Source organism: Spectribacter acetivorans (genome assembly GCF_031846305.1).
Classification (GTDB): domain Bacteria; phylum Pseudomonadota; class Gammaproteobacteria; order Nevskiales; family Salinisphaeraceae; genus Spectribacter; species Spectribacter acetivorans.
Window position 1 is genome coordinate 1 of record NZ_JAVRHY010000020.1, and the last position, 46205, is coordinate 46205.

Annotated in this window: 45 protein-coding genes, 2 tRNA genes and 3 rRNA genes; 23 read left to right on the forward strand and 27 right to left on the reverse strand. The window is 64.3% G+C overall.

Annotated elements, in window-relative coordinates:
• From RM531_RS14770 to RM531_RS14845, 16 genes are all read right to left on the reverse strand, one after another.
• Positions 1-1370: PQQ-dependent dehydrogenase, methanol/ethanol family (locus tag RM531_RS14770; RefSeq protein ID WP_311660366.1), on the reverse strand; the 1370-nt coding region annotated here is incomplete at its 3' end.
• 183 nt (positions 1371-1553) lie between these two features.
• Complete coding sequence (locus RM531_RS14775; RefSeq protein ID WP_311660368.1) at positions 1554-2507, reverse strand: vWA domain-containing protein; 954 nt, start codon at positions 2505-2507, stop codon at positions 1554-1556.
• Positions 2504-3061: a hypothetical protein gene (locus tag RM531_RS14780; protein WP_311660370.1), complete on the reverse strand. Its 558-nt coding sequence runs from the start codon at positions 3059-3061 to the stop codon at positions 2504-2506. Before RM531_RS14780 ends, RM531_RS14775 begins: the two co-directional genes overlap by 4 nt.
• On the reverse strand, positions 3061-4050 hold the full coding sequence (locus RM531_RS14785; RefSeq protein WP_311660372.1) for a VWA domain-containing protein: 990 nt from the start codon (positions 4048-4050) through the stop codon (positions 3061-3063). Before RM531_RS14785 ends, RM531_RS14780 begins: the two co-directional genes overlap by 1 nt.
• A complete protein-coding gene (locus RM531_RS14790; protein WP_311660373.1) occupies positions 4047-4997 on the reverse strand; it encodes a hypothetical protein in 951 nt (316 codons plus the stop codon). The genes RM531_RS14785 and RM531_RS14790 overlap by 4 nt, the downstream gene beginning before the upstream one ends.
• Positions 4994-5857, reverse strand: coding sequence for a DUF58 domain-containing protein (locus RM531_RS14795; protein WP_311660374.1), 864 nt, complete (start codon positions 5855-5857; stop codon positions 4994-4996). The genes RM531_RS14790 and RM531_RS14795 overlap by 4 nt, the downstream gene beginning before the upstream one ends.
• Positions 5858-5886: 29 nt before the next feature.
• Positions 5887-6927, reverse strand: a complete 1041-nt coding sequence (locus RM531_RS14800; protein WP_311660375.1) for an AAA family ATPase — start codon at positions 6925-6927, stop codon at positions 5887-5889.
• Between the two features lie 24 nt (positions 6928-6951).
• Positions 6952-7362 carry a hypothetical protein gene (locus tag RM531_RS14805; protein WP_311660377.1) on the reverse strand — a complete coding sequence of 137 codons (411 nt, stop codon included), beginning with the start codon at positions 7360-7362 and terminating at the stop codon, positions 6952-6954.
• Between the two features lie 183 nt (positions 7363-7545).
• Positions 7546-7794, reverse strand: coding sequence for a GlsB/YeaQ/YmgE family stress response membrane protein (locus tag RM531_RS14810; RefSeq protein ID WP_311660378.1), 249 nt, complete (start codon positions 7792-7794; stop codon positions 7546-7548).
• Positions 7795-7890: 96 nt separating this feature from the next.
• Positions 7891-8247: a YkvA family protein gene (locus tag RM531_RS14815; RefSeq protein WP_311660380.1), complete on the reverse strand. Its 357-nt coding sequence runs from the start codon at positions 8245-8247 to the stop codon at positions 7891-7893.
• Positions 8248-8273: 26 nt separating this feature from the next.
• The gene (locus RM531_RS14820; RefSeq protein WP_311660382.1) at positions 8274-8615 is read right to left on the reverse strand and encodes a DMT family protein; all 342 of its coding nucleotides are present in this window, start codon (positions 8613-8615) and stop codon (positions 8274-8276) included.
• A gap of 3 nt (positions 8616-8618) precedes the next feature.
• The gene (gene mutM / locus RM531_RS14825) at positions 8619-9434 is read right to left on the reverse strand and encodes a bifunctional DNA-formamidopyrimidine glycosylase/DNA-(apurinic or apyrimidinic site) lyase (RefSeq protein ID WP_311660383.1); all 816 of its coding nucleotides are present in this window, start codon (positions 9432-9434) and stop codon (positions 8619-8621) included.
• Between the two features lie 53 nt (positions 9435-9487).
• Complete coding sequence (locus tag RM531_RS14830; RefSeq protein WP_311660384.1) at positions 9488-10381, reverse strand: DUF4340 domain-containing protein; 894 nt, start codon at positions 10379-10381, stop codon at positions 9488-9490.
• A gap of 6 nt (positions 10382-10387) precedes the next feature.
• On the reverse strand, positions 10388-11716 hold the full coding sequence (locus tag RM531_RS14835) for a GldG family protein (protein WP_311660386.1): 1329 nt from the start codon (positions 11714-11716) through the stop codon (positions 10388-10390).
• A 166-nt stretch (positions 11717-11882) separates the two neighbouring features.
• Positions 11883-12653 carry an ABC transporter permease gene (locus tag RM531_RS14840; protein ID WP_311660388.1) on the reverse strand — a complete coding sequence of 257 codons (771 nt, stop codon included), beginning with the start codon at positions 12651-12653 and terminating at the stop codon, positions 11883-11885.
• A complete protein-coding gene (locus RM531_RS14845; RefSeq protein WP_311660390.1) occupies positions 12653-13603 on the reverse strand; it encodes an ABC transporter ATP-binding protein in 951 nt (316 codons plus the stop codon). Before RM531_RS14845 ends, RM531_RS14840 begins: the two co-directional genes overlap by 1 nt.
• 37 nt (positions 13604-13640) lie before the next feature.
• Between RM531_RS14845 and RM531_RS14850 the strand changes: the two genes are divergently transcribed.
• The 3 genes from RM531_RS14850 (at position 13641) to RM531_RS14860 (ending at position 18464) form a co-directional block, all read left to right on the forward strand.
• A complete protein-coding gene (locus RM531_RS14850; RefSeq protein ID WP_311660391.1) occupies positions 13641-15644 on the forward strand; it encodes a hydantoinase/oxoprolinase family protein in 2004 nt (667 codons plus the stop codon).
• A 363-nt stretch (positions 15645-16007) separates the two neighbouring features.
• The gene (locus tag RM531_RS14855) at positions 16008-17279 is read left to right on the forward strand and encodes a porin (protein WP_311660393.1); all 1272 of its coding nucleotides are present in this window, start codon (positions 16008-16010) and stop codon (positions 17277-17279) included.
• Positions 17280-17417: 138 nt separating this feature from the next.
• Positions 17418-18464 (forward strand): SHOCT domain-containing protein, encoded by a 1047-nt coding sequence (locus RM531_RS14860; RefSeq protein WP_311660395.1) that lies wholly within the window; start codon positions 17418-17420, stop codon positions 18462-18464.
• A 10-nt stretch (positions 18465-18474) separates the two neighbouring features.
• Here RM531_RS14860 and RM531_RS14865 read toward each other — a convergent pair whose 3' ends face one another.
• From RM531_RS14865 to radC, 5 genes are all read right to left on the reverse strand, one after another.
• The gene (locus RM531_RS14865; protein WP_311660397.1) at positions 18475-19146 is read right to left on the reverse strand and encodes an outer membrane beta-barrel protein; all 672 of its coding nucleotides are present in this window, start codon (positions 19144-19146) and stop codon (positions 18475-18477) included.
• Between the two features lie 148 nt (positions 19147-19294).
• Entirely contained in the window at positions 19295-19450 is a 156-nt protein-coding gene (gene rpmG, locus RM531_RS14870) for a 50S ribosomal protein L33 (protein WP_311652183.1), read from the reverse strand.
• Positions 19450-19686, reverse strand: a complete 237-nt coding sequence (gene rpmB / locus RM531_RS14875) for a 50S ribosomal protein L28 (RefSeq protein WP_311652184.1) — start codon at positions 19684-19686, stop codon at positions 19450-19452. The genes rpmG and rpmB overlap by 1 nt, the downstream gene beginning before the upstream one ends.
• 122 nt (positions 19687-19808) lie before the next feature.
• Positions 19809-20489, reverse strand: coding sequence for a hypothetical protein (locus tag RM531_RS14880; protein WP_311660399.1), 681 nt, complete (start codon positions 20487-20489; stop codon positions 19809-19811).
• 117 nt (positions 20490-20606) lie between these two features.
• A complete protein-coding gene (gene radC / locus RM531_RS14885; RefSeq protein WP_311660401.1) occupies positions 20607-21281 on the reverse strand; it encodes a RadC family protein in 675 nt (224 codons plus the stop codon).
• 107 nt (positions 21282-21388) lie between these two features.
• On the opposite strand from radC, the gene coaBC reads away from it, so the two are divergent.
• The 3 genes from coaBC to argB are packed head-to-tail and all read left to right on the forward strand — an operon-like array spanning position 21389 to position 23963.
• Positions 21389-22612, forward strand: a complete 1224-nt coding sequence (coaBC, locus tag RM531_RS14890) for a bifunctional phosphopantothenoylcysteine decarboxylase/phosphopantothenate--cysteine ligase CoaBC (RefSeq protein ID WP_311660402.1) — start codon at positions 21389-21391, stop codon at positions 22610-22612.
• Positions 22584-23039 carry a dUTP diphosphatase gene (gene dut, locus RM531_RS14895; protein ID WP_311660404.1) on the forward strand — a complete coding sequence of 152 codons (456 nt, stop codon included), beginning with the start codon at positions 22584-22586 and terminating at the stop codon, positions 23037-23039. Before coaBC ends, dut begins: the two co-directional genes overlap by 29 nt.
• Before the next feature lie 33 nt (positions 23040-23072).
• Positions 23073-23963, forward strand: a complete 891-nt coding sequence (gene argB / locus RM531_RS14900) for an acetylglutamate kinase (RefSeq protein ID WP_311660406.1) — start codon at positions 23073-23075, stop codon at positions 23961-23963.
• A gap of 15 nt (positions 23964-23978) precedes the next feature.
• On the opposite strand, the gene pyrE is transcribed toward argB, so the two are convergent.
• Positions 23979-24632 carry an orotate phosphoribosyltransferase gene (gene pyrE / locus RM531_RS14905; protein WP_311660407.1) on the reverse strand — a complete coding sequence of 218 codons (654 nt, stop codon included), beginning with the start codon at positions 24630-24632 and terminating at the stop codon, positions 23979-23981.
• 60 nt (positions 24633-24692) lie between these two features.
• Between pyrE and RM531_RS14910 the strand changes: the two genes are divergently transcribed.
• The 3 genes from RM531_RS14910 to RM531_RS14920 are packed head-to-tail and all read left to right on the forward strand — an operon-like array spanning position 24693 to position 28225.
• The gene (locus RM531_RS14910) at positions 24693-25472 is read left to right on the forward strand and encodes an exodeoxyribonuclease III (RefSeq protein WP_349255454.1); all 780 of its coding nucleotides are present in this window, start codon (positions 24693-24695) and stop codon (positions 25470-25472) included.
• Complete coding sequence (locus tag RM531_RS14915) at positions 25456-26832, forward strand: AmpG family muropeptide MFS transporter (RefSeq protein WP_311660411.1); 1377 nt, start codon at positions 25456-25458, stop codon at positions 26830-26832. The genes RM531_RS14910 and RM531_RS14915 overlap by 17 nt, the downstream gene beginning before the upstream one ends.
• A 58-nt stretch (positions 26833-26890) precedes the next feature.
• Entirely contained in the window at positions 26891-28225 is a 1335-nt protein-coding gene (locus RM531_RS14920) for a DUF4139 domain-containing protein (protein ID WP_311660412.1), read from the forward strand.
• 3 nt (positions 28226-28228) lie between these two features.
• Here the strand turns inward: RM531_RS14920 and RM531_RS14925 are convergent, their stop codons facing one another.
• Positions 28229-28924 carry a histidinol-phosphatase gene (locus RM531_RS14925; RefSeq protein ID WP_311660414.1) on the reverse strand — a complete coding sequence of 232 codons (696 nt, stop codon included), beginning with the start codon at positions 28922-28924 and terminating at the stop codon, positions 28229-28231.
• A 198-nt stretch (positions 28925-29122) separates the two neighbouring features.
• Between RM531_RS14925 and RM531_RS14930 the strand changes: the two genes are divergently transcribed.
• The 4 genes from RM531_RS14930 (at position 29123) to bfr (ending at position 31122) form a co-directional block, all read left to right on the forward strand.
• On the forward strand, positions 29123-29401 hold the full coding sequence (locus RM531_RS14930) for a hypothetical protein (RefSeq protein ID WP_311660416.1): 279 nt from the start codon (positions 29123-29125) through the stop codon (positions 29399-29401).
• A 109-nt stretch (positions 29402-29510) separates the two neighbouring features.
• A complete protein-coding gene (locus tag RM531_RS14935) occupies positions 29511-30032 on the forward strand; it encodes an RNA pyrophosphohydrolase (RefSeq protein ID WP_311660417.1) in 522 nt (173 codons plus the stop codon).
• Between the two features lie 261 nt (positions 30033-30293).
• A complete protein-coding gene (locus RM531_RS14940) occupies positions 30294-30521 on the forward strand; it encodes a bacterioferritin-associated ferredoxin (protein WP_311652200.1) in 228 nt (75 codons plus the stop codon).
• Between the two features lie 103 nt (positions 30522-30624).
• Positions 30625-31122: a bacterioferritin gene (gene bfr, locus RM531_RS14945; protein WP_311660419.1), complete on the forward strand. Its 498-nt coding sequence runs from the start codon at positions 30625-30627 to the stop codon at positions 31120-31122.
• 73 nt (positions 31123-31195) lie between these two features.
• Here bfr and RM531_RS14950 read toward each other — a convergent pair whose 3' ends face one another.
• Entirely contained in the window at positions 31196-31618 is a 423-nt protein-coding gene (locus tag RM531_RS14950) for a CopD family protein (RefSeq protein ID WP_311660421.1), read from the reverse strand.
• Positions 31619-31914: 296 nt separating this feature from the next.
• Complete coding sequence (locus RM531_RS14955) at positions 31915-33696, reverse strand: chloride channel protein (protein ID WP_311660424.1); 1782 nt, start codon at positions 33694-33696, stop codon at positions 31915-31917.
• Positions 33697-33798: 102 nt separating this feature from the next.
• Here RM531_RS14955 and argC point away from each other — a divergent pair, with 102 nt between their 5' ends.
• From argC to erpA, 4 genes are read left to right on the forward strand one after another with little or no spacing between them, the layout of a single operon-like run.
• Positions 33799-34851 carry an N-acetyl-gamma-glutamyl-phosphate reductase gene (argC, locus tag RM531_RS14960; RefSeq protein ID WP_311660426.1) on the forward strand — a complete coding sequence of 351 codons (1053 nt, stop codon included), beginning with the start codon at positions 33799-33801 and terminating at the stop codon, positions 34849-34851.
• 19 nt (positions 34852-34870) lie between these two features.
• On the forward strand, positions 34871-35626 hold the full coding sequence (locus RM531_RS14965) for a DUF6776 family protein (protein ID WP_311660428.1): 756 nt from the start codon (positions 34871-34873) through the stop codon (positions 35624-35626).
• A 35-nt stretch (positions 35627-35661) separates the two neighbouring features.
• Positions 35662-36171: a bactofilin family protein gene (locus tag RM531_RS14970; protein ID WP_311660430.1), complete on the forward strand. Its 510-nt coding sequence runs from the start codon at positions 35662-35664 to the stop codon at positions 36169-36171.
• Between the two features lie 32 nt (positions 36172-36203).
• Positions 36204-36566 (forward strand): iron-sulfur cluster insertion protein ErpA, encoded by a 363-nt coding sequence (gene erpA, locus RM531_RS14975; RefSeq protein ID WP_349255453.1) that lies wholly within the window; start codon positions 36204-36206, stop codon positions 36564-36566.
• Here the strand turns inward: erpA and RM531_RS14980 are convergent.
• On the reverse strand, positions 36563-37717 hold the full coding sequence (locus tag RM531_RS14980) for an anhydro-N-acetylmuramic acid kinase (protein ID WP_311660432.1): 1155 nt from the start codon (positions 37715-37717) through the stop codon (positions 36563-36565). The two genes, erpA and RM531_RS14980, sit on opposite strands and share 4 nt — an antisense overlap.
• Before the next feature lie 7 nt (positions 37718-37724).
• Positions 37725-39227, reverse strand: a complete 1503-nt coding sequence (locus RM531_RS14985; RefSeq protein ID WP_311660434.1) for an OapA family protein — start codon at positions 39225-39227, stop codon at positions 37725-37727.
• Between the two features lie 166 nt (positions 39228-39393).
• On the opposite strand from RM531_RS14985, the gene tyrS reads away from it, so the two are divergent.
• The 6 genes from tyrS to rrf all read left to right on the forward strand — a co-directional run bounded on the left by tyrS (position 39394) and on the right by rrf (position 46001).
• The gene (gene tyrS, locus RM531_RS14990; protein WP_311660435.1) at positions 39394-40605 is read left to right on the forward strand and encodes a tyrosine--tRNA ligase; all 1212 of its coding nucleotides are present in this window, start codon (positions 39394-39396) and stop codon (positions 40603-40605) included.
• 281 nt (positions 40606-40886) lie between these two features.
• Positions 40887-42423, forward strand: a 16S ribosomal RNA gene (locus RM531_RS14995).
• 120 nt (positions 42424-42543) lie between these two features.
• Positions 42544-42620: transfer RNA gene (locus RM531_RS15000), tRNA-Ile, on the forward strand.
• A 7-nt stretch (positions 42621-42627) separates the two neighbouring features.
• A tRNA-Ala gene (locus RM531_RS15005) sits at positions 42628-42703 on the forward strand.
• Between the two features lie 202 nt (positions 42704-42905).
• Positions 42906-45794, forward strand: a 23S ribosomal RNA gene (locus tag RM531_RS15010).
• Positions 45795-45884: 90 nt separating this feature from the next.
• Positions 45885-46001, forward strand: a 5S ribosomal RNA gene (gene rrf, locus RM531_RS15015).
• Together the 16S, 23S and 5S rRNA genes with 2 tRNA genes alongside form the textbook arrangement of a ribosomal RNA operon.
• Positions 46002-46205 lie beyond the last annotated feature (204 nt).

The window sequence follows — 46205 nt, forward strand, 5'->3', positions numbered from 1 at the left end:
GGCTGACCCGCGGTGTAGTCCACTGCGAACGGCTCGTAGTCCATGCACACGTGGTTGGTGGGCACGTAGAACAGACCGGTCTTGGGCGAGAACGCCGCCGGCTGCTGGTCCTTGGAACCAAGGGCCGCCGGGCAGATGTTCTTCACGTTGGTGTCTTCGCCCTGGACCTCGGTGCTGTACTTGTCCACCACCTGCGGACGACCGGTCTCCATGTCGACCTCGGTGGCCCAGTTGACGGCCGGATCGTACTTCTTGGCAACCAGCAGTTCACCGGTCATGCGGTCCTGCGTGTAGGCAAAGCCGTTGCGGTCGAAGTGCACCACCAGCTTGCGATCCTTGCCGTCGATCTTCTGGTCGACCAGGATCTTTTCGTTGACGCCGTCATAGTCCCACTCGTCATGGGGGGTCATCTGGTAGGCCCACTTGGCCATACCCGTGTCGGCGTCGCGCGCGAAGATGGTCATCGACCACTTGTTGTCGCCCGGACGCTGGTTCGGGTTCCAGGTGGAGGGGTTACCGGTACCGTAGTAGACCAGGTTGGCTTCCGGGTCATAGGTGAACCAGCCCCAGGTGGTGCCGCCACCGATCTTCCACTGGTCACCCTTCCAGGTCTTGAGGCTGGAATCCTTGCCCACCGGCTTGCCGGTCGCGGCGTCCATGGTCTTTTCCGGGTCCATCAGCATTTCGTCGTCCGGCCCGGTGCTGTAGGCACGCCATACCTGGCTGCCGTCCTCGACGCTGTAGGCGGTGGCGTAACCACGGACACCGAACTCACCGCCGGAGATGCCGGTGATGACCATGTCCTTGATGATCAGCGGGGCGTTGGTGTTGGTCTCACCCTTGTCGGGATCGCCGTTCACCTTCTCCCACTTCACTTCGCCCGACTTGGCGTCCAGTGCCACCAGCGTGGTGTCTGCCTGCTGGAGGAAGATGGTGCCGTTCGGGTGGTAGGCCAGACCGCGGTTGACGGTATCGCAGCACATGACCGGGATCACGTCGGGGTTCTGGCTGGGCTCGTACTTCCACTCGATCATCTTGGTGTCGAGATTGATCGCGAACACCTTGTTGGGGAAGGGCGTGTGGATGTACATCATGTTGCCCTTGACCAGCGGACCACCCTCGTGGCCACGCAGGACGCCGGTGGAGAATGTCCACACCGGCTGCAACTGATCGGCGTTGTCGGCGTTGATCTGATCCAGCTGGCTGTAGCGCTGACCACTATAGTCACCGCCCCACATGATCCAGTTGTTCGGATCATCGGCCATGCTGCTCAGCTTCTCGTTGGCGATCGCGCCTCCGGAAGCCACCAACGCCGCAGCGGTAAGCGCACCTGTGATCAGGTGCTTGGCTGTCGGTCTCCTGTCGCTCATTTCAATCTCCTCCGTGCATGAATGGGCTCAAGCCCGCTTGTTATTCCGCATTGCGGTTCCCGCCGATTGCCACCGTGCGGAATTCTCCTGACGCGCTTATACGCCCTATCTTTGACGCTTAAGCGTACTCACTGGGTATCATAGCCCCATATAAGCGTCAATGGGCATCACGCCTACTGTCAGTCAATTACGTACTGTCGCACCCGTCGGATTCAACCGTGGCGAGCGGCTTGCCGCCGGGTTTCCAGACGACGCTACAGGCCCCGCGCCGCGCCGCGCAAGCCGGTGCCGATGCGGTCGCAGGTAGCGCCAGACCAGGCACCCGAGCGCGAGCAGGGCAGCAACCCAGCCGATGCCGCGCGTGCTGGCCATCGCGCGGGAAAATGCGGGGTTGGCGCTGATTTCCGCCAGCTGCTCGGGCCGGTTGAGCCGCGCGTAGCCAAAGCCCGTATCGGCGGCCAGTGTTTCCAGATAGCCCGCCGCCAGGCGCGAGGTAAGCGGCTCGCCGCCCTGGGTGAAGAAACCGCGATTGTCCCCGTTCAGGCCGAACTTCGGTACCGGCGACGGCGAGGTCGCGCCGACGCCCACGAGCACGCCCCGGACGCGGTCGCGGCTGGCGGGCGGGTCGGGTCGGCGTTCCTCGTCGACAGCCGGCATCTCATCGCCGTCGGTCAGAAAGATCAGGGCCGGGGGGCGCGGCCAGTCGTGGATCTGCTCGATGGTGGCGAACAGGCCTCGGGCGATATTGCTCTGGGGCACCCAGGTCATACGCCAGTCGACGTGCTCGACCATGCTCGCCAGTTCGTCGCGGTGCCCGCAGACCTCGATCGGCCGGAAGGCGGTGGCCGTGTTCCACCCGGTAAACAGCCCCACGCCCACACGCGATCCGCAGGGTAGCTGGCTGATGGTGTCATCCACGGCCTGACGTGCGATTTCCAGCCGGCTCGCGGTCTGGCCGTCGTCGTCCAGGTAATCGCGCACCAGCATGCTCTGGCTGATATCGATCACGAACAGGTAGTCGTAGACCTGCCGCTCGCCCGGCAGTCCGGGATTGACCAGCGCGATTACCAGCGCTATCGCTGCGGCGCTCAGCCACAGCGTGGTGGCGCCGGGACGACCGGCCGGCCAGCGCCTCATGGCAGCCCGTCCGGCAATTCGTGCACGCTCACCCAGCCGGTGCCGCTGTCCCGGCGGTCGATGTTGGAGCCCACCTCGGACTGGCTGCCGATCCAGTCGCGGGTCTGCATCAGCCGTTCCACGTATTCGAGGTTGTACTTGGCGGCGTAATGGCCCGGCTGCAGGTAGAGCACCCGCTGATAATGCGAGCGCGCCTGCAGCACCAGCGGCACCATCTCGCTCAGGCGGGTCTCGTCCGCGGCGTTGGCCGCCAGCAGAAAGTACAGGTTGGCCAGGTTGTAGTGAGTGGCGATCAGCGCCTGATCCTGCAGCGTCGGAATCAGCTCGCGGTAGATTTCCGCCGCTTCGCGCGGTGCCCCGTTGCGGCGCTGGCGGTAGGCCAGGGCGAACCGGGCTGCCGGGGCATCGGATTGCGCCAGTGCTTCAGCGTTGCCATCGGCCACGAGGCGGTCGATGCGGGCCGACTGCCACCAGCCGAGGCCGGCCACCGAGACCCCGACGACGCCCAGGCCGATCAGCACCGACGCCAGTATCACTTGTTGTCGAAAACGCATCAGGCCCATCTCCGAAGGGTGGCGGCTCGAGCGGCCAGCAGCAGGCCCACCAGGACCAGCGCCGCGATGTAGCTGAATGGTGCGAGGGCCTGACGGGGCAGGGAGACCGGCGTACGAAGCGTCTCGCGCTCCAGTTGATCGATGTCGGCGATGGCACGACGCATGGCTTCCGGGTTGTCCGCCTGATAGGCCCGGTAGGGCACGCCCAGCCCGCGGAAGTAGTCGTGCAGTTTCTGTTCCGGCGATGACGCCTCGCCGCCGGGTTCGCCATCCATGGCCAGGGCTGGATGCCCGGCGGTACGCATGTAAACCCAGTAGAGCCGCAGATCGCGCTGGCGAAACCACTGGCGGATGGTGCCGGCGGCATCGGGCGGGATGGCGGCGGCGCCGTCGGACACGAGCAGGACCACGCGCGACCCCTGAGCCGCCTGCTCCTCGAACAGGTTGGCGGCCATGCCCAGCGCGCCGCCCACCGACGTCAGTGCCAGGCCGTCCTCGGCGGCGGCCTCCAGGCCTGCGCGAATCGCTGTGAGGTGGGTGGTCAGCGGCAGCGCGAAGATGGGCGAGGTGCTGAACTCGATCAGCCCGTAAAGGTTATCCGGTCGCCGATTCACGAAATCCAGCAGCAATTCGCTGGCGGCCTGAGCCTTGCCGACTTCCGAGGAGCCCTCGGCGGACCGCCCGGCGAAGGTGTCGTTCATGCTGCGGCTGCGGTCCAGCACGATGGCCACCTGGGCGCCCTGGCTGGTGACTATGGTCCGCCGGTCGTCCCGATACGGGCCCGCCAGCCCCACCAGAATGGCGGCGATGGCCAGGCAACCGGCCACCCGCAGCGCGACTTCGACCAGGCGCGACCACGGGTCGGGCGGCAGGCCGTGGATGCCGGGATGATTCAGCGCGGCCACGCCGGGTGCCAGCAGTGGCAGGAGCGCCAGCGGCAGGGCCAGCAGTACCCAGGGGCGGGTCAGGCCGAGATCGAACGGATTCATGTCCGGGTGTCGCGTTCGGCATCGCGTAATGCGACCGCCAGGGCCTCCAGATCGGCCCAGGGGTCATCGCGATCCGGCATCTGCTGATCGAAGAACAGCCGCCGGGAATCCGCGAAGAAGGCGTCGATGTCGTCGCGGCAGGCCGCGAAACGCGGGAATCGGCGGCAGAACGCGTCCACATCGGCCGCGAATACCGCCTGCCCGGCGGTATGGTCGAAGCCGCGGTGCACGTGTCGGAATGCCGCCGCCAGGGCGTCGGGCGCCGACGTGCGGCGTTGCGCGCGGACGGCGGCCAGGGCCTCGGCAAAATGCCGCGCATGGCGCGGTCGCCAGGGTTGGTACAGCCACAACAACCAGCCTAGCCCGCCGGCAAGTGGCAGCACCGAGAATGCCAGCAGGGCACCGTGCCCGCCGTCCCGGGCGGAAAACGGCTCGATGTCGGGTTGCATGGACACGATATTGTCGCCCTCGTCGGCGACGTTCTCGCTGAGCAGCGGCGACTGGGCGAATGACCAGGCCGGCATGCGGGCGGTAACGGCCGGCTGCTCGGGGCGCGTGAAGCGTACCTCGAAGCCGGGCACCGTCTTGGTGGTGACGCCCAGGGGCGTATCGAAAGTCTGATAGGTAAGCGTGATCTCGTACTGCTGGCCTTTGTCGGTCCGACGGGTGGCAACCTCGACCTCCTGGCGTTCCAGCCAGTCGTCGATACGCCGACGCAGCGGCAGGGAGGCGCGCTGCAGGGTGGTGCCGGGCGCCACCGTGACCCGGTAGGTCAGCACCAGCCGATCCCCCACCACCTGGCCGAACGGCCGGGGCGCCCGGGTGTCGATGGCCACGATGCCGGCGTCCTGTGACGGCGAATCGGCCCAGCCCAGCGGGGGCTCGTCCGCGCCGTGGGCAAGACCGGCGGTGAGCGTCAGCAGGATGGCCCAGACCCGCCGGATCATTGCGCGAAATACCGGTTGAGGCGGTCGCGGTCCACGGCATCCTCCAGAAAGAACGGGCGGCGTTGATGGCCGGTCAGCAGCCGCTCCAGCCACTGGCGGTGGTCGCGCGCGGCCTGTGCCGCCCGGCTTCGCAGCCCGGCGCGCATCCACAGGGTGCGGGCCCGGCCGGTTTCGGCATCGCGCATGCGTACCAGGCCGTTGCCGGCGCGGGCCAGGTCCTCGGCCGAGTCCCGCAGCACGATCGGCACCACCTCGTGTCGGGCCAGGTCTCCGAGCAGCCCGTTGAGCAGCTCGGCCGGCAGATGAAAATCCGACACCAGAAACACCAGCGCCCGATGCCGGCCGATCATGCCGGCGGCCCGGCGCAGGCCGGCAGCATCGGGTGCGGTTGGCGGCCGGTCGCGCAGGTGCGCAAGCTGGTCCTCGATCAGCGCCGCATTGCGGGTGGCGGGAATGAACGACGGCCGTTCGGTACGGGCGCCGCATATCGCCAGGCCGAACGGATCGCCGGTGCGGTAGGCCGACATCGCCAGCGATGCCAGAAAGTGATGCCGCAGTTCACGCTTGCTGGTGACGCCCTCGAAATCCATCGACGCGCTGTCGTCCACCAGCGCGTAAACGGGAATCGCGCTGTACTGGTTGAACAGATTGACGAACAGGCGACCGAAGGGGTCGGCAAGGCTGGCCCGCAGCGCCAGCCGGCGCGGGTCGGGGGCATCCAGCAACGGGGCCCGGGCGCGGAATTCGTGCCCGGCCCCGGCCATGGTGCTGGCATGGTGACCGGGTCGCGGGTACCGGCTGCGCCAGATCAGGCGATAGTCGAAGTCGGTGGGTGCCTGGGTGGGCGTACTGGCAGCCATGCGGGTCGGGTTATCGCCGCGATGCGCGCTCAGGGCGCGCTGACGCGGGCCAGGATGCCACGCATCAACGCCGGGGCAATGCGGGCCCGCCGCAGTTCGTAGACCGGTTGCAGGAATACGCGATGGGCCATGGTGGCGTGGAAGATCGTCTGGATATCCTCCGGCTGGACGTGGTCGCGATCCGCTAGCCAGGCGGCCACGCGGGCGGCCCGGATCAGCATGCCGGCGCCGCGCGGACTGGCGCCCACCTCGATCAGGTCTTCCATTTCCACGCCCTCGACTTCGACCCCGGCGGCCACCGGGTCGCGCGTGGCCTGCCACAGCGCCAGCGCGTAGCGTTCCAGCGCCGGGCCCGCCTGGACCTGGTCCTGGATGCCGGGCGCGGCCGCGTGGATATCCTCGACCGGCAATTGCGCCGGCTCGAGACTGCCCAGCAGCTCGTCGGTGTCGTGGAAGCGGGTATCGAACATCAGTTGACGGCGGATGTCGTCGTCGTCACTGATTTCCACCGGGATTTCCATCAGGAAGCGGTCACGCGCGGCGGAGGGGATTTCGAAGGTCTCCTCCTTTTCCACCCGGTTGCGATCGGCGAACACCTGCAGCCGCGGGAAGTGGTATTCGCGGTTGAACGCGGTGACGCTGCGTTCCGCCATCACCCGCAGCAGCAGCGAATGCACCTGCGGCCGGGCGCGGTTGACCTCGTTGAAAAAGAAGAACGACAGCGCCTCGCCGTGGCGGACCAGTGGGCCCGGGTCCACCTGGGGGCGGCCTTCAGCGTTGATGTAGGTGTAGTAGAGCAGGTCGTTGGGCATCAGATCGATGGTGCCCTCGAGCCGCTCGAATGCCCCGCCCGTGGCGCGGGCCAGCGCGCGCAGGAGTGTTGTCTTGCCGACACCCACATCGCCCTCCAGCAGGGCATGACCCCGCGCGAAAAGCGCGATCAGCAGCAGTCGCACGGCCTGCGGCTGCCCCAGGAACACCTCGTTGAGACGCGTTTCCAGGGTCAGCGCGCGGTCGCGCAGATCGCTCAGATCATGGCGGGTCACGCCGGTGTCGTCGGCGCCCGGCATCAGCGGCGGGTTCCGCGGGCGGCTTCAATCATCATCGTCACCACCCCCGCGGGTTTCCGGGATGAAGTCCTCGTTCTCGATGATGCAGCGGTCGGCAGCGCGGGTCATGACCTCGGCGAGCTGGCTTCGCGCGGACGTGGCGGCCGGTCCCTCACGGAGCACTTCCGGCCGCTCGCCGGCGGCGCTGCGGCCGCGGTTGAACGTATCCATGGCCACGAAGGCGTCATAGGACACCTGCTTGGCGATTTCGTCGATGGCGCACGAGCATTTGTACATCGTGGTGAGGTTGACGCCGCCCAGCGTGCCCATGCAGTCCAGGACGAACTCGACGCGATCCTTAGTGGGGTAGTCGTGTTTTTCGGGTTCGTGGGCGCCGGCCGTCATGACGAAGCTCATGGCGGCAACGAGCGCGAGAACCGGCTTGCCGATGCGCATGCGATCTCCTCCGTGTGGGCGTTCAGTGACGCCTTATTGATTTCATGTAATGCCCGGGGATACTGCACCCCGAGGCGGCGCTTTGGCAAAGCGCCTTCCGGAAGCCGCCCGGCCGCATGATTGGCCGGACGGCTCCGAAGTGGCTACGACCGGTCGGCGCCGACCGGATGCCGCCCGGTCGGGCTAGCGGTTGAGGGCGCGATACCCCGCAAGCAGGATCAGGGCGCCGATGATGGCAGTCACAATGCTGCCGAGGCTCAGTCCGCCGGTGGTGCCCAGGCCCACCAGCGATCCCACGAAGCCGCCCACGAAGGCGCCCGCGATGCCGATGAGCATGGTCACGATAATGCCGCCCGGATCCTTGCCGGGCATGATCCACTTCGCGAGTGCGCCTGCAATCAGGCCGAGAATGATCCAGGAAAGAATGCCCATGGTGTTCTCCTTCTGCGGTTTGTTGTGGCGAGACTCCCGTGTACCCCGTTCGTTTGACGACGACAAGTCAGCGGCACTGGTGCCGGCACCGTGCTGCTATTCACCGAACCACTGGGTCAGGCGTGCCCGCGCCTGCTGGCGGACGTCCTCGTCGATGTAGGCCGACAGCGTGCTGACCGCCAGGGCCAGCGCCGCCAGGTCGTCGGTATAGCCCACCGCAACCAGCCAGTCCGGCACCGAATCCAGCGGCATGATGAAGTAGGCCAGCGCGCCGTAGGCGGTGCGGCGAGCCCAGGCAGGCGTATCCGGCCGGCGCGCGGCGTAGTGCAGCTGCAGCGCCTTTTCCACCGCCTGGCGACCGGCGTCGCCGGCGTGGCGCGCCAGTTTCGACCACAGCGACGCCTCGCGGTACTGCGGGGCGGGGCCGGTCGGTTCGCGGGTGTCGTCAGTCACGCTTCGAGTGTGCCACAGCAATCGCGTCAGGCGCGGAAGATGAACCACACGGCGCCGCACAGGCACAACCCGGCCCACAGGTAGTTCAGGCTCGGCGGCTGCTTCATGTATAGAACGGCAAACGGCACGAACACGCTCAGCGTGATGACCTCCTGAAGAATCTTGAGCTGACCGAGCTGGAGCACGCTGAAACCGATGCGGTTGGCCGGCACCTGCAGCAGATACTCGAACAGGGCGATGCCCCAGCTGATCAGGGCGGCCACGATCCAGGGCTTGTGCGACAGATCCTTCAGGTGGGCGTACCAGGCGAACGTCATGAACACGTTCGAGGCCGTGAGCAGCAGGACGGTGGTGACGATGGCCGGCATGAGTCAGGTCTGGCAGCGCGGACAGAAGAAGGTACTACGCTGGCCGATAATGCGACGCCGGATCGGCGTGGCGTCGCGCGGACAGGGCCGACCCTCGCGGCCGTACACCGCCAGCGACAGCTGGAACCAGCCGGTGCCGCCGTCCACCCCGATGTAATCCCGCAGGGTGGTGCCGCCGGCGTCGATGGCGCGGGCCAGCGTTTGCTTGATGGCCTCGACCAGCCGCGCATAGCGGGCGGGGCCGATGCGCCCGGCCGGGCGGCTCGGGTGAATGCCGGCTTCGAACAATGCTTCGCTGGCGTAGATGTTGCCCACCCCGACCACGTTGGCCGCGTCCATGATGAAGGCCTTGACCGCGGCCCGCCGGCCGCGTGACCGGGCGTAGAGCCAGTCGCCGTTGAACGCATCCGACAGCGGCTCCGGGCCCAGTCCCGCAATCAGCGCGTGTTCGTCGGGAGGCTGGCGCAACCACAACGCACACCCGAAACGGCGCGGGTCATTCAGGCGCATGACCTGGCCGGAATCCAGGCGGATATCCAGATGGTCATGCAGACCGGCCGGGGTGTCGGCCGGCACCACCCGCAGGCGCCCGGACATGCCCAGATGCATGAGCAGGTGGCCGTCACCGGCGGCCAGCAGCAGGTACTTGGCCCGCCGGGTCAGGTTGTCGATACGGCGGCCGGGCAGGTCTCGTGACAGTTGCGGGGTCACCGGCCAGCGCAGGCGTGGCTCGCGCACCGTTACCTCGACAACACGCCGACCGACCACATGTGGTGCCAGCCCTCGGCGCGTGGTTTCCACCTCCGGCAATTCCGGCATCAGCGTTTCCCGCCGGATGGCAGCAGGACCGGGCCGGTAGTATTCATCCGGGGCTACTCCTCGGCCGGCGTCAGTTCGACATCCGGCTGGGTCTTGAGCGATGACGCGCCGGCATGGGTCAGTTCCAGCAGCGGCGCCGCCCGGTTCGCCCCGACCTGGAAGACCACACCGAGGTCATCCCGGCGGAGTTGCAGTTGTGGTTCCCGCGCGACCACACCGAACGTGAAACGGCCGTGATCCGCGGTCTCGATGACCACGGTTTCCGGCGCCGGCTCGTCGTCTGCCGGTCCGGCCCACATCGCCTGCGTGCGTTCCCACAGGTCCACGGTGCGTTCGGTGGCATCCGCGCTGATGGCGTCGGTCGCGGGCTCGAGGGTCCAGCCACCCTGGTCGTCGAGACTGAGTTGCCTTGCCGGCAGCGTCAGCCGGGTAATGCGGGCATCGGGCGGCAACAGGCGGCGGCTGATCAGGTCGCTGTAGTCCCCGTCCAGGGCCTGCATGTTGGGCTCGTTGATCAGGTGAATGTCCGGCCCGACCTGGGCGTACCGGAAGCCCTTGACTGCCTCGCTGCCGCCAAGCTGGATGACCGGCGTGCCGTTGAACTGCACGTCGGTGACAGGCTCGAGCAGTCCCAGCCTCGCAAGGTCGACCTGGCCCGCCGCCATGCGGCGTCTGGACGGGGTCGAAGCCAGCCGCAATATTTGATTCACCGTTGCCTGATCCGCGCGGGTTGTTACCGGTGCCTCGAGTCGCCACCCGCTATCGGTACGGGACAGTTCGATGGGTGGCTGGTCGGGCGTGGTGATGCGTATCTGCTCGATCGCCTCGCCACGCAGCGGCGTGAGCGTATCCGGTTTCGGTTCCACTGGCCGGTCGAGCCAGAGTAGGGCGCCCATGACCGCGGCACCGGCAATCAGACCAACATTGAGAAGGGTGCGTGCGCGCATGATCGGTCAGCCGCGCCGGCGCCACCACCACCGGCCCAGGCCAATGGCGAGCAGCAACAGGGGCAGGGCGAGCACGAAACCCAGCCAGATGAAGCGCGTTTCCCAGGGCGCCAGCGTCAGCGAGGCATCCGGGGCGGTCGGAATGTCGACGGCGATCTGCGAATCCCGGTGGGCCAGCCACTGGATCAGCGCCATCGCGAACGGCCGGTTGCCGAGCGTGCCCAGATTGGCATTGGTGGCGAAGTCGCTGTCCGCCAGGGCCGCCACCCGCTGCGTGCCGTTTGATTCGGGTCCGTCGGTCTTGCGTTCCAGCGCCATGCCGATGGTCACAGGTCCGGCGCGGTCGCCGTCCTCCTCGGAAAAGCTGACGTCCTCGCCGTCCAGGTCGCCGGTTTCCAGCCAGGAGCGGGCCGGTGTCCGGATCAGTGAGGCGGCCTGCCAGGTGGTGGTGTCCGTCGCGGTGACACCGCCCGCGAAGGGGAACAGCGTTAGGCCGTCGAGCCGTTCGGTGATGGGGTGACGGGGATAGTTCACCACCAGCGACAGGGCGGGATGGCCGGTGCCAAGGGCCTGATAATCGGGATAGATCACGGTCCCCGATTGCCACTGGAGCCCCAGCGCTTCCGCCAGCGCCGGCATGGGGTCGGGCGTGCTCGGGTCGGTGAGCCACAGCAGGTTGCCGCCGTTGTCCAGGTAGTCGCGAATCATCCCGACTTCGCCGGGCAGTGGCGATTGCTGGAGGCTGGCGATGACCAGTACCGACGTGTTGTCGGGGATCGCCGGAGACTCGCCCAGATTCAGCGGCCGGGTCTTGAGCCCCTGCCGGCCCAGCGCCGCGCTGAACTGGCTGTAGCCGCCGGGCTCCTCGTTCTGCGAGTCGCGTTCGCCGTGTCCGGTGAGAAACACCACCCACTGGTCGCGCCCGGCGGCTAGCCGCTGGAGGGCGCTGGTGACGGTCTGTTCGGTGAGGTCGTCGAGCGTCACGTCGCGCTCGTCGTAGTTGACTCGCACCTCGCCGTCGCTGCGCACGCCCAGCTCGCGCATTTGCTGGGGCGCCTCGGCCGGGTCCACGAAGGTCAGGGACACGCTGTCATCGGCGCGCCGGTAGCGGTCGAGCTGATCCCGGATGGACTGGCGGGTGGGGCCGGGATACGCGTAAGCGGTGAACCGGACCTCGCCCGGCATCGTGTCGAGAATCCGCATCGACGCCGGCGTGAGGGAATTGCGGTTGGCGTGGGTCCAGTCCGCGTGCAGGGTGTAGCGGCCGCTGACGAACACCAGCAGTGCCGCCACGGCAATCATGAGCAGGATGGTCAGGACATGCTGGAGGCGCATGGCTAGTGTCCTGTCCCGTAAGTTTCTCGTATAAATATGCGCGAGCAATCGGCGTGTCTGGCAAGGCGCGAAAGCGAGTCGTAGCTTGCACTACGGCGAGTTTTCGCAACGCCGCCAGACGCGGCGAGGGCCGCGCATATTGCGAGGTTACTTGCGGGACAGGACACTAGTGCCGCTCCATGTCCAGCCGCTGGATGGTCAGGGCCAAGAACAGCCCGCAGAAGATCAGGTAGTAGGCGACATCCGCGGTATTGAAGATGCCGTAGAGCAGGTTGTCGTAGTGCCCGATCAGCGACAGCTGGCGAGCGAAATCTCCCAGCGGCAGGGTCATGCCCAGAATGGCGGGTTGCCAGTCGAAGAACGACACCGCGTGCAGCAGCCAGATGCCCAGCAGCAGGCCGAAACTGGCCACCGCCGCCACCGTGGGTTCGCGGGTCAGCGACGAGATGAATAGCCCCGCGGCGGCAAACGCCGCCATCATCAGCCACAGCCCGAATAGACCGGCGGCCAGCATGCCCAGGTCGAGCTGCGTGCCCAGGCTCAGTGACAGCGGCATCAGCGCGGTCAGGGCGAGCATGAGGGTCAGGAATGCCTGGATGCCCGCGAACTTGCCCAGCACCAGGCCGGTGAGGGTGACGGGCGAAGCCAGCAGCAGATCCAGCGTACCGGCCTTACGCTCCTCGGCAAACAGGCGCATGGTCAGCAGGGGAATGACCAGCAGCAGAATGATGGTGGCGAACCGGAACAACCCGCCGCCGACGACCTCGGTGACGCCGTTGTAGTCACCCAGACGCTGCGGGTTGAGCATCAGGTCGGCCAGGCTCATGGCGAACAGCAGCCCCAGCAGCAACTGCACCACCGCCAGCATGGTCCAGGCCAGGGGCGAGACGAACAGCCGCGCCAGTTCCTGGCGGGCGATGAGCCAGATCCAGATCATCAGGCCGCCTGCCGGGGTGCCGCGCGGTCGGCGCTGGTCAGTTCGGTAAAGATGTCTTCCAGGGTGCGTCGCGGCTGACTCAACTCGAACAACCCCCAGTCATCCCGCGCCGCCTGACGGGCCAGGGCCTCGCGCGGGTCGGCGCCGGGCGCGCAGGTCAGTTGCCAGAGGCCGTCTTCCGTGACCTGGACTCGCTCGACACCGGGCACGGCGGCGATGATGTCGCTGCCCGGCGGTCGGCGCAGGCCCAGACGCAACGTTCGCCCATGGTCGTCGCCGTCGATCTCGTGCATCGGCCGGTCGAACACGAGCTGCCCGCCATGGATGATGGCGACCCGTGCGCAGGTCGCCTGGATCTCCGGGAGAATATGGCTGGACAGGATCACGCTGTGGGATTCGCCCAGCCGGCGGATCAGGGCGCGGATTTCGCGTATCTGGTTGGGGTCGAGCCCGGCCGTGGGCTCGTCGAGAATCACCACGTCGGGCTGATGCAGGATGGCCTGGGCGATTCCCACCCGCTGCTGGTAGCCCTTGGAGCAGTGCGCGATCAGGCGATTACCCATGTCGCTCAGGCCGCAGTCGGTCATGGCCGAGGCCACCGCCTCGGCCTGTTCCCCGCGCGGAATGCGGTGCAGGCGGGCGCAGAAGGCCAGATATTCGCGCACGGTCTGTTCCGGATATAACGGCGGGCGTTCGGGTAGATAGCCCAGGTGATGCTTGGCCCGGCTGGGGGCTCTGGCCATGTCGTGGCCGCGGATAATAACGCGGCCCTCGGACGGGGCCAGACAGCCGGCCAGCATGCGCAGGGTGGTGGACTTGCCGGCGCCGTTGGGGCCCAGCAATCCCAGAATCTCGCCGTTGCGCAACTGCAGGTCGAGCCCGGAAACCGCCTGGATCAAACCGTAGCGACGCGTCAGGCCTTGCGCATCGACAAGCACGTCGTTATTCATGGCCTGATTCATTCCCCTTTTTCGATATACCCGCCTGATGACCACTCGCGGCGCGCCCGGTTCCTGCAATCCTCTTCTGGTCGGTGTCGACACCGGCGGTACCTTCACCGATTTCGTCGCATTCGACGGCGAGCATCTGCGCGTGGCCAAGATCGCCTCCACGCCGTCGGCGCCCGAACGCGCGGTCACCGACGGGCTCGGCCGGCTGGCGATCGTCGAGACCAACCTGGTTCACGGTTCCACTGTCGCCACCAACGCGCTGCTGGAAGGGCATCACGCGGTGACCGCCTACGTCACCAATGAGGGCCTGACCGATGTGCTGACCATCGGGCGTCAGGCACGTCAGGAATTGTACGCGCTGGAACCAGCGCCTCGAAAGATACCCGTGGCATCCGAATTGTGCCTGGCGGTGGATCAGCGCAGCGATGCCTATGGTCGCGAGGTGACGCCGCTGGGCGAAGCCAGTCTGGCGGCGCTCCGCCAGCGCCTGGCCGAACTGGAGCCCGAGGCGGTGGCGATCAATCTGCTGTACTCGTTCTTCGACGACCGCGCCGAGCGGCGTCTGGCCGAAGCACTGGCACCGGACTATTTCGTGAGCCGATCCAGCGCCGTGCTGGCGGAATACAAGGAGTACGAGCGCGGGATCACCACCTGGATCAATGCCAGTCTCGGGCCGCGTGTCGGGCGTTATCTGGATCGGCTGCGGTCGGCAGTGGGCGAGTTTTCGGTGATGCACAGTGCGGCCGGGACGATGTCCGTTGCACGGGCGCGCGAACGGGCGGTCGACATGCTTTTGTCAGGGCCGGCCGCCGGTCTGGTCGGCGCCCGTTTTGTCGGACGGCTTGCCGACCGCGAGCGGCTGCTGACGTTCGACATGGGCGGCACCAGTACCGATGTGGCGCTGATCGACGGCGACATCCCGCTAACCAGCAACGGCGAGATCGGCGGTTTCCCGGTGGCTGTACCGATGGTCGACATGCACACGCTGGGCGCGGGCGGCGGCTCGCTGGCCCGGGTGGACGCGGGCGGCCTGCTGGCGGTGGGGCCATCGTCCGCGGGCGCGGATCCGGGACCGGCCTGCTACGGGCGCGGTGGCACCGAAGCGACCGTCACCGATGCCAATATGGTGCTGGGTCGCCTGCCGGCCTCGACCCGGCTGGGCGGTGAGGCCGCCCTGGATCTGGCGGCGGCACAGAAGGCGATTGATTCGGTGGCGCAGCAACTGGGCACCGATCGAATGGCTGCAGCCGAAGGTGTCCTTGCCGTGGTCAACGAGGCCATGGCCGGCGGGCTGCGGGTGATGTCGGTTCAGCGCGGCGAGGACCCGCGCGAACGCACGCTGCTGTGTTTCGGCGGGGCCGGCGGTCTGCATGTCTGTGCGCTGGCCGACACGCTGGGTATGACCCGGGCCATGGTGCCGGTGCACGCCGGCGTGCTGTCGGCGCTAGGCATGCTGGTGGCGCGGCGGTCGCGCGAAATGTCACGCAGCGTGCTGGAAGCGGCGTCGACGCTGTCAGACTCGCAGATCGATGCCTGGCTGGAAAATCTGCGCACGCAGGGCGAGGCGGAACTGCGCGCCGAAGGTGTCGAAGCCTCGGCAATCACGGCCAGCGCGTCGCTGGATATGCGCTATCAGGGCCAGAGCGCGGCGCTCAACATCAGCTGGTGGGACATGGCGCAGGCGCAGACGGATTTTCATGCTGCGCACGAGCGGCAGAATGGTCATCGTCTGGATGAGCCGGTGGAGATCGTCACCGTCCGGATGAGTCTGGCGGGGCCCGAACTGGCCCTGGCCTTGCCGCAGCGCGCCGAGTCGTCCGAGTCGGTCGATGCGGAGGAGCGTGTCGCGGTCCATGGGTGTGAGGACCGGGTGCCGGTCTACGCACGGGACACGCTGCCGGCCGGATGGCGGACCGACGGACCCGCGATAGTCCGCGACGCGGTGGCAACCATCTGGCTGGCGCCGGGCTGGGCCTGCGAAACGGACGCCTACGGCAATCTGCTGCTGACATCGTTACGCAATCAATCGACCGTAGGGTGAGCGCGGGCCTTGAGTTGTGCACCTCATCGGGGCGGCGGTCGCTGGTCTTTTGGTTCGTTCATCAGCGGCATCCTTTTGCCGCCAATATGTTGCGGTGCATTACTCTAGTGGCTTGACAGCTGCGCCATAACTGTTCATAAAACGTGACAGGGTCCGTCGCAAACGAGACATGATGACCTTGGGGCACGGGTTGATGAGCGAGAGTACGGGGATTTTCCTGTGGCGCAGTCAATGGCACACGGCTTGCTACTTCGCGGTGCAGGCCGGGCCCGTGGTTCGCGATGCGGACTCTAACGACTCTGGAACTGGCGGTTCCGGTTCCTGGGGACCCGGATTGGTATTCCACTTGGAGGGGAATCAACGATGCGTTTAAACAAACTCGCGGTTCATGCGGCGGGCGCAGCCTTTGCGTTCGGCGCCGTGCCTGCAGCGCAGGCAGTCGATATGAAAGCCGGTGACTGGACTTTTTCCGTCAACGGTAACGTTAATGCTCATTACGTAAATATCGGATGTGACGATGGTGGCGCGCAGGTCGACGGTGGTGTTGCCTGTATGCAGAATGTGGATTCTGGAGAAGACCAGTTTTCCAACATCCGGACCGGGCTTTTGCCGGCGGCAATTGTCTTCACCGTAGCGACGCAACAGAACGGCTGGGATGTTTCCGGTACGTTCGGTTTTTATCCTGGCATCGTCAGCAATGATGGTGGTTCGCCGAACCTGCAACAGGGAACCGGCGGTAGTGCGGCCCTGGCGCCTGGCGCGGCTAATGTGGGCTTGGCGACTACCGGAATCGACGCTCGTCAAGTTTTCATGAAATTTGGTAACGCCAATTTCGGTGAGGTGAAGATGGGGCGTGATTTCGGCCTGTTCGGCTTCGATGCCATCATCAACGACATGACCATTCCGGGCGTCGGCGCCAGCCCGAATGCGGTCGGTGCGCCGGCCAACACGTCGCTGGGTTCCATCGGTCTAGGTTACATCTACACCGATACCCTTTCTCAGATTAACTACACCACCCCGGATTTCGGTGGCTTCACTGCAACCGCCGGTATCTTCCAGACCATCGATTCTCTGACAGCAGCTACTTCGCTTAACGTTGCTGAGTCTGCCCCGGGATTCCATGGCCAGTTGCGATACGGCTGGAGCAGCGGCTTCGTGTCCGTCAACGGCATGTCTATGGATGTAGACTGCACAGCCGATGCCGTTGCGAACGATGGCGTCTGTGTCGAGGAAGATGCGACCGGTTTCGATGTGAACTACAAGCAGGCTTTCGGTCCGCTGGAATTGCTACTGTCGTACTACACCACCGAGGGCCTCGGCGCCACGGCGCTGCTGGTGAACGGTTTTGACGCGGCGGGTGCCGCACGTGATTCTGATGGTGGTCTGGCCCAGTTGACCTTCACCGCCGGTGCCACTAAGTACGGCATCAACTACGGCGAATCCAACCTTGATGCGAATGCTGGTGATGCCGGTACGCTGCTCGACAAGAACAGCAAGATTACCGCTGGCGTTTACCACAGCTTGACGCCGAACCTGACCCTGCTTGCTGAGTATTCCGATGTGGAATCCGAGGCGCAGAATGGCGGAACTATCGAGTCCGACAACTTTAATGTGGGCGCGTTCTTCGCCTTCTGATGTTGATCTGACGCGGTTGCGTTAAAAGTGAAGGCCGGGCTTCCATTGGTTGCCCGGCCTTTTCTTTTGGTGTCCGGTGGGTTTGCGGTAGGCTCAAGCCCGTTGTTCTTCGGCAGGTCTTTTCTGGGAGTGAGGTTGATGGCGGTCGATATCCGGAAACTGGGAATTCACCTGACCCTCGGGGTTGCTGCATTGATGGCGGGATGCAGTGGTTTCCCATTGCCTGATGCAGGCGGTTCGACGCCCGGCAAGATGCCGCCGGATTACGTGAACGTCGAGCGGACCGACAATATCCTCATCCAGTTGATTCCGACCGGTCTGGGTGCCCAGCCGGTCAATGATCACCCGGCGGCTTTCGATCCTGAACAAGTGCAGGCACTGCTGCTGTCCATGCGCATTCGTTCGGCGGATGAAGGGGTGGTGACGCTTGCTTCGCCAACACGCCTTGGGGCCGTCGCCGAGGGGCTTGCGGAGGCGCTGGCGCGAGCCCAGCCGAACCAGGATGTGTTCCTCATGTTCTTTCGGAGCAGGGATGGACGGTTCGGATTCTCGGGCGAACGTCTGGCGACGACAGCTAGGGTCTTCTTTAAGGAGGATCAGCTCAATCTGGTTTTCGATGAACTGGATAATATCTACAGTTCCTTCCGGGACCCGCAGACCAACCCCCTCAAGCCCGGGTCACGAATTGAGGTCGGTGACGTCGATGGGGAAAGACTGGTCGAGCGAGATACCTGGCAATGGCGTGGGGATCGACGCGACTGGGTGCAGCTGTATGCCACGGGACAGGCAATCAATTCTGCGCGCGAGAATATGCCGGCGACCACATCGCTTGGCGCCGACCGCAGTGCGCAGTCCCTAAAGTATGGGCCGGCATCAGCAGAAGGCGCGCCGTCTGGTGAGGCTGCTGATGAGGCGACCTCACCGTCATCAACAGCGGAGACCGGGACGATGCCGGCAGCGCCGGCCGCGAGCCCGGCGGGCGAGGTCGGCGATGCCCCAAGTACCTCACCGTCACTTGCCGCCGGAAGTGATGGCGGCACAGCTGAATCGACAGATCCCGGTGACAACGCCTGGCAGCGCATCGAAACCCGGCTTCAGTCGCTGAAGAAATTACGCGATCAGGGTTTGATCAGCGAGCAGGACTACGAAGACAAGAAGGACGAGCTGCTCGAGGATCTCCCGTGATGATTCTCGGCTATTCGGCAGCGGTGAAGTAGTAGCGAACGCCTAACCGGAATTCCTTCTCGAAATCCAGGTCGGTTTCCCGCGCGGCCAGTTCCAGATCCAGCGCGGTGACCTGATAGGCGGCGGTCAGCGCGATCTGCGGGGTGATGTGGAACAGTCCGCGCAGGGCATAGCGAAATCCCGACAGCGTGGCGGTCGAGTCGTCCAGCTCGTCGTAGTCCACGTAGCCGACGGACGGGTTGATCTCGAGCGTCGGCACCGGGTGCCAGCGCAGCCCGCCGGATACACCCAGGCCATCGCCGCTGGCGCCGTCGGTATCGATATCCTCGTAACTGGCCAGGGCGTAAGCGCCCAGCGCCAGGTCGTAGTCGACGACCAGCGAGAGATACTGCCCGAGATCGTGGTTCACGCCAGCGCCTAGCTGTATGAATCGCGCGTCGCTGCTGCGCTCGCCCTCGATATCGTCATAGCGGGCCTGGACGAAAAGCCCCGGCAACAGGCTGATGGCGCCCTCGGCGGCAAAGCCGTCGTACTCCTCGGTGAAGCCGCTGTTCAGACCGCTGCGATCGATATCGCCGGCTGCGATCCAATCGGCCTGCAGATAGGTGTAGTCGGAGGCTGAGGCTGTCGCGCCCACGCCGGCCAGGAGTAGCAGTGCCGTGGCCCGGATTCCATTGATCATCGTATTCGCCTGACGGTGTTGGATAATCCGACACGCTAGGCGACAAATGTTGCGGGAGATTGACAGCGGATTCGCGGCTGTCACAAGCGAAAACGCCGGTGCGGGGCACCGGCGTTTCATGAGCCATGTTCAGTTAGTCAGGCGAGATCTACTTGATCTTGCCTTCCTTGAAGATCACGTGTTTGCGCACGACCGGATCGTACTTCTTCATCTCGATCTTGTCGGGCGTGTTCCGCTTGTTCTTGTACGTGGTGTAGAAGAACCCGGTGTCGGCGGTGGAAACAAGCTTCACTTTTTCGCGCATCAGACTCTCTCCCCACGCTTGCGGACGTCGGCGAGGATGGTGTCGATGCCCTGCCGGTCGATAATGCGCATGCCCTTGGCGGATACGCGCAGCCGCACGTAGCGCTTTTCGGATTCCACCCAGAACCGGTGCCAGTGCAGATTCGGTTCGAATCGGCGCCGGGTCTTGTTGTTGGCATGGGAAACGTTGTTACCGGTTACCGGGCGTTTGCCGGTGACCTGACAGACTCGCGACATGGGAAGCCTCGACGACGCTGTTTGAACGAGTATTACGAAGCCGCGCTTTATACCAGCTACCGGCGGCTTTGGCAACGGCAAGAACCTGCCCGGCCGCGCGGCCGGGCAGGTATTTACGCCGTTTACTTGGTGAGGTAGATGCGGCCGCCGAGGCGGATTTCGTTTTCGAGGTCCAGATCGATACTACCGGTGGAGTCTTCTGCTTCCAGCTTCGTCATCCGGTAGCCGGCGGTCAGGGCAAACACATCGTTAACGTTGAAAACGCCGTCTACGCCAAAACGGAGTCCGTCAAGATCAGCGTCGGAGTCATCGATTTCACCATAGTCGAGATGGCTGATATACGGGTTGATTTCTAGCTGGGGCGAGGCCTGCCAGCGCAACCCGCCTGTAATGCCATAGCCATCGGCTTCAAAATCGGCACCTAACAAACGGCCGTCGACGCTTTCGTAGGTTACGACGCCGTACAGATCAAGCGGATTGGCGTTGTTACCGATTGCCGTACGAAGGCCCAATCCGCCAGAGAGAAATTCAAACTCCGAATCACCGTCGTCCACTTCGATATCGTCGTATGCGCTCTCGATAAACAAGTTCGGTGTGATGTCGATCGAGCCCTTGAAGCCGAATCCGTCGTAGTCTTCTTCGCCTCTGACACCTATTGGCGTATTGTTGAAGTTCCCCTCGAGTTCGCCCTCGCCGGTGGCAATAAAGTCACCTTCGATATAGGTGTAGTCCGACTGTGCGGCCAGTACTGTCAGCGGGCTCGCCAGCAGGGCGGTAGTAAGAAGCGTCACGGATGTTTTCATGCGAACTCCAGAAAAGAGTGTATTCCCTCGCACCATTTTGGCGCGTGCACCGGTTTGTACCATAGTGGATTGCTGCGGCGCAAAAACTGTTTCAGCCGCGGCTAGGGGCGACGTGCGTCAGAGCCAGCCGCGTTCCGCGAACGACACGGCCTCACCGGCGCCGATCACGAAATGATCCAGCGTCCGGATGTCCACCAGGGCCAGGGCATCACTGAGCCGGCGGGTCAGACTGCGGTCGGCCTCGGACGGTTCGGCAATGCCGGACGGGTGGTTATGGGCGAAGATGGCCGCCGCGGCGTTGTGGCGCAGAGCGGCCTTGACCACTTCCCGCGGATACACGGCAGCGCCGTCGATGGTGCCCCGAAACAACTCCTCATACGCCAGGACGCGATGGCGCGTGTCCAGAAACAGGGCCGCAAAGACCTCGTGCGGCTGGCGGGCCAGCCGGGCGGTCAGGTAGTCGCGGGTGGCAGCGGGGTCGGTCAGGGGTTCCGACCGGTCCAGACGCTCGGCCAGGTACCGCCGCGCCATTTCTACCACCGCCTGCAGCTGCACGAACTTGGCGGTTCCCAGGCCATGGCCGGCGCAGAATTCGCGCTCGTCCGCAGCCAGCAGTGGGGCCAGGCCGCCGTAGTCATCGAGCAATTCACGGGCGAGCGACACCGCGCTCATGCCGCTCACACCCGTACGCAGGAAGATCGCCAGCAGTTCGGCATCGGTCAGGGCGCCGGCGCCCCGGTCGAGCAGTTTTTCACGGGGCCGTTCGTCGACGGGCCAGTCGGTGATGGGCATGGCGCGGCTCCGAAAATCCCGGTTACGGTGCCAATCCGGGCCGGGTTGCGCAATCACTGTGGGCTGGTAAAGCCGGTAAACTAGGAAGGCTCTGGCAAAGGGTTCTTATGAAAGCGCTTTCCCAACGTCGCATTCTGCTGGGCGTAACCGGCGGCATTGCCGCCTACAAGGCCGCGGTGCTCACCCGTCGGCTGGTGGAAGCCGGCGCCGAGGTGCAGGTGGTGATGACCGAGGGCGCCTGCCGTTTCATCACGCCGCTCACATTGCAGGCGTTGTCCGGCCGGGCCGTGCGCCGCAGTCTCTGGGACGAGTCCGCCGAACTGGGCATGGGCCATATCGAGCTGGCGCGCTGGGCCGAGCGGGTGCTGATCGCGCCGGCCACCGCCGATTGCCTGGCTCGGCTGGTCCAGGGGCGGGCGGATGATCTGCTCAGCACCCTGTGCCTGGCCACCATGGCGCCCGTGCTCGTGGCGCCAGCGATGAATCACGTGATGTGGGCCCATCCGGCCACGCGGGCGAACTGCGAGACGCTGGCGACACGCGGCGTGACCATTCTGGGCCCGGATGACGGCGAGCTGGCAGAGCGGGAAAGCGGCGCCGGCCGCATGCTGGAACCCGAAGCCATCCGCGATGCGCTGGCCGCGCATCTGGCGCCGCAGGCTGGCGAACTGGCCGGCCGGCATGTGCTGGTTACTGCCGGTCCTACCCGGGAGCCGCTGGACCCGGTCCGCTATCTGACCAACCGCTCGTCCGGACGCATGGGATATGCCCTGGCGGCGTCCTGTGTGGCAGCCGGCGCCCGCGTGACACTGGTGACCGGGCCTACCGATCTGCCGGTGCCTGACGCGGTTGAGGCGGTGCCCGTGGAGACGGCCGATAACATGCATGCGGCGGTGTTCGCCCGCGTCGAGCAGGCCGATGTGTTCATCGCCGCCGCCGCTGTAGCCGACTATCGCCCCGCGCGCCGTGAGACCCACAAGATCAAGAAGGACGAGGCCGGTTCGAACGTCGATCTGGTACGCAACCGCGATATTCTCGCCGAGGTGGCCGCCGTCCGGCCGCGCCCGCTCGTGGTGGGGTTCGCCGCCGAAACCCGCGACCTGGAAGCCCAGGCCCGAGCCAAGCGCGTTGCCAAGGGCGCGGACATGCTGGCCGGCAACCTGGTCGGGGTGGATCGCGGCTTCGATCAACCCGACAACGCGCTTTATGTCTGCTGGGAAGGTGGCGATTGCCACCTGCCGCAGGCCCCCAAGACACGGCTGGCCGACCAGCTGGTCCAACTCATTTCCCAACGACTGTCCGATGCACAAACTCCAGATTCGACTGCTTGATCCGCGCCTCGGGCGCGATTTTCCGATGCCGGATTACGCCACGCCGGGCTCGGCGGGGGTGGACCTGCGGGCCTGCCTCGATGCGCCCCTCACGCTGGCGCCCGGGGATACCGAGCTGCTGCCCAGTGGCATGGCCATTCATATCGCGGACCCCGACCTGGCTGGCGTCGTGCTGCCCCGGTCGGGTCTGGGGCACAAGCACGGCATCGTGCTGGGTAATCTGGTGGGGCTGATCGACTCCGACTACCAAGGTGAACTGATGGTGTCCTGCTGGAATCGCGGCCAGACCGCCTTCACCATCGAGCCCGGCGAACGGGTGGCGCAGCTGGTGCTGGTGCCGGTGGTGCGGGCCGCGTTCGAGATCGTCGATGAATTCGAAACCAGCCAGCGAGGCGCTGGCGGCTTCGGTTCATCCGGACGCCAGTAGACCCGAACCGATAACAAGGCGGATGCAACAACCATGTCGCTAACCTCTGAACAGGCCATGCAGGTCGCCCGGGTCCTGGGCGAGGCGCTGCCGTATATCCGGCGCTTCGCGGGCAAGACCGTGGTGATCAAGTACGGCGGCAACGCCATGACCGAGCCCGAGCTCAAGCGCGGTTTCGCCCGCGACATCGCGCTGATGAAGCTGGTGGGCATCAATCCGGTGGTGGTGCATGGCGGTGGCCCGCAGATCGGCGAGCTGCTGGCGCGGCTGGGCAAGGAGACCCGGTTCGTTGGTGGCATGCGGGTGACCGACGCCGAAACCATGGACGTGGTGGAAATGGTGCTCGGCGGACTGGTGAACAAGGAAATCGTCAACCTGATCAATCAGCACGGCGGCCGGGCGGTCGGGCTGACCGGCAAGGACGGCGGGCTGATCCGCGCGCGCAAGCTGACCATGCACGAAGGCGAAGCGGACGAGCTGGTGGACCTGGGTTACGCCGGTGAGGTGTCGGCCATCGACCCGGCCATTGTCCGGCGGCTGGACGAGGACGACTTCATTCCGGTGATCGCCCCGATCGGCGTGGGTGACGACGGTCGCTCCTACAACATCAACGCCGATCTGGTGGCGGGCAAGATGGCGTCGGTGCTGGGCGCCGAAAAACTCATGCTGCTGACCAACACCGCCGGCGTTCTCGATGCCGACGGTTCGGTGCTCACTGGCCTGTCGCCGGCGCGGGTCGAGACGCTGATCCAGTCGGGCGTCATCCACGGCGGCATGCTGCCCAAGATCCGCTGTGCGCTGGATGCGGTGGCGTCGGGCGTGAATGCCGCGCACATCGTCGATGGGCGGGTGGAGCACGCCATCATGCTGGAACTGTTTACCGACGCCGGCGTGGGGACGCTGATCCGGCCGGGGTCGAATTGACCTGGCGTCGGTCGCTTAGCCGATTGGCGCTGTATCGCCGTAGTCGCGCCGGTACGCTTTCATTGCCGCCACCGTCGCCTCGTTGCCGGGCCGCCGGTCCAGATAGCCCAGCAGATCATCGAGGGTGCAAACCGCAATCGGGGTGATCCCGGTTGATTCGGCCAGCTCGCGGATGGCCGACTGATTGCCGCTGCCGCGCTCCTGGCGGTCCAGTGCCACCACCAGCGCAGCGGGCTGCGCGCCGGCGCTGTGAATGAGCTGGATGGCCTCGCGCACGGCGGTGCCGGCCGTAATCACATCGTCGACAATGCCGATGCGTCCGCTCAGCTCAGCGCCCACCAGATGGCCGCCCTCGCCGTGATCCTTGGCCTCCTTGCGGTTGTAGGTAAACGGCAGGTCCACGCCGTGGCCGGCCAGCGCGCAGGCGGTCGCGGTCACCAGCGGAATGCCCTTGTAAGCCGGGCCGAACAGGCCGTCGAGCTGAATGCCGGTATCCAGGATGGCGCGCGCATAGCAGTCGGCCAGAGTGGCCATGGCCGCGCCGCCGGCGATGGCGCCCAGGTTGAAGAAGTAGGGGCTGACGCGGCCGGATTTTAGGGTGAACTCGCCGAGCCTGAGTGCGCCGTGGTCGAACGCCAGGTCGAGAAAGCGGGTCTTGTGATCCTGCATGGGAACGGAGTGTCGAATGCTTTCGGTATGATAGCCCCGCCCGCACCGACCTTCATCCCGATGCGCATCATCTCGTTCAACGCCAACGGCATTCGCGCGGCCGCCCGCAAGGGCTTCTTCGACTGGCTGGCCGGTCAGGATGCCGACGTGGTGGCGATTCAGGAGCTCAAGGCCCAGCAGCACCAGCTGGAGCCCGATCCGGTGTTCTGGCCCGAGGGCTATCACTGCGCCTACCACGAGGCCACGGCCCGCAAGGGTTACTCGGGCGTGGCCCTGTATGCCCGACGCGAGCCCGACGAGGTGATCCGCGGCATGGGTGAACCGGAATTCGACGGCGAGGGCCGCTATATCGAGGCTCGTTTCGGCGATCTCGCCGTGGCCAGCCTGTACGCCCCGTCCGGGTCATCGGGGGATCACCGCCAGGCGTCCAAGGAACGCTGGCTTGAATACTTTCCGGAATTTCTGCAGCGCCGGCGCGACGCCAACGGCGAATTGATCGTCTGCGGCGACTGGAATATCGCCCATACCGAAAAGGACATCAGGAACTGGAAGTCCAACCAGAAGAACTCGGGGTTTCTGCCGCACGAACGGGCCTGGCTGGACCGGCTGTTCGGCGAGCAGGGCTTCGTCGACGGCTTCCGCGTGGTCGACGACCGGCCCGATCGCTACACCTGGTGGTCGAACCGGGGTCAGGCCTGGGCCAAGAACGTGGGCTGGCGCATCGACTATCAGGTGATCACGCCGGGGCTGGCCGAGCAGGTGAAAGGTGCCGACATCTTCCAGGCCGAGCGGTTGTCCGACCACGCGCCTCTGATCATGGACTATGACTGGCCCTTCTGAGCCCGTCGCCCGCTGGCGGGCAGCGCTGGCCATCTATGGCCGGCCGCGCATCCTCGGCATGGGCCTGCTCGGCTTTTCCGCCGGGCTGCCGTTCCTGTTGGTGTTCTCCACGCTTTCGGCCTGGCTGACCCAGGAGGATGTGTCGCGCACCACCATCGGGTTCTTCTCCTGGGTGGGTATTACCTATTCCATCAAGGTGTTCTGGGCGCCGGTGATCGACCGGCTGCCGCTGCCGCTGTTGACGCGCCTGCTGGGCCGCCGCCGCAGCTGGATGCTGCTGGCGCAGCTGGGTATTGCCGCCGGGCTGATCGGCATGGCCATGACCGATCCGCAAATGGATCTGCGCGGGCTGGCGCTATGGGCGCTACTGGTGGCGTTCGCCTCGGCCACGCAGGACGTGGCCATCGATGCCTGGCGCATCGAGGCCGCGCCCGGGTCCTGGCAGGGGGCAATGGCAGCCACCTATCAGGCCGGCTATCGCATCGCGATCCTGACCGCCGGGGCAGGTGCGTTCTATCTGGCCGCCGGCATCGACTGGCCGCAGGTGTATCTGGTAATGGCCGGGCTGATGGGCGTGGGCATGATCACGGTGCTGTTCGTCGGCGAACCGGACGTGGTGGTGACGTCGGGTACCGAGCAGCGCGAACAGCGCGTGGTGGATTTTCTCGCCCGCAGCCCGCACTGGCCGCGCCGGCTGCAGCAGATTGCTGCCTGGCTGCTGGAGGCCGTGGTCTGCCCCTTCCTGGACTTCTTCGCCCGCAACGGCCGTCTGGCCCTGGCGATTCTCGTGTTCGTGGCGATCTTCCGGGTCACCGATATCACCCTCGGCGTGATGGCCAATCCGTTTTATCTGGACATGGGTTACACGCTCGAGGAAATCGCCTCGGTGGCCAAGATCTTCGGAGTGGGCATGACCATCGGCGGCGCCGTGCTCGGTGGGGTGCTGGTGGCCCGCTACGGCATCATGCGGCCATTGCTGGCAGGTGCGGTGCTGGCGGCGGTCACCAATCTGGTATTCGCCTGGCTGGCCACCCGCAGCGATCCCGGCCTGGTGGGGCTGGCGATGACGATTTCCGCGGACAACCTCGCCGGGGGCATGGCCGGTTCGGCGTTCATCGCCTACCTGTCCAGCCTGACCAACACCGCCTATACGGCGACCCAGTACGCGCTGTTCTCGTCGCTGATGACCCTTCCCGGCAAGTTCATCGGCGGATTTTCCGGCATGGCGGTCGACGGCTTCGGTTACGTCTGGTTCTTCGTGCTGACCGCCATCGCGGGCGTGCCGGCGATTCTGCTGGTGACCTACCTGATGCGCGTGGCCAATGTGGATCGCGGGGTGGCCGCCCCCGAGCGGCTTTGACAGCGGCCGCCGCCCCGCGCATGTTCGCGCGTTAACGAAACTCAAGAGGATAACGATGATGCGCATGCTGATGATGCTGGCTGGCACCGCACTGATAAGTGCCGCCTGGGCGGACAATGGCGGTGGACAGGCGCTGACGCTCTACCAGAGCGGCGCCGCCCTGGTGGCCGATACCCAGGACCTGCCGCTGGACAAGGGCCGCCAGACGCTGACGCTGGCCAATCTGCCCGATCGGATTCGGCCGGAAACCTTCTGGCTGGCTGGCGACGGCATCGAGCTGCTGGGATCGCGTTATCGCGACGGCGGTGACGACCGCGCAGCCATGCTGGCCGCGCTGGTCGGACAGACCGTGACGCTGCGCCGGGCCGACGGCAGCGGCGGCGATGTCACCCGGGAGGCCACCCTGCTGTCCGCGGATGGGGTGCCGATGGTGCGCGTGGATGATCGGGTGGAATGGCTGGACGCGGAATCGCCCTGGCGGCTGGCGTTGTCATCCGTGCCGGACACGGCGTTGCCGGCCGGCGCGTTGCAGCTGGATATCCGGGCCGACCAGAGCGGGCGCCAGCCGCTGGAAATGCTGTATCAGGTCGACGGCATGAGCTGGCGCACCGAGTACGTGGCCAGCCTGGACGAAAATGCCGAGCAATTGACCCTGCGGGCGCAGGCGGTAATCAGCAATAACGCCGGCACGGACTGGCGGCAGGCGCAGCTGGCGCTGATCGCCGGAGATGTGGCGCGGCAGGGCGGTCAGCCCAAGGCGATGATGATGCGCAGCGAAGCCGCCTCCGCGGCGGACGGCATGCAGGCCGAGCAGGCCGCCGATTACTACCGTTACGAACTGGACCAGCCGGTGACCCTGGCCGACGGTGAGCAGCGCAGCGTGCTGCTGATGCCCGAACAGCGTATCGAGGTCGAGCGGGAATACCGCTTCGACCATGGCTGGCAGTATCTCGACAGCAACCGGCAGCGTGCCCACGCCGGCATCCGGGTGGCTTTCGACAACACCCTGGGTCAGCCCATGCCGGCCGGTACCATCCGCGTCTATGGTGATGGCACCACACCCCTGCTGATCGGCGAAGCCGGCATCGGCAATACGCCCGTCGGCGCGCCGGTCGAGCTGGCGCTCGGCCGCGCGTTCGACATCACCGCCGAGCGCACCACCACCGATACCCAGCGGGACGGTCAGGCGCGGGAAATCGAGCGTGAACTGGTGATCGAGAACGCCAGGTCGGAGCCGGTGACGGTCCGGGTGGTGGAATCCATGCCCGGCGACTGGACCATGCTGTCGGCCAGTGCCGACCACGAGAAGGTCGACGCCCAGCGCGCCGCCTGGTCGCTGGAAGTCCCGGCCGAGGGCGAAACCCGGCTGACCTATCGCGTTCGCTATCGCTGACGGTCAGCCGGCGCCGGTCACCGTGCGAAACACCTCGGCGCCGGGCTGATCCACCAGGCTGACCACCGGCCAGCCCTGCTGCCGGGCGTGTTCGGCAAGCCGTTCGTCGGGATCGACCGCCGCGGCCCGGTCCGCGCGCGCGAGCAGCGGAATATCGTTGTGGGAGTCCGAGTAGGCCGTGATCCCCTCGAACGGCCCGTGAGCGGCCAGCCAGTCCTCCAGCCGGGTGATCTTGCCGTCGCGGAAGCACGGGGTGCCCTGGATGCGGCCGGTGTAGCGGCCGTCGACGAATTCCGGATCGGTGGCCAGCAGATACTCGACGCCGAGCAGTTCCGCGATCGGCTCGGTAATGAACCGGTTGGTGGCGGTGATGATCAGCAGCGTATCGCCGCGCCGGCGGTGGCAGTCGATCAGTGCCGGTGTGCCGGGCGCGACGACCGGCTCGATGCAGTCGGCCACGTAGCGGGTCCGCAGGGTCTGCATGGTTTTCAGCGGGTTGTCGATCAGCGGTTGCAGGGCAAAACGCTGGAACGCGTGGATGTCGAGGGTGCCGTTCAGGTACTGCGCATGGAATGCGTCATTCCGGCGCCGGAACTCGGCGGCATCCACGACTCCCTGATCGCAGATGTAACGGCCCCAGAGGTAATCGCTGTCACCGTTGAGCAGGGTATTGTCCAGATCGAATGCTGCCAGCTGCATGATTCAAACGTCCGTCGAGTGCGAGCGCGAGAGGTTACGGCAGCCTGGCATTACTGCGCCAATCGGGGGGATTGGCTGCATCCCGCGCGTCTCACCGCTAGACTGGGCTTGCGGACACGAAAGATGTTCCGCGCAACAATCATAAACGGCCGGCCCGCCGGCCGCGCACAGGAGGAACAGATAATGTGGAAATCGGGATTGACGGGAATTGTTCTGGTGCTGGCCCTGGCCGGTTGCGGCCAGTCGGACAGCGGATCGGAGGCCGATGCCGATGCCGGGGCCGCGGACGGCGGCGATCAGGCCATGAGCAACGATGATGCCGGCAGCAGTGGCGCCACCGGCTCCGGCGGCACCTGCTTCGACGTTGCCGACTGCGGGGATGGCCAGCAGATGATGTTCGGCGTCTCGCAGAAGGATTGTGCCGACGCCAACGGTTCCAGCTGGATGGCCGAAGGCGGTAGCTGCGAAGCGCTCTGATCGCATCCAACCGATGCCGGCGGGCCCGTTCGGGGCCCGCCGGATGACGCCTTTGGCACATTCAGCCCCGGTGTGAAAGAATCGGGGAAAGTGTTTCACAGGTAAGACCGTGATCGATTCGGACGGCTTTCGTGCCAATGTCGGAATCATCCTCACCCACGAAGACGGTCGGGTGCTCTGGGCCAAGCGAATCGGCCAGGATGCCTGGCAGTTTCCGCAGGGAGGTGTGCGCGCCGGCGAAAGCGCCGAGCAGGCACTCTTCCGTGAACTGCAGGAAGAAGTCGGGCTGATGCAGCAGCACGTGCGCATTGTCGGTGCTACCCGCGGGTGGCTGCGCTACCGGCTGCCCAAGCGTTTCGTGCGCCGTCACCGCCGCCCGCTATGCATCGGGCAGAAGCAGAAATGGTTTCTGCTGCGTCTGGAGGCCCCCGAGTCCTGCGTGCGTTTCGACAGCACCGATCATCCCGAATTCGACGGCTGGCGGTGGGTGGATTACTGGCATCCGGTGGATGAAGTGGTGTTCTTCAAGCGCGATGTCTACCGGCGCGCGCTCAAGGAGCTCGCCGACTGCCTGCCGGAGACGGTGGCCGGGCAAAAAAATGCCCGACCCTCGGAGGCGAGTCGGGCGTAGTTGGGGGAGAGGACGGTAGGGCCGTGTGCGAGTGGGGTCGCCGCGGCCTTTTTGTTTTGTTGGTCCGATCCGGCGCGGCAACCCGTCAGGCGGATGGTGCCGGGGAAGCGCGCTACCGAATCTGCCGCCACATTAGCCGACTCTATTCGTGAATGCAAATCACTCCTATTAAGCTATGCGGATGAGGTCTCGCCTTCTAATGGTTTGACACTCATTCTCATTTGCGGTTAACTGGGCATAGTTGTCTGGTTCGAGAAGCCGATGTACGTCTGTCTCTGTAAGGGTGTCACGGAACGCGAGATTCGCGAGGAAGTTCGCTCGGGCGCCTGCCACATGCGCGAACTGCAGCGTCGCCTCGGTGTGGCCGAGTGTTGCGGCTGCTGCGCGCCCTGTGCGCGCGAAATTCTGGCGGAAACGCTGCAAGAGCAGCATCGCAAGACCCGGCTATTGCCGGCGCCGTTCCTGCCTGCGACCGCGAATGCGAGCTAGAAGCAACTAATAAATTAATAAAAACAGGTGCTTACGGGTTGATGCCGAGTGTCTAAGTGCTATACTCCGACCGAAAGCCAACGCCGCTACGTCGGGAGATCGCATGAAAGGTGACGCCAAGGTACTCGAGTACCTCAACCAGGGGCTCAAGCTTGAGCTGACCGCCATCAACCAGTACTTCCTGCATGCGCGCATGTACAAGGACATGGGCTTCTACGAGCTCGGCGCCAAGGAGTACCAGGAATCCATCGAGGAGATGCAGCACGCGGATCGCTTTATCGAGCGCATCCTGTTCCTCGAGGGCCTGCCCAACCTGCAGGACCTGGGCAAGCTGCGCATCGGCGAGAACGTGCCGGAAATGCTCCAGTGCGATCTCGAGGCGGAGCACGAAGCCCACGCCTTCTATTCGGAAGCCATCGGCTACTGCGAAAAGATCGCGGACTACACCACCCGCGCGCTGTTCGCGGAGGTGCTCGCCGACGAGGAAGAGCATATCGACTTCCTCGAGACGCAACTCGGGCTGGTGGAAAGCATGGGCCTGCAGAACTACCTGCAGAGCCAGACCGGTAATCCGAACCAGGAGGGTGCGGGCGAAGGTTAAGCCGGAACGCGCTCACGACCACGAAAAAGGCCCGCTTCGGCGGGCCTTTTTCGTGGTATCGACCGATGCCGGGTCAGAATGGCTTGACCACCGCCAGCACCACGATCGCGATCAGGAACACGCCCGGCACCTCGTTCATCAGCCTGTAGTAGCGGGCACTGCCGGTGGCGCGCTGTTCGCGAAAGCGCTTGACCTGAACCTGGCACCAGCCGTGGTAGCCCACCAGGCCAACCACCAGCAGCAGCTTGGTGTGCATCCAGCCGCTGCCCGACAGCCAGGAAAGGCCGAGATGCCAGAGCAGCCACAACCCGAACGCGATAGTCAGGGCGGCGCCAATGCTCATCAGGATCGACAGTCGACGTTCCATGACGCAGAACCGGTCCAGGCTGATCGCGTCGGTGGCATCCGCGTGATAGACGAACAGGCGGGGAAGATAAAACAGCCCGGCGAACCAGGTAACCATGAAAATGACGTGGAATGCCTGTATCCAGAGCATTGCTTATCTCCTTGAGCGTAGACGGGCTGTTTTCGCGGACAGGGACGTCCGCGCGCGAGCGTAGCGAGCGAGAGCCAGCACGGACATGCGCCGCGCTGAGCGATCAAGGACTTGGGCAGGATGCCCAATGTCCGCATCGGCAATCACAGCCCGGCGAACCAGGTAACCATGGAAATGACGTGGAATGCCTGTATCCAGAGCATTGATTATCTCCTTGAGCGTAGACGGGCTGTTTTCGCGGACGGGGACGTCCGGGCGCGGCATTGTAGAGCAATGTGGCCTGGCGCACGGCGCGTTCAGGGGTGATAGGCCCGCTCGATATCCTCGGGTAGCAGCACCCCGAAGACTGGGCCGTCCTCGCCGGCCCGGCGGCGGATCACGTAGAGCGCATCGGCCTCGGTGCGTTGTAGCTGATCGTGGGCTTCCTGAAGCGTGGCCCGAATATCGATGGCCACCGCATCCAGGCGTTTTCCCGGGACATCGCGCACGGCGACGGCCTCGGGCAGCGCCACCTCCTCATCTTCCTCCGCGGCTGACAGATAGCGCATCAGGGCGGCGGAGCGGAGCAGGGTGGCGCGGGCCTCCGGCCGGCGCAGTAGCAGCCATTCCACGGGACGTTTGACCAGCCGCTGTCGGAGACCGTCGCGATCGATCGGGTCGTCGATGACGGCGAGGCTGCGGTTCATGGTCGCGGTCACACTCGCGCGGCGCAGGTACTGGGAGACCGGGTCGTTGCGGTAATCCAGGCCGCGTCGGTGCAGCAGCATCTGGAAGATCGAGTCGCCGCCGGTGAAGCGGCGGGATATCACCAGCGCGGGAATCAGCGCCAGCATGCCCGGTAGCAGCATCTCGGTACGGTCGGACAGTTCCAGCAGCGTCACCATGGCGGTCAGCGGCGCGTGCAGTAGCGCGCCGATCATCGCGCCCATGCCGATCAGCGCATAGAAGCCCGGGGCGCTGGCATGGGCCGGTGCCAGAAGGCCGCCAGCCGCCCCCAGGGCGCTGCCCAGCGCCGCGCCGATCACGAAGGCGGGCAGGATGACACCGCCGGGGATGGCGGCCGCGGTTGCCATCGCCGCGGTAGCCAGCTTCGCCAGACCCAGCCCGAGCGCCAGGCCCAGGCCGAGTTCGCTGGCCAGGGCCAGATTAATGGTGTCGAACCCCGGCGCCAGCGTCTGCGGATACGGCAGGGCCAGCAGCCCGGCTGCCAGCCCGGCCAGACCCATCCTGGCCATCACCGGCACGCGACTGAAACCATCAGTGAGCCACCCCGTGGCTCGGGTTAGCGCGGCCGCCGCCAGGCCCATCAGCGCACCCACAAAGACAATATAGGGAAGCTCGGTCATGCCGTGCAGGCCGGGTTCGGCCGCGAACAGCTCCGGGTGGATGCCGGTGAGGTTGTAGGTGGTCAGTGCGCCCGCGACGGCGGCGATGATGATCGGGGCGAAGCTGGCGATGGTGTACTCCATCATCACCACTTCCATGGTGAACATGACCGCTGCCAGCGGCGTGTTGAATGAGGCCGCGATGCCAGCCGCGGCGCCACAGCCTACCAGGGTGCGTACGCTGTTATTGGGCAGCTGCAGCCGGCCGCCGAGCCAGCTTCCCGAGGCCGCGCCCACATGGGCGGCCACGCCCTCGCGGCCCACCGACTGCCCCGAGGCCGCCGCCAGCGCCGCGGTGAAGAACTCCACCGCCGCGGTGCGAATCGGCAGGTAACCCTGGTGATAGACCAGCCGCTCGATCACGCTGGCGATGCCGGTCTGTCTTGGTGGTTTGAGCAGAGCGGTAATCAGGGCGCCGATCACCAGCGCCCCCGCCAGCGGTACCAGCAGGCGGACCGGTGCGCCTGCTTCGTGCAGCCGGGTACCATCAAGGCCCAGAAGCAGGGCGCCGGGGCCGCGCCACCAGTCGATCACGGTGTGCAGGCCCAGGATCAGCAATCCGCAGAGCGTGCCGGTCACCGCCCCCAGCACGCAGAGCAGGCCCAGCCCGGGCGTGTATTCCACATCCGCCAGTTGCCGCCGCAATCGCTCGCGGATCTGATCGGGATGCCAGGCGCGGGTGGGACGAGTCATCCGGGTCTCGTGGTGGCGGCCGGCCGGCTGCCGCGGCGCTGTTATGCCCCCGGGGGCGGCCGGACCTTTATAATCGCGACCTCGTATTATGCGGTGGTAAACATGAGCGTGTCAGGACAGCACAGATTGCAGGTCGGCATTGTCGGTGGCACCGGCTACACCGGCAGCGAGCTTCTGCGCTTGTTGCTGCCCCATCCCGGGGTGGATGTGGCGACTGTCACTTCCCGGGCAGAAGCCGGCCGGCCGCTGGCCGAGGCCTACCCGCATCTGCGCGGGATCACCGATCTGGTGTTCCGCGAGCCGGATGCCGCGGCGCTGTCGGGGTGTGACGTGGTGTTTTTCGCCACCCCGCATGCGGCGGCCATGCATCTGGTGCCCGAACTGCGGGCCGCGGGTCAGCGGGTGATCGATCTGTCTGCCGATTTCCGGTTGCGTGACCCGGACCTCTGGGCGCAGTGGTACGGCGAGCCCCATGCCTGCCCGGACCTGATCGAGTCCGCTGTCTACGGCTTGCCGGAACGCCACCGCGACAGCCTGCGCGACGCGCAGCTGGTGGCCTGTCCCGGCTGCTATCCCACCAGCATCATTCTGGCCATGCTGCCGCTGCTCGAGGTGGGCCTGGCCGACCCCGCGCGACTGGTGGCCGATGCCAAGACCGGCGTGTCCGGCGCAGGCCGCACGCTCAAGACGCCGTTCCTGTTCGGTGAGATGGCCGAGTCGTTCAAGGCCTATGGCGTGGCCGGGCACCGGCATCTGCCGGAGATACGCCAGGTGCTCGGCAATGTGGCCGGCGGCGATGTCGGACTGACGTTCGTGCCGCATCTGGTGCCGATGGTGCGTGGCATCCATGCCACCTGCTATCTGGACGTCGCGGATCGTGACACCGATCTGCAGGCGCTGTTCGAGCAGCGCTACGCCGGCGAACCCTTCGTGGACGTGATGCCGCCGGGTGCAACCCCGGAAACGCGGACCGTGCGGGGTTCCAACACCTGCCGGCTGGCCGTTCACCGGCCGGGCGGCGGCGACGTGGTGGTGGTGCTGTCGGTCATCGACAATCTGGTCAAGGGCGCCGCCGGGCAGGCGGTTCAGTGCCTGAATCTGATGGCCGGTTTCGAGGAAACCGCCGGATTGACGTCGCCGGCGCTGGTGCCGTGATGCGGCTGGCGTCGATATCATGAGCGACGGAAGCCACCGGCTGATCATCCGTACCGCCGCACAGGCGCGCCGCCGTCGCCTGATGGTCGTGATTGCGGTCGCGACGCTGCTGGTCGGCGGCTGGGGCATTTACTGGCTGGGGCGGCTGCATGCGCCCACGGCCATCGAACGGCAGGTCGCCAGCCAGCAGAAGATCGAGAGCGACCGCAAGCTGTTGCTGGCGGAGAAGCGGCGACTGGAGACGGAGAATCGCAAGCTGTCGGAGCGCAACGTAATGCTCGAGCGCGGCGCCGATGTCGACCAGCAGGCCATCAGTGCGCTGCAGAACTCGCTTGACGACGTCCAGGCCCAGGTGGCCAAGCTCAAGAAGGAACTGGCGTTCTACCGGGGTATCGTCTCGCCATCCGAAGCCGAGGCCGGCCTGCGCCTGCAGGAGTTGCAGGTGCACGAGGCCAGCGAGGCCGGGGTGTATCAGTTCCAGCTGGTGCTGATTCAGGCGGTCGAGCATGATTCCGCGGTCAGCGGCCAGGTCAAACTCCGGCTGGAGGGGCTGCAGAACGGCGAATCCGTCAGCCTGACCTGGCCCGAGCTGGCGCTTGATTCGGCCGACGAACTCGTGTTCTCTTTCAAATACTTTCAGGAGCTGGCCGATACATTCCGGCTGCCGCCCGATTTCGAGCCCACGCTGGTCGAGGTGGTGGTGAACACGGGGCCGGGCGCGGAGCCGGTCACCGGATCATTCCGCTGGCGCGAGGTATTCAAGCCGGATGACTAACGCCCGGTTCATTATTGCGAGGAGGTAGACCGACCATGTGGGGAAACGACAAGGATCGCGATGAAGTGCCGGCCCGGTCGCCCAAGGCGACCAACACCGTGGACACGCTGATTGGTCGCCAGACCGTGATCACCGGCGACGTGGCCTTTACCGGCGGCCTGCACGTGGATGGCAAGGTCAAGGGCAAGGTGATGGCGGAATCGGACAAGAACGCCGTGCTGAGCGTGAGCGAGAGCGGCACCATTGAAGGCGACGTCCGCGTCCCCCATATTGTTCTCAACGGGTCGATCGAGGGCGATGTCCACGCCGACCAGCGGATCACGCTCTCGGCCAAGGCCAAGGTCAACGGCAACGTCTACTACCGGCTGATCGAGATGACCAGTGGTGCCATGGTCAACGGCCAGATGGTCCACGAGGGCGCTGCCGAGGACAAGGTGGCACCGTTGCCGGACCGCGCCGGCGACGGCGCGGCGGACCCGGAAGAGCACAGCCGTGCGGCTGGCACGCTGTTCGACGCCTCCCGGGAAAAGAAGACCAGCCTGTAGGATTTGGCCCGGTCAGTTACGATAGGGATGCTATGAGCGAAACCCTCGAACAAGATATGCAAGCCGAGTCGGCGATGGTGTTTACCGATGCCGCCGCCGGCAAGGTCCGTGAACTGCTGGATGACGAAGACAATCCGGCCCTGAAGCTCCGGGTGTTCGTGTCCGGAGGTGGCTGTTCCGGGTTCCAGTACGGGTTTACCTTCGACGAGAACGTCGAGGACGGCGACACCGTGATCGAGAAGAGCGGTGTGACGCTGCTGGTCGACCCGATGAGCGTTCTCTACCTCGGCGGGGCCGAGATCGACTTCACTGACGGCGTCGAAGGCGCGCAGTTCGTGATCCGGAATCCCAATGCCACGACCACCTGCGGTTGCGGCAATTCGTTCGCCGTCTAGCCGGGTGACGGCGGTCGGCTGACGACGGCCGGCGCGTAGATCCCGCCGAGTATCACCGCCCGGCTGGCCCCGGTCACCGACGCCACGTTTCCCGGCAGTCCGGCGAGCGTGCGCATGGCCAGCCAGGCGAACGCCGCGGCCTCCACCCAGTCCGCCGGTATGCCGGCGTCATCGGTCGTGATCACTTGAGTCGGCGCCAGCATCGCGCTCAGTCGTTCCCGAAGCCGTGCGTTGCGCGCACCACCGCCGCATAGCAGTACCTCGTCGGTGCGTCCTGGGCAGGCGGCCACCGCGTCGCGGATGCTGACGGCGGTGAATTCCAGCAGTGTCCGCTGGATATCGGCCGGCGCGATCGCAGGCATGCCTGCCAATTGGTGATCCAGCCAGCCGAGGTGGAAATACTCCCGGCCGGTGCTCTTGGGTGGTGCCGTTCGAATATAGGGATCGGCCATCAGGACGGACAGCAGGCCCTCGTGAACGCGGCCGGTACTCGCCCATTCACCATCGGTGTCCTGAAGCCTGCCCTGGTGCCGGGCAATCCAGGCATCCATCAGCGCGTTGCCGGGGCCGGTGTCGAAGCCCGTCAACCTTGGGTCTTCGAGGGTGGCGCCGGCCGGGAGACAGGTCAGGTTGGCAATACCGCCGATGTTGATGACCGCGCGCTGCCGGTCCGGCAGGGCAAGCATCGCCTGATGAAAGCCGCAGACCATGGGGGCGCCCTGGCCGCCGGCCGCCATGTCGGCGCGCCGGAAATCCGCCACCGTGGTGATGCCGGTCCGGGCTGCCAGGCGGTTGGGGTCGCCGATCTGCAACGTGAAGGGATGCGGCGGTTGCGGGTCGTGGTATAGCGTCTGGCCATGGCTGCCGATGGCGCGGATGCGCCCGGGCGCCATACCCGTCTCGTCCAGCAATGCGAGAACACCGTCCGCCATCCAGTCGGCCACCTGCCGGTCAAGCTGGCCGAGTTCCCGGATATCGATCGGTGGTCGGGTCTGGGTTATCTGCAGCAACCGCTGTCTTAGCGCATCGGGCGGCGGATGGTTGTGTGTGGCCTCCAGCGTGGGACGATCGCCATCGGCGGCATGGGCCAGAACGACATCCGCGGCATCAAGGCTGGTGCCGGAGATGACCCCGATGTAGTAACCGGTCACCGGCGCATCAGTCGCCGTCGCGATTGTCCGCGACCTGTACCTGACCCAGCGAGTCGAGTTGCGCCACGAGCGGCTCGGCGTGTTCCTTGAACGCTGCCATGTGCTTTTCCGGCAGCGGCTCGGCGGTGGGCAGGGCCACCCGCATCGGATCCTTGGGCGTGCCGTATACCCGGAACTCGTAGTGCAGATGCGGGCCCGTGGCCAGCCCGCTCATGCCGACATAACCGATGGTCTGGCCCTGTCGCACGCGGCTGCCGATGCCCACGCCGGACGCGAACCGGGACAGGTGCGCGTAGCGGGTGGTGTACTGATTGCTGTGCTTGACGATGATGGTGTTGCCGTACCCGCCCTTGGTGCCGCGGAAGGCGATGCGTCCGTTGCCGGTGGCGCGTACCGGGGTGCCGGTGGGGGCGGCGTAATCCGTGCCGTGGTGCGCGCGGATCTTGTGCAGGATCGGATGCTTGCGGCCGGTGCTGAAATGCGAACTGATGCGGAACTGGTTGAGCGGCGTCCGGATGAAAGCCTTGCGCATGGCCTTGCCGTCCGGCGCGTAGTAATCACTTTCCCCGTCGGCGGCGGTGAAGCGCAGCGCCTTCAGTTGGCGCCCGCGGTTGTTGAACTCCGCGGCCAGGATTGCGCCCGTACCGATCTTCTCGCCGTCCCGGAAAAGCTCCTCGTAGATCACGGTGAAGCGGTCGCCCTGCCGGATGTCGAGGACGAAGTCGATATCCCAGCCGAAGATATGGGCCAGTTTCATGATCAGCTGATCGGACAGTCCCGCTTCCAGGGCGTCGACATAGAAGCTGGTGTCGATGCTGCCCACAGCGTAGGCCTCGCGGCGTTCCACATCGGCCGTGTCGATCCGGGCATCGAAGCCATCCTCGGCCCGACGGACCTCCAGCGTGCGGATATTGTCCAGTGGGTAATCCACGGCATGTACCACGCCTTTCGGGTCAGCCTGTACCCGCAGAGTGTCGCCAGCCTTGAGGCCCCGGGTGAAGTGGCGTCCGAATTCGTCGAGGTTGGCGATTGCCAGCGAGTCGCCGTAGGACAGGTCGTGGCGCTGGAACGCCAGCGACAACGTGTCACCACGCTGGATTTCGATTGAGGACCAGCGGGGCATCGCCGGGGCCGGTTCCAGATTGGCGGGGGCGAAGATTTCGGTATCGAACACCGAGCCGGCCGGCGCGGGCATCGCCATCGCCGGAGACGCGTCGAGCGGTTCGGGCGTTGCTTCCGGCATGGTCATGGCCACCCGTACCGGTTCCGCCGAGGCCGGGGCACTGGCGACCGGCGCATTCGCCATCACCGGCGTGTCGATGATCACCGTGTCGCGGGTCGAGGCGGAATCACCATCGGCCTTGGAATCGGTGGCCACGGAACTGGGCGCAATCAGCGCAATGGCGGTCGCGACCGCTGCAATCGTCAGGCTTATACCCAGCCAGTGCCACGGCGTTGTCCGGCGCACTGGCTGTCTGACGCCGATATAATCCTGCCCGATTCGATTCATGGATCCCGTTCCCCAAACCCGGTTCCGTGGTTGTCCGGCGGTTGCAATGGCCAACCCTCGGAGCTTAAACAACCATAAAACCGGGCGTTTAGCAAGCCAAATACGTGTAAAATATCAAAAGCCGCGGGACCGGCCAGCGGCCCAGTGACGAGGTTTCAATTCATTCATGTCTGACCAGCTCGCCGAAATCCGCCGCGGTGCGGACGAGATCATCCCCGAGCCGGACTTCGCCGAACGGTTGCAGGACGCAGTGTCCCAGAATCGTCCCCTGCGCGTGAAGGCGGGCTTCGACCCGACCGCTCCCGATCTGCATCTCGGGCACACTGTTCTACTAAACAAGATGCGTGCCTTTCAGGACTTCGGCCACGACGTCATTTTCCTGATAGGCGACTTCACCGGCATGATCGGTGACCCGACCGGCAAGAGCGCAACCAGAAGACCACTCACGGCGGAAGAAGTTTCCGCCAACGCGCGCACGTACGAGCAACAGATATATAAGGTGTTGGACCCGGCCAGAACCCGGGTGGTGTTCAACTCCAGCTGGATCAATCCGCTCACACCGGCGGACCTGGTTCGTCTGGCGGCCAGCCATACCGTGGCCCGCATGCTCGAGCGCGACGACTTTCACAAGCGCTACAACGGGGGGCAGGCCATTGCCATCCATGAATTCCTGTATCCCCTGATCCAGGGGTATGACTCGGTGGCGCTCGAGGCGGATGTCGAGCTCGGGGGCACCGATCAGAAGTTCAACCTGCTGGTCGGGCGCCAGATCCAGCAGGCGTACGGCCAGAAACCCCAAGCGGTGTTGACCATGCCCCTGCTCGAGGGGCTGGATGGCGTCAACAAGATGTCGAAGTCGCTGGACAACTATGTCGGTATCGAGGAGCCGCCGGCGGAACAGTTCGGCAAGCTGATGTCGATATCCGATGATTTGATGTGGCGTTACTTCGAGCTGCTCTCGTTCGAGCCGCTCGACACCATTCGCGGCTACCGCGACGATATCGGGCAAGGGGCCAACCCGCGGGACATCAAGTTCCGGCTCGCGCGCGAACTGGTCGCCCGCTTCCACGGGGCAGCCGCCGCGGAGCAGGCGCAGGCCGAATTCGTCGAGCGGTTCAGTCACGGCGGGCTGCCGGAGGACCTGCCGGAGGTGCCCATAGCAATTCCGGCCGCTGGCATGCAGCTGGCGGCACTGCTCAGATCGGCCGGCCTGACCGCGAGCAACGGGGAAGGAATCCGGCTGATCAAGCAGGGCGCCGTGCGTGTGGATGACCAGCGCGTCGAGGATCCGGGCGCCGTACTTGCCCCGGATGCCGTGCACATCCTGCGGGTGGGCAAGCGACGGGTGGCCCGTGTGCGGCTTGAAAATGCCGAGTAGTCAGCCCGCATAAGGGCTCCGGACGGGCGATGGGCGGGCCTGCCGAAAAGAATTTCAGAAAGTTGTTGACACTTGAGTTACGGCCCCTATAATACGCCCTCCTTGCAGCGGACAGCCGCCGCAAACGCTCTTTAAAAACATGGACAAGTGGCTTGTGTGGGTGCTCCACCGGTCGCGGCGAAAGCCAACGACCCAAAGAGCATCCTAAGCGAATATCGCTTGGGTCGCTCACGCACGAACCTGACTTTCGGGTCAGTATTCGTGCACCAGTTTGAAGTTATAAACTGGAGAGTTTGATCCTGGCTCAGATTGAACGCTGGCGGCAGGCCTAACACATGCAAGTCGAGCGGAAACGACACCTTCGGGTGGGCGTCGAGCGGCGGACGGGTGAGTAATACGTAGGAATCTGCCCAACGGTGGGGGATAACTCGGGGAAACTCGAGCTAATACCGCATAATCCTTACGGGGCAAAGCGGAGGACCCTTCGGGGCTTCGCGCCGATGGATGAGCCTACGTCTGATTAGCTTGTTGGTGGGGTAACGGCCTACCAAGGCGACGATCAGTAGCTGGTCTGAGAGGATGATCAGCCACACCGGGACTGAGACACGGCCCGGACTCCTACGGGAGGCAGCAGTGGGGAATCTTGGACAATGGGCGAAAGCCTGATCCAGCCATGCCGCGTGTGTGAAGAAGGCCCTAGGGTTGTAAAGCACTTTAAACAGGGAAGAAAAAGGCTCGGTTAATACCCGTGCCCTTGACGGTACCTGTCGAATAAGCACCGGCTAATTCCGTGCCAGCAGCCGCGGTAATACGGAAGGTGCAAGCGTTAATCGGAATTACTGGGCGTAAAGCGTGCGCAGGCGGTTACGTGTGTCGGATGTGAAAGCCCCGGGCTCAACCTGGGAATTGCATTCGAAACTGCGTGACTAGAGTGTGGTAGAGGAAGATGGAATTCCACGTGTAGCGGTGAAATGCGTAGATATGTGGAGGAACACCAATGGCGAAGGCAGTCTTCTGGGCCTACACTGACGCTGAGGTACGAAAGCGTGGGGAGCAAACAGGATTAGATACCCTGGTAGTCCACGCCGTAAACGATGAGAACTAGACGTTGGTCGGTCTAACCGGTCAGTGTCGAAGCTAACGCGTTAAGTTCTCCGCCTGGGGAGTACGGCCGCAAGGTTGAAACTCAAAGGAATTGACGGGGGCCCGCACAAGCGGTGGAGCATGTGGTTTAATTCGATGCAACGCGAAGAACCTTACCTGCCCTTGACATCTTCGGAAGCTTGCAGAGATGCGAGTGTGCCTTCGGGAACCGAATGACAGGTGCTGCATGGCTGTCGTCAGCTCGTGTCGTGAGATGTTGGGTTAAGTCCCGCAACGAGCGCAACCCCTATCCTTAGTTGCCAGCATTCAGTTGGGCACTCTAAGGAGACTGCCGGTGACAAACCGGAGGAAGGTGGGGATGACGTCAAGTCATCATGGCCCTTATGGGCAGGGCTACACACGTGCTACAATGGCAAGTACAAAGGGTTGCGAGACCGCGAGGTTCAGCTAATCCCATAAAGCTTGTCGTAGTCCGGATTGCAGTCTGCAACTCGACTGCATGAAGTCGGAATCGCTAGTAATCGCAGATCAGCATTGCTGCGGTGAATACGTTCCCGGGCCTTGTACACACCGCCCGTCACACCATGGAAGTCGGCTGCACCAGAAGAGGCTAGTCTAACCTTCGGGAGGACGGTCTCTACGGTGTGGTCGATGACTGGGGTGAAGTCGTAACAAGGTAGCCGTAGGGGAACCTGCGGCTGGATCACCTCCTTTAAGAGAATGCTTCGCCAAAGCTGGTGGAGCGCCCACACAAGTCACTTGTTCAGAATCGTGAGAGAAAAGAGCTGGAACCGTAGCGCCGCGCGCTCATTTCGGTTCTTTTCTCTGACCCGCGGGCCTGTAGCTCAGTTGGTCAGAGCGCACCCCTGATAAGGGTGAGGTCGGAAGTTCAAGTCTTCCCAGGCCCACCATATTTTCGGGGCCATAGCTCAGCTGGGAGAGCACCTGCTTTGCAAGCAGGGGGTCGGCGGTTCGATCCCGCCTGGCTCCACCAGTCAGCGGGACCGAAATCACAAAAAGCGGCTTGTGCTTCGAGCCGCTTTTTGTGACTTCGGATTTCGAAGTCACTGTTCTTTAACAATTCGTAAGATCGCAAACGAACACTGTAGATTACAGTAGTTGTCTAGTATGTTGATTGCGTTGAGTGGTTGTACAACCTGGCAATCTCGGTACACCGAGAGCGCTTGAGGTTATATGGTCAAGCAACAAAGCGCACATGGTGGATGCCTAGGCGGCAGAAGGCGATGAAGGACGTAGTAGCCTGCGATAAGCTTCGGGGAGGTGGCAAACAACCTTTGATCCGGAGATTTCCGAATGGGGAAACCCACCGCATTAGCGGTATCCATGGCTGAATACATAGGCCATGGAGGCTAACCCGGGGAACTGAAACATCTAAGTACCCGGAGGAAAAGAAATCAACCGAGATTCCCTTAGTAGCGGCGAGCGAACGGGGACTAGCCCTTAAGCCTGGTTTGTTTTAGTGGAACAGTCTGGAAAGTCTGGCCATAGTGGGTGAAAGCCCCGTACACAAAAAAGCGTATCAGGTGAAATCGAGTAGGGCGGGGCACGTGAAACCCTGTCTGAACATGGGGGGACCATCCTCCAAGGCTAAATACTCTCTGCCGACCGATAGTGAACCAGTACCGTGAGGGAAAGGCGAAAAGAACCCCGGAGAGGGGAGTGAAATAGAACCTGAAACCGTGTGCGTACAAGCAGTGGGAGCATCCTTCGGGGTGTGACTGCGTACCTTTTGTATAATGGGTCAGCGACTTACTTCTCAGTAGCAAGCCTAACCGTATAGGGGAGGCGCAGGGAAACCGAGTCTGAACAGGGCGAATTAGTTGCTGGGAGTAGACCCGAAACCGGGCGATCTACCCATGGCCAGTGTGAAGGTCGGGTAACACCGACTGGAGGCGCGAACCGGGAACTGTTGAAAAAGTTTCGGATGAGCTGTGGGTCGGAGTGAAAGGCTAATCAAGCCCGGAGATAGCTGGTTCTCCTCGAAAGCTATTTAGGTAGCGCCTCGTGTATCACTACCGGGGGTAGAGCACTGTTTCGGCTAGGGGGGTCACAAGACTTTACCAAACCGAGGCAAACTCCGAATACCGGTAAGTGCAATCACGGGAGACACACGGCGAGAGCTAACTTCCGTCGTGGAGAGGGAAACAACCCAGACCGCCAGCTAAGGTCCCCAAGTCATGGCTAAGTGGGAAACGATGTGAGAAGGCACAGACAGCCAGGAGGTTGGCTTAGAAGCAGCCATCCTTTAAAGAAAGCGTAATAGCTCACTGGTCTAGTCGGCTCGCGCGGAAGATGTAACGGGGCTAAAGCCATGCACCGAAGCTGCGGACGCGTGTTTACACGCGTGGTAGAGGAGCGTTCCGTAAGCCATTGAAGGTGTGCCGGAAGGCATGCTGGAGGTATCGGAAGTGCGAATGCTGACGTGAGTAACGATAAGGCCGGTGAAAAACCGGCCCGCCGAAAGCCCAAGGGTTCCTGCGCAACGCTATTCGGCGCAGGGTGAGTCGGTTCCTAAGGCGAGGCCGAAAGGCGTAGTCGATGGAAAACGGGTTAATATTCCCGTACCTCGCATGACTGCGATGGGGTGACGGAGAAGGTTAGGTCAGCCGGGCGATGGTTGTCCCGGTTCAAGCGTGTAGGCAGGTTTCTTAGGTAAATCCGGGAGATCAATGCCGAGACGTGATGACGAGCCCCCAAGGGGGTGAAGTGATTGATACCATGCTTCCAGGAAAAACCTCTAAGCTTCAGGTCATGTGGGACCGTACCCCAAACCGACACAGGTGGGCGGGGTGAGAATCCCAAGGCGTATGAGACAACTCGGGTGAAGGAACTCGGCAAAATGGCACCGTAACTTCGGGAGAAGGTGCGCCCGCATTAGGTGAAGGCCCTCGCGGCCGGAGCTGAGACGGGCCGCAGTGACCAGGTGGCTGCGACTGTTTACTAAAAACACAGCACTCTGCTAACTCGTAAGAGGATGTATAGGGTGTGACGCCTGCCCGGTGCCGGAAGGTTAAGTGATGGGGTTAGCTTCGGCGAAGCTCTTGATCGAAGCCCCGGTAAACGGCGGCCGTAACTATAACGGTCCTAAGGTAGCGAAATTCCTTGTCGGGTAAGTTCCGACCTGCACGAATGGCGTAACGATGGCCACACTGTCTCCACCCGAGGCTCAGTGAAATCGAAATTGCTGTGAAGATGCAGTGTTCCCGCGGCAAGACGGAAAGACCCCGTGCACCTTTACTACAGCTTTACACTGGATTTTGAACATTCTTGTGTAGGATAGGTGGGAGGCTTTGAAGCGTTGGCGCCAGCCGGCGTGGAGCCACCCTTGAAATACCACCCTGGAATGTTTGAGGTTCTAACCTGGGCGCCTTATCGGCGTCAGGGACAGTGTATGGTGGGTAGTTTGACTGGGGCGGTCTCCTCCCAAAGAGTAACGGAGGAGTGCAAAGGTACCCTCAGCGCGGTCGGAAATCGCGCATTGAGTGCAAAGGCAAAAGGGTGCTTGACTGCGAGACCGACGGGTCGAGCAGGAGCGAAAGCTGGTCTTAGTGATCCGGTGGTTCTGTATGGAAGGGCCATCGCTCAACGGATAAAAGGTACGCCGGGGATAACAGGCTGATTCCTCCCAAGAGTCCACATCGACGGAGGAGTTTGGCACCTCGATGTCGGCTCATCACATCCTGGGGCTGAAGCAGGTCCCAAGGGTATGGCTGTTCGCCATTTAAAGTGGTACGCGAGCTGGGTTTAGAACGTCGTGAGACAGTTCGGTCCCTATCTGCCGTGGGCGTTCGAGATTTGAGAGGATCTGACCTTAGTACGAGAGGACCGGGTTGGACGTACCTCTGGTGTTCCGGTTGTCACGCCAGTGGCATTGCCGGGTAGCTACGTACGGAAGGGATAAGCGCTGAAAGCATCTAAGCGCGAAGCCCACCTCAAGATGAGATCTCGCTAGCCCCTCGAGGGCTCTCAAGGGTCGTCCAAGACTAGGACGTTGATAGGCCAGATGTGTAAGTGCGGCAACGCATTCAGCTTACTGGTACTAATTGCCCGTGAGGCTTGACCATATAACGCTCAAGCGTTTTCAACGACAACGTGTTCGTTGCGATCTTGCGAATTGGCTGGCCGAGTCCCTGACTCGGTCGGCAGACGGTTTGCCTGGCGGCCATAGCGAGTGGGAACCACCCGACCCCATTCCGAACTCGGAAGTGAAACCGCTCAGCGCCGATGGTAGTGCGGGGGAATCTCCGTGCGAGAGTAGGTCACCGCCAGGCTCTTAAATGACAGACCCCCAGCCGTCAGGCTGGGGGTTTTTCATTTTGGGCTTGATGATCTGACCTGCTCTCAAGAGGAGAGTAGGGTGAGCCGGGAAAGGGCGAAGCACTGCTTCGCCCCGGCGAACGCCCTCGACCCGCAGGGCCGAGGGCCGGACCACCGCCAGGCTCTTAATACAAAGCCCCGTGCTGATGCACGGGGCT

Coding starts and splice junctions, on each gene's coding strand:
- RM531_RS14775 (WP_311660368.1), bottom strand. CDS start 2,507: ATGAGGCGCTGGCCGGCCGGTCGTCCCGGCGCCACCACGCTGTGGCTG.
- RM531_RS14780 (WP_311660370.1), bottom strand. CDS start 3,061: ATGCGTTTTCGACAACAAGTGATACTGGCGTCGGTGCTGATCGGCCTG.
- RM531_RS14785 (WP_311660372.1), bottom strand. CDS start 4,050: ATGAATCCGTTCGATCTCGGCCTGACCCGCCCCTGGGTACTGCTGGCC.
- RM531_RS14790 (WP_311660373.1), bottom strand. CDS start 4,997: ATGATCCGGCGGGTCTGGGCCATCCTGCTGACGCTCACCGCCGGTCTT.
- RM531_RS14795 (WP_311660374.1), bottom strand. CDS start 5,857: ATGGCTGCCAGTACGCCCACCCAGGCACCCACCGACTTCGACTATCGC.
- RM531_RS14800 (WP_311660375.1), bottom strand. CDS start 6,927: ATGCCGGGCGCCGACGACACCGGCGTGACCCGCCATGATCTGAGCGAT.
- RM531_RS14805 (WP_311660377.1), bottom strand. CDS start 7,362: ATGCGCATCGGCAAGCCGGTTCTCGCGCTCGTTGCCGCCATGAGCTTC.
- RM531_RS14810 (WP_311660378.1), bottom strand. CDS start 7,794: ATGGGCATTCTTTCCTGGATCATTCTCGGCCTGATTGCAGGCGCACTC.
- RM531_RS14820 (WP_311660382.1), bottom strand. CDS start 8,615: ATGCCGGCCATCGTCACCACCGTCCTGCTGCTCACGGCCTCGAACGTG.
- mutM (WP_311660383.1), bottom strand. CDS start 9,434: ATGCCGGAATTGCCGGAGGTGGAAACCACGCGCCGAGGGCTGGCACCA.
- RM531_RS14830 (WP_311660384.1), bottom strand. CDS start 10,381: ATGCGCGCACGCACCCTTCTCAATGTTGGTCTGATTGCCGGTGCCGCG.
- RM531_RS14835 (WP_311660386.1), bottom strand. CDS start 11,716: ATGCGCCTCCAGCATGTCCTGACCATCCTGCTCATGATTGCCGTGGCG.
- RM531_RS14840 (WP_311660388.1), bottom strand. CDS start 12,653: ATGATCTGGATCTGGCTCATCGCCCGCCAGGAACTGGCGCGGCTGTTC.
- RM531_RS14845 (WP_311660390.1), bottom strand. CDS start 13,603: ATGAATAACGACGTGCTTGTCGATGCGCAAGGCCTGACGCGTCGCTAC.
- RM531_RS14850 (WP_311660391.1), top strand. CDS start 13,641: ATGACCACTCGCGGCGCGCCCGGTTCCTGCAATCCTCTTCTGGTCGGT.
- RM531_RS14855 (WP_311660393.1), top strand. CDS start 16,008: ATGCGTTTAAACAAACTCGCGGTTCATGCGGCGGGCGCAGCCTTTGCG.
- RM531_RS14860 (WP_311660395.1), top strand. CDS start 17,418: ATGGCGGTCGATATCCGGAAACTGGGAATTCACCTGACCCTCGGGGTT.
- RM531_RS14865 (WP_311660397.1), bottom strand. CDS start 19,146: ATGATCAATGGAATCCGGGCCACGGCACTGCTACTCCTGGCCGGCGTG.
- rpmG (WP_311652183.1), bottom strand. CDS start 19,450: ATGCGCGAAAAAGTGAAGCTTGTTTCCACCGCCGACACCGGGTTCTTC.
- rpmB (WP_311652184.1), bottom strand. CDS start 19,686: ATGTCGCGAGTCTGTCAGGTCACCGGCAAACGCCCGGTAACCGGTAAC.
- RM531_RS14880 (WP_311660399.1), bottom strand. CDS start 20,489: ATGAAAACATCCGTGACGCTTCTTACTACCGCCCTGCTGGCGAGCCCG.
- radC (WP_311660401.1), bottom strand. CDS start 21,281: ATGCCCATCACCGACTGGCCCGTCGACGAACGGCCCCGTGAAAAACTG.
- coaBC (WP_311660402.1), top strand. CDS start 21,389: ATGAAAGCGCTTTCCCAACGTCGCATTCTGCTGGGCGTAACCGGCGGC.
- dut (WP_311660404.1), top strand. CDS start 22,584: ATGCACAAACTCCAGATTCGACTGCTTGATCCGCGCCTCGGGCGCGAT.
- argB (WP_311660406.1), top strand. CDS start 23,073: ATGTCGCTAACCTCTGAACAGGCCATGCAGGTCGCCCGGGTCCTGGGC.
- pyrE (WP_311660407.1), bottom strand. CDS start 24,632: ATGCAGGATCACAAGACCCGCTTTCTCGACCTGGCGTTCGACCACGGC.
- RM531_RS14910 (WP_349255454.1), top strand. CDS start 24,693: ATGCGCATCATCTCGTTCAACGCCAACGGCATTCGCGCGGCCGCCCGC.
- RM531_RS14915 (WP_311660411.1), top strand. CDS start 25,456: ATGACTGGCCCTTCTGAGCCCGTCGCCCGCTGGCGGGCAGCGCTGGCC.
- RM531_RS14920 (WP_311660412.1), top strand. CDS start 26,891: ATGCGCATGCTGATGATGCTGGCTGGCACCGCACTGATAAGTGCCGCC.
- RM531_RS14925 (WP_311660414.1), bottom strand. CDS start 28,924: ATGCAGCTGGCAGCATTCGATCTGGACAATACCCTGCTCAACGGTGAC.
- RM531_RS14940 (WP_311652200.1), top strand. CDS start 30,294: ATGTACGTCTGTCTCTGTAAGGGTGTCACGGAACGCGAGATTCGCGAG.
- bfr (WP_311660419.1), top strand. CDS start 30,625: ATGAAAGGTGACGCCAAGGTACTCGAGTACCTCAACCAGGGGCTCAAG.
- RM531_RS14950 (WP_311660421.1), bottom strand. CDS start 31,618: ATGCTCTGGATACAGGCATTCCACGTCATTTTCATGGTTACCTGGTTC.
- RM531_RS14955 (WP_311660424.1), bottom strand. CDS start 33,696: ATGACTCGTCCCACCCGCGCCTGGCATCCCGATCAGATCCGCGAGCGA.
- argC (WP_311660426.1), top strand. CDS start 33,799: ATGAGCGTGTCAGGACAGCACAGATTGCAGGTCGGCATTGTCGGTGGC.
- RM531_RS14965 (WP_311660428.1), top strand. CDS start 34,871: ATGAGCGACGGAAGCCACCGGCTGATCATCCGTACCGCCGCACAGGCG.
- RM531_RS14970 (WP_311660430.1), top strand. CDS start 35,662: ATGTGGGGAAACGACAAGGATCGCGATGAAGTGCCGGCCCGGTCGCCC.
- erpA (WP_349255453.1), top strand. CDS start 36,204: ATGAGCGAAACCCTCGAACAAGATATGCAAGCCGAGTCGGCGATGGTG.
- RM531_RS14985 (WP_311660434.1), bottom strand. CDS start 39,227: ATGAATCGAATCGGGCAGGATTATATCGGCGTCAGACAGCCAGTGCGC.
- tyrS (WP_311660435.1), top strand. CDS start 39,394: ATGTCTGACCAGCTCGCCGAAATCCGCCGCGGTGCGGACGAGATCATC.